The organism is Flagellimonas sp. 2504JD4-2, assembly GCF_053642935.1.
In genome coordinates, this window is record NZ_JBSIOV010000002.1 from 403,700 (window position 1) to 461,370 (window position 57,671).

52 protein-coding genes (2 of these 52 running past the window's edge) are annotated in these 57,671 nt (G+C 41.2%); 35 read left to right on the forward strand and 17 right to left on the reverse strand.

Annotation, left to right across the window (positions count from 1 at the left end):
- Positions 1-186, reverse strand: the 5' portion of a protein-coding gene (locus ACULLH_RS08455; RefSeq protein ID WP_454088307.1) for a hypothetical protein. The gene continues 111 nt to the left of window position 1, outside the view; the window shows 186 of its 297 coding nt (coding positions 1-186); the start codon lies at positions 184-186; its stop codon lies beyond the left edge, outside the window.
- An 84-nt stretch (positions 187-270) separates the two neighbouring features.
- The gene (locus ACULLH_RS08460; protein WP_454088308.1) at positions 271-8,589 is read right to left on the reverse strand and encodes a T9SS type B sorting domain-containing protein; all 8,319 of its coding nucleotides are present in this window, start codon (positions 8,587-8,589) and stop codon (positions 271-273) included.
- Between the two features lie 143 nt (positions 8,590-8,732).
- Between ACULLH_RS08460 and ACULLH_RS08465 the strand changes: the two genes are divergently transcribed.
- Positions 8,733-9,857: a PQQ-dependent sugar dehydrogenase gene (locus ACULLH_RS08465; protein ID WP_454088309.1), complete on the forward strand. Its 1,125-nt coding sequence runs from the start codon at positions 8,733-8,735 to the stop codon at positions 9,855-9,857.
- 1 nt (position 9,858) lies between these two features.
- Here the strand turns inward: ACULLH_RS08465 and murQ are convergent, their stop codons facing one another.
- Positions 9,859-10,668 carry an N-acetylmuramic acid 6-phosphate etherase gene (murQ, locus tag ACULLH_RS08470; RefSeq protein WP_454088310.1) on the reverse strand — a complete coding sequence of 270 codons (810 nt, stop codon included), beginning with the start codon at positions 10,666-10,668 and terminating at the stop codon, positions 9,859-9,861.
- A 5-nt stretch (positions 10,669-10,673) separates the two neighbouring features.
- The gene (locus ACULLH_RS08475) at positions 10,674-11,423 is read right to left on the reverse strand and encodes a DeoR/GlpR family DNA-binding transcription regulator (RefSeq protein WP_454088311.1); all 750 of its coding nucleotides are present in this window, start codon (positions 11,421-11,423) and stop codon (positions 10,674-10,676) included.
- A gap of 203 nt (positions 11,424-11,626) precedes the next feature.
- Here ACULLH_RS08475 and nagB point away from each other — a divergent pair, with 203 nt between their 5' ends.
- The 5 genes from nagB to ACULLH_RS08500 all read left to right on the forward strand — a co-directional run bounded on the left by nagB (position 11,627) and on the right by ACULLH_RS08500 (position 19,117).
- Complete coding sequence (nagB, locus tag ACULLH_RS08480) at positions 11,627-13,561, forward strand: glucosamine-6-phosphate deaminase (protein WP_454088312.1); 1,935 nt, start codon at positions 11,627-11,629, stop codon at positions 13,559-13,561.
- A gap of 104 nt (positions 13,562-13,665) precedes the next feature.
- Positions 13,666-15,174, forward strand: coding sequence for a glycoside hydrolase family 10 protein (locus ACULLH_RS08485; protein WP_454088313.1), 1,509 nt, complete (start codon positions 13,666-13,668; stop codon positions 15,172-15,174).
- A complete protein-coding gene (locus ACULLH_RS08490) occupies positions 15,171-16,454 on the forward strand; it encodes an MFS transporter (protein WP_454088314.1) in 1,284 nt (427 codons plus the stop codon). The genes ACULLH_RS08485 and ACULLH_RS08490 overlap by 4 nt, the downstream gene beginning before the upstream one ends.
- The gene (locus tag ACULLH_RS08495) at positions 16,447-18,054 is read left to right on the forward strand and encodes a glycoside hydrolase family 3 protein (RefSeq protein WP_454088315.1); all 1,608 of its coding nucleotides are present in this window, start codon (positions 16,447-16,449) and stop codon (positions 18,052-18,054) included. Before ACULLH_RS08490 ends, ACULLH_RS08495 begins: the two co-directional genes overlap by 8 nt.
- Positions 18,041-19,117, forward strand: coding sequence for an anhydro-N-acetylmuramic acid kinase (locus ACULLH_RS08500; RefSeq protein WP_454088316.1), 1,077 nt, complete (start codon positions 18,041-18,043; stop codon positions 19,115-19,117). Before ACULLH_RS08495 ends, ACULLH_RS08500 begins: the two co-directional genes overlap by 14 nt.
- Position 19,118: 1 nt before the next feature.
- On the opposite strand, the gene ACULLH_RS08505 is transcribed toward ACULLH_RS08500, so the two are convergent.
- The 4 genes from ACULLH_RS08505 to ACULLH_RS08520 all read right to left on the reverse strand — a co-directional run bounded on the left by ACULLH_RS08505 (position 19,119) and on the right by ACULLH_RS08520 (position 23,901).
- Complete coding sequence (locus ACULLH_RS08505; protein WP_454088317.1) at positions 19,119-20,327, reverse strand: multidrug effflux MFS transporter; 1,209 nt, start codon at positions 20,325-20,327, stop codon at positions 19,119-19,121.
- Between the two features lie 92 nt (positions 20,328-20,419).
- Positions 20,420-21,961 (reverse strand): acyl-CoA carboxylase subunit beta, encoded by a 1,542-nt coding sequence (locus ACULLH_RS08510; protein WP_454088318.1) that lies wholly within the window; start codon positions 21,959-21,961, stop codon positions 20,420-20,422.
- 5 nt (positions 21,962-21,966) lie between these two features.
- Positions 21,967-23,409: an acetyl-CoA carboxylase biotin carboxylase subunit gene (gene accC / locus ACULLH_RS08515; RefSeq protein ID WP_454088319.1), complete on the reverse strand. Its 1,443-nt coding sequence runs from the start codon at positions 23,407-23,409 to the stop codon at positions 21,967-21,969.
- Between the two features lie 6 nt (positions 23,410-23,415).
- Positions 23,416-23,901, reverse strand: a complete 486-nt coding sequence (locus ACULLH_RS08520) for a biotin/lipoyl-containing protein (RefSeq protein ID WP_454088320.1) — start codon at positions 23,899-23,901, stop codon at positions 23,416-23,418.
- Between the two features lie 193 nt (positions 23,902-24,094).
- On the opposite strand from ACULLH_RS08520, the gene udk reads away from it, so the two are divergent.
- The 12 genes from udk to ACULLH_RS08580 all read left to right on the forward strand — a co-directional run bounded on the left by udk (position 24,095) and on the right by ACULLH_RS08580 (position 34,777).
- A complete protein-coding gene (gene udk, locus ACULLH_RS08525; protein ID WP_454088827.1) occupies positions 24,095-24,703 on the forward strand; it encodes a uridine kinase in 609 nt (202 codons plus the stop codon).
- Between the two features lies 1 nt (position 24,704).
- Positions 24,705-25,037, forward strand: a complete 333-nt coding sequence (locus tag ACULLH_RS08530) for an FtsB family cell division protein (protein WP_454088321.1) — start codon at positions 24,705-24,707, stop codon at positions 25,035-25,037.
- Complete coding sequence (locus ACULLH_RS08535) at positions 25,030-26,427, forward strand: methylmalonyl-CoA mutase subunit beta (RefSeq protein ID WP_454088322.1); 1,398 nt, start codon at positions 25,030-25,032, stop codon at positions 26,425-26,427. Before ACULLH_RS08530 ends, ACULLH_RS08535 begins: the two co-directional genes overlap by 8 nt.
- Complete coding sequence (gene scpA, locus ACULLH_RS08540; protein WP_454088323.1) at positions 26,420-28,498, forward strand: methylmalonyl-CoA mutase; 2,079 nt, start codon at positions 26,420-26,422, stop codon at positions 28,496-28,498. The genes ACULLH_RS08535 and scpA overlap by 8 nt, the downstream gene beginning before the upstream one ends.
- 135 nt (positions 28,499-28,633) lie before the next feature.
- Positions 28,634-29,407 carry a ParA family protein gene (locus ACULLH_RS08545; protein ID WP_454088324.1) on the forward strand — a complete coding sequence of 258 codons (774 nt, stop codon included), beginning with the start codon at positions 28,634-28,636 and terminating at the stop codon, positions 29,405-29,407.
- Complete coding sequence (locus ACULLH_RS08550) at positions 29,408-30,319, forward strand: ParB/RepB/Spo0J family partition protein (protein ID WP_454088325.1); 912 nt, start codon at positions 29,408-29,410, stop codon at positions 30,317-30,319. It begins immediately after the preceding gene.
- On the forward strand, positions 30,312-30,956 hold the full coding sequence (locus tag ACULLH_RS08555; protein ID WP_454088326.1) for a DUF5683 domain-containing protein: 645 nt from the start codon (positions 30,312-30,314) through the stop codon (positions 30,954-30,956). The genes ACULLH_RS08550 and ACULLH_RS08555 overlap by 8 nt, the downstream gene beginning before the upstream one ends.
- A gap of 3 nt (positions 30,957-30,959) precedes the next feature.
- Positions 30,960-31,661, forward strand: coding sequence for a 4-hydroxy-tetrahydrodipicolinate reductase (gene dapB / locus ACULLH_RS08560; protein ID WP_454088327.1), 702 nt, complete (start codon positions 30,960-30,962; stop codon positions 31,659-31,661).
- Between the two features lie 47 nt (positions 31,662-31,708).
- Positions 31,709-33,409, forward strand: a complete 1,701-nt coding sequence (gene lepB / locus ACULLH_RS08565) for a signal peptidase I (protein ID WP_454088328.1) — start codon at positions 31,709-31,711, stop codon at positions 33,407-33,409.
- Between the two features lie 43 nt (positions 33,410-33,452).
- The gene (locus ACULLH_RS08570) at positions 33,453-33,824 is read left to right on the forward strand and encodes a four helix bundle protein (protein ID WP_454088329.1); all 372 of its coding nucleotides are present in this window, start codon (positions 33,453-33,455) and stop codon (positions 33,822-33,824) included.
- A 25-nt stretch (positions 33,825-33,849) separates the two neighbouring features.
- Positions 33,850-34,476, forward strand: a complete 627-nt coding sequence (locus ACULLH_RS08575; RefSeq protein WP_454088828.1) for a WbqC family protein — start codon at positions 33,850-33,852, stop codon at positions 34,474-34,476.
- Complete coding sequence (locus ACULLH_RS08580; RefSeq protein WP_454088330.1) at positions 34,469-34,777, forward strand: DUF6122 family protein; 309 nt, start codon at positions 34,469-34,471, stop codon at positions 34,775-34,777. Before ACULLH_RS08575 ends, ACULLH_RS08580 begins: the two co-directional genes overlap by 8 nt.
- Here the strand turns inward: ACULLH_RS08580 and ACULLH_RS08585 are convergent.
- From ACULLH_RS08585 to ACULLH_RS08615, 7 genes are all read right to left on the reverse strand, one after another.
- A complete protein-coding gene (locus ACULLH_RS08585) occupies positions 34,766-35,761 on the reverse strand; it encodes an endonuclease/exonuclease/phosphatase family protein (RefSeq protein WP_454088331.1) in 996 nt (331 codons plus the stop codon). The two genes, ACULLH_RS08580 and ACULLH_RS08585, sit on opposite strands and share 12 nt — an antisense overlap.
- A gap of 63 nt (positions 35,762-35,824) precedes the next feature.
- Positions 35,825-36,688 carry a rhomboid family intramembrane serine protease gene (locus tag ACULLH_RS08590; RefSeq protein ID WP_454088332.1) on the reverse strand — a complete coding sequence of 288 codons (864 nt, stop codon included), beginning with the start codon at positions 36,686-36,688 and terminating at the stop codon, positions 35,825-35,827.
- A 3-nt stretch (positions 36,689-36,691) separates the two neighbouring features.
- Positions 36,692-37,426, reverse strand: a complete 735-nt coding sequence (locus ACULLH_RS08595) for a rhomboid family intramembrane serine protease (RefSeq protein ID WP_454088333.1) — start codon at positions 37,424-37,426, stop codon at positions 36,692-36,694.
- Positions 37,427-39,274: a DNA mismatch repair endonuclease MutL gene (mutL, locus tag ACULLH_RS08600; protein WP_454088334.1), complete on the reverse strand. Its 1,848-nt coding sequence runs from the start codon at positions 39,272-39,274 to the stop codon at positions 37,427-37,429.
- Positions 39,274-39,558, reverse strand: coding sequence for a riboflavin synthase subunit beta (locus ACULLH_RS08605; RefSeq protein WP_454088335.1), 285 nt, complete (start codon positions 39,556-39,558; stop codon positions 39,274-39,276). The genes mutL and ACULLH_RS08605 overlap by 1 nt, the downstream gene beginning before the upstream one ends.
- A gap of 167 nt (positions 39,559-39,725) precedes the next feature.
- Positions 39,726-40,205 (reverse strand): 6,7-dimethyl-8-ribityllumazine synthase, encoded by a 480-nt coding sequence (gene ribH / locus ACULLH_RS08610; protein ID WP_454088336.1) that lies wholly within the window; start codon positions 40,203-40,205, stop codon positions 39,726-39,728.
- Positions 40,206-40,211: 6 nt separating this feature from the next.
- Positions 40,212-40,970, reverse strand: a complete 759-nt coding sequence (locus tag ACULLH_RS08615) for a tetratricopeptide repeat protein (protein ID WP_454088337.1) — start codon at positions 40,968-40,970, stop codon at positions 40,212-40,214.
- A gap of 126 nt (positions 40,971-41,096) precedes the next feature.
- Here ACULLH_RS08615 and recF point away from each other — a divergent pair, with 126 nt between their 5' ends.
- Genes recF through ACULLH_RS08635 form a run of 4 tightly spaced genes read left to right on the forward strand, consistent with a single transcriptional unit; the run spans position 41,097 to position 43,425 of the window.
- Positions 41,097-42,176: a DNA replication/repair protein RecF gene (gene recF, locus ACULLH_RS08620; RefSeq protein ID WP_454088338.1), complete on the forward strand. Its 1,080-nt coding sequence runs from the start codon at positions 41,097-41,099 to the stop codon at positions 42,174-42,176.
- Between the two features lies 1 nt (position 42,177).
- Positions 42,178-42,597 (forward strand): hypothetical protein, encoded by a 420-nt coding sequence (locus ACULLH_RS08625; RefSeq protein WP_454088339.1) that lies wholly within the window; start codon positions 42,178-42,180, stop codon positions 42,595-42,597.
- Positions 42,597-42,893, forward strand: coding sequence for a DUF721 domain-containing protein (locus ACULLH_RS08630; RefSeq protein ID WP_454088340.1), 297 nt, complete (start codon positions 42,597-42,599; stop codon positions 42,891-42,893). The genes ACULLH_RS08625 and ACULLH_RS08630 overlap by 1 nt, the downstream gene beginning before the upstream one ends.
- Positions 42,894-42,918: 25 nt before the next feature.
- On the forward strand, positions 42,919-43,425 hold the full coding sequence (locus ACULLH_RS08635) for a GNAT family N-acetyltransferase (protein WP_454088341.1): 507 nt from the start codon (positions 42,919-42,921) through the stop codon (positions 43,423-43,425).
- 50 nt (positions 43,426-43,475) lie between these two features.
- Here ACULLH_RS08635 and ACULLH_RS08640 read toward each other — a convergent pair whose 3' ends face one another.
- Positions 43,476-43,895 carry a nucleoside-diphosphate kinase gene (locus ACULLH_RS08640; RefSeq protein ID WP_422861131.1) on the reverse strand — a complete coding sequence of 140 codons (420 nt, stop codon included), beginning with the start codon at positions 43,893-43,895 and terminating at the stop codon, positions 43,476-43,478.
- 170 nt (positions 43,896-44,065) lie between these two features.
- Here ACULLH_RS08640 and ACULLH_RS08645 point away from each other — a divergent pair, with 170 nt between their 5' ends.
- From ACULLH_RS08645 to ACULLH_RS08660, 4 genes are all read left to right on the forward strand, one after another.
- Positions 44,066-45,082 carry a DHH family phosphoesterase gene (locus ACULLH_RS08645; protein WP_454088342.1) on the forward strand — a complete coding sequence of 339 codons (1,017 nt, stop codon included), beginning with the start codon at positions 44,066-44,068 and terminating at the stop codon, positions 45,080-45,082.
- Positions 45,079-45,636 (forward strand): gliding motility-associated peptidyl-prolyl isomerase GldI, encoded by a 558-nt coding sequence (gene gldI, locus ACULLH_RS08650; RefSeq protein ID WP_454088343.1) that lies wholly within the window; start codon positions 45,079-45,081, stop codon positions 45,634-45,636. The genes ACULLH_RS08645 and gldI overlap by 4 nt, the downstream gene beginning before the upstream one ends.
- A gap of 5 nt (positions 45,637-45,641) precedes the next feature.
- The gene (locus tag ACULLH_RS08655) at positions 45,642-46,748 is read left to right on the forward strand and encodes a peptidylprolyl isomerase (protein ID WP_454088344.1); all 1,107 of its coding nucleotides are present in this window, start codon (positions 45,642-45,644) and stop codon (positions 46,746-46,748) included.
- 136 nt (positions 46,749-46,884) lie between these two features.
- A complete protein-coding gene (locus ACULLH_RS08660; protein WP_454088345.1) occupies positions 46,885-47,955 on the forward strand; it encodes a DUF3810 domain-containing protein in 1,071 nt (356 codons plus the stop codon).
- Between the two features lie 23 nt (positions 47,956-47,978).
- On the opposite strand, the gene ACULLH_RS08665 is transcribed toward ACULLH_RS08660, so the two are convergent.
- Positions 47,979-48,785 (reverse strand): DUF6503 family protein, encoded by an 807-nt coding sequence (locus tag ACULLH_RS08665; protein WP_454088346.1) that lies wholly within the window; start codon positions 48,783-48,785, stop codon positions 47,979-47,981.
- Between the two features lie 68 nt (positions 48,786-48,853).
- On the opposite strand from ACULLH_RS08665, the gene ACULLH_RS08670 reads away from it, so the two are divergent.
- From ACULLH_RS08670 to ACULLH_RS08710, 9 genes are all read left to right on the forward strand, one after another.
- Complete coding sequence (locus tag ACULLH_RS08670) at positions 48,854-49,657, forward strand: TrmH family RNA methyltransferase (RefSeq protein ID WP_454088347.1); 804 nt, start codon at positions 48,854-48,856, stop codon at positions 49,655-49,657.
- Between the two features lie 3 nt (positions 49,658-49,660).
- Positions 49,661-50,893 carry a M48 family metallopeptidase gene (locus ACULLH_RS08675; protein ID WP_454088348.1) on the forward strand — a complete coding sequence of 411 codons (1,233 nt, stop codon included), beginning with the start codon at positions 49,661-49,663 and terminating at the stop codon, positions 50,891-50,893.
- Positions 50,894-50,937: 44 nt separating this feature from the next.
- The gene (locus ACULLH_RS08680) at positions 50,938-53,142 is read left to right on the forward strand and encodes a RelA/SpoT family protein (RefSeq protein ID WP_454088349.1); all 2,205 of its coding nucleotides are present in this window, start codon (positions 50,938-50,940) and stop codon (positions 53,140-53,142) included.
- Between the two features lie 42 nt (positions 53,143-53,184).
- Positions 53,185-53,640: a Fur family transcriptional regulator gene (locus tag ACULLH_RS08685; RefSeq protein ID WP_454088350.1), complete on the forward strand. Its 456-nt coding sequence runs from the start codon at positions 53,185-53,187 to the stop codon at positions 53,638-53,640.
- 12 nt (positions 53,641-53,652) lie between these two features.
- Positions 53,653-54,921: an adenylosuccinate synthase gene (locus ACULLH_RS08690; protein WP_454088351.1), complete on the forward strand. Its 1,269-nt coding sequence runs from the start codon at positions 53,653-53,655 to the stop codon at positions 54,919-54,921.
- A 51-nt stretch (positions 54,922-54,972) separates the two neighbouring features.
- Entirely contained in the window at positions 54,973-55,668 is a 696-nt protein-coding gene (locus tag ACULLH_RS08695; RefSeq protein WP_454088352.1) for a DUF4386 domain-containing protein, read from the forward strand.
- Between the two features lie 676 nt (positions 55,669-56,344).
- Positions 56,345-56,875 carry a hypothetical protein gene (locus ACULLH_RS08700; protein WP_454088353.1) on the forward strand — a complete coding sequence of 177 codons (531 nt, stop codon included), beginning with the start codon at positions 56,345-56,347 and terminating at the stop codon, positions 56,873-56,875.
- Between the two features lie 70 nt (positions 56,876-56,945).
- A complete protein-coding gene (locus ACULLH_RS08705; protein WP_454088354.1) occupies positions 56,946-57,512 on the forward strand; it encodes a YdeI/OmpD-associated family protein in 567 nt (188 codons plus the stop codon).
- 85 nt (positions 57,513-57,597) lie between these two features.
- Positions 57,598-57,671 carry the start of a hypothetical protein gene (locus ACULLH_RS08710; protein WP_454088355.1) on the forward strand. Its footprint extends 241 nt past the window's final position, so the window shows 74 of its 315 coding nt (coding positions 1-74); its start codon is at positions 57,598-57,600; its stop codon lies off the right edge, out of view.

Consider the following 57,671-nt stretch of genomic DNA (forward strand, 5'->3'; position numbering starts at 1 on the left):
TTCCTCCAAATCCTTGCCCTCCCATAAATGGAGGCTCATGAGTAACAAATGATAATCAATCTTGTAGGGCTTGTTAACATTGTTATATCCATTTAGATAGAGGTTCAATTGAAAAATGGAGTAATCAAGGTCGGCAGGTTCGGTTGTAAGAAAAGAAGGGGGTTGGGCAGTTACATTTTTGTTCATTTGGTTAAGTTTAGCAGCATCCCATCAAAAAAGTTTTGATTTTGAACTCACATGCTCTAAAGATAATCAAAAAACACCTTCGTGCTATCGGTACAATGTAAAATGCCCAACGTACTGCTGTTTTTCCCTATCGTTGGCATTCACCACATACCAATAATCTCCTGTTGGCAATGGACTTCCTTCATACATTCCGTCCCATTTTTTCACTTGATCAAGTCGTGCCACTACCCTACCATACCGATCATAGATTATGACATCGATGTTTGGAAAGAACTCTCTATTTTCTGGATACCAATAATCGTTCAGACCATCTCCATCTGGTGTAAAGAACGGAGGTATTTCTGGCATTCCCTCAAAGTTGAACGGCATGACCAGATTGGCAACACATCCATTTTGGTCCCTAACCATGATATTGATGTTTGAATCATGATTCACGGTAAACACATTTACCTCACCAAAGGATTCTCCTTGGAAGAAATACTCATAGCCTCCGAATCCACCTGTTGCAACGGCCGTAACTTCATTTGGACCTGTTTTGGCCGCTTCCAATGTAAGTGGTTCGTAGGCATCAATTTTGAATTCCACAAAAGTGACACATCCATTTTGATGGTAAATATAAACGGTATGTTCTCCAGGAGGTAAATCTCCATAGACACGTTGATCTGTTGCTTGTTGGATATCATCAACGTCCAACGAAAATAGTAGGTTTGGTATCACGGCAGCATCCTCAATGGCAACCGTTACAGTGCTATTTGGAAAGATTCCCTCACAACCATACTCAACAATAGGTTCGGCCATCAATTCGATTCCGATTCCGATTTCGGCGGTTACATTTGTTGGACAACCATTGGAATCCCTAACAAAAATTACGTAGGTTTCACCACCCATTAGATTATCAAAATACAGGCTGTCATTTTGTTCAAAATCAGCGTCTTCGGCAGAGTTCACACTGGTATAATACGGAGCTGTTCCTCCAGAAATACTCAATGTAAGCGTTCCATCGGCATCACCCAAACACGTTTCAGGAGTGGTGGTCACAACACTAGCCACCAATTCCATAGGTTGGGTAATCTCCACAGTTCTGGTAATGGTACAACCTAAATCATCTTGAATAATGATGTCATATGTTCTTGGAGCAAGATCATTGAATATTCTTCTATTCGGATTCATCGGGTCGTTTCCTTCAAAGAATTCACTCAAGTTATCTGAAATGGAATATCGTATTGCACCGGTACCTCCACTTGCTTCAATAATAATTTGACCATTCTCATCTCCAGCACAAACCACGGGTACAGCTTCTAGATAATCCAATACCAAAGGTGGTTTAGGCTCAATGATAATAGGATCGGAAATGGCCTCACATCCACCACTTTGTGCGTATACGTAATAGGTTCCTGGTTCCAAGTTTCTAAAGATTCCAGAATCCTGTGCCGACCTCACAGTGTTTGTTGCCGTCGGATTAGGAGGAGTATTGGAGTTCAACAAGGTGTAAATATAGCTTCCGATTCCACCAAAAGCTTCCGATCGTATAATTCCGGTTGCTTCCCCAGCACAATTGATGGTCGCATTGGTCAAATCCAAAGCGATTACCAAAGGAGCCGCTGGATCCAACGAAATTTGATTGGAACGCTCAAATGGACATCCGTTTGAGTTTTGCACATCATATTGGAAGGGTCCTGGATCAATTGTAATGTCCGCAGCTATTTCAACACTTGTCATTCCTGCACCAAAAGGTGTAAACGGGTCACTGGTTCCTGACCTACGGTAGAAATAATCCACCCCAATTTCAGGATTGGTAACGGTAAGTTCCATTCTACCCAAATCACCACATCCTGGAGGTTGCAACTCCCTAAGCTCAGCAACCACAATTTCCGGATCTTGTACGGTAATCGGAATGGTTGTAAAGCTGCAGTTCCATCCATCAAAAATGGTAATGGTATATTCTCCCGCGGACAAATTGGCAAAGGTGGGCGTAGTCTGCAATCCACTATTGGTACCGTCGGTAACTCGATTCAATTGATACAAATAGTTACCGGGGCCTTGTCCTCCGGCCATATTATGTGCTTCAATAACACCATCGTTATCATTGTTACAACGCAACGGTTGAACTACCTGTATATCGGCACTAATTGGGGTAGGCAATGGCAAATTAATACTAGTTGTTTCCTCACACCCTCTCAAATCCCTTACATTAACGGTATATGTTCCTGTTGAAAGGTTCTGGAATATCGGATTGGTATTTGGGTAGTCTACCAAAACGGTCACGCCATCTGGAGCAATCAATTGGTACTCATAGGTGCCCCAGCCACCATCCCCGGCAGCCGTAATTTCACCAAAACCTGGAACGTTACAAGTAACTTCAGTGGTTTGCACTGCTGAAACGGAAAGTGCCCTATCCGGAGATCTAACGGTTGCCACGTTACTTGTCACATCACAGAATGGATCGTCCAAGGCCTCAATTCGAACTACTAAGTTTCCTGCAGGTACCCCTGTGATAATCTCTGGGGTATTGATTGGCGCATTGGTATCGAAACTTCCAGTCACTCCCGTCGAGGTTTCCACTCCTGAATTGTCTCTTGAGAAAACTTCATAGTTATACGTTCCACTGTAGTTATTGATGGCTAAACTGATCTCCCCATCAGTGCCGTTAAAACAAGTTACAGGTCGAACCTCAGCAATGATCGCTTCAATGTTGTTGTATTCCGGCATATTGATCGTGGGAGTCAAATAGGAACATCCTCCACTTCCAATATCGGTAACAGCGAAAATATAGTCCCCTGGGGTTGAAATTGGCCAGGTTACCCTGTCCGTACCCGATGAGCTTCTTGCCGGTTCAGACCCTAATGGTAAAATCTCAACCTCATAGTTTCCAGCACCTTCGTTGACAATAATTTCAATAAAGCCAGGATTTACGCCTGTTCCAGAAGCATCACAAGTAATCTCTCCCACATTATAACTAAATGTGATATCTGTCGGGGTATTGATATTCACAGTAGTTGTTTCCTCACAACCATTTTGGTCTCTTGCTGTAAGTATGATACTTTGATTGGTACCATTGTCAATTACCTCAAACACGTTGCTCGTCTGGAAGTTGGTACCGTCAAATTGCGGGGTACCATCATTCATACTGTAGGTATATGGTGCAGTACCAGTAGGTGTTCCTGTTCCATCGCCATTGGTATCCGTATATACCGTAATAGTGGCTGTACTAAATTGATTGCTCGAAGGATTACAGCTGAACTGAGTGTTCGTTGCATTGACTAGAAGTAACGCTGGTTCGATTATAATGACATCGCTTGAACGGTCCGTACATCCCCTGTCGGAAACAACCTCAACTTGATAGGTATTTGGTCCCAAATTATCAAACAAAGGCGAGGCTTGAGGTCCCGCAAGTATGGTAGAACCAGCACCATCATACAAGATGTAGCTTAGAGGTGTATCCGTATCACTGCCAGGTTGAAGCTCAACAAAAATAGAAGCATCCGCTGCTCCACTACAACTAATATCCGACACAGGAGTCGCGGTAATAATCGGCGTATTCACAGTAGAAACACTCACTACTGTCTCGTCAGAACATAGCGGTGTTGTATTGGAACTTAGATCGGTTACCAAAATGTTATAGTCTCCAGGCGCAACACTATTGAAAGTGTTGGAGCTCTGCGCTGGACCAATATTGGTCAATGTTCCCGCATCACGCAACTGGTATTCAAAATTTCCACTACCCCCGGTGGTATTTACGGTGATAACACCGTCTCCTGCGTTACAGGTTGGATATGAAGTTGCATCCGCAGTAATGGCAAAGAAATCAAAAACCTCAGCCGTAATGGTATCCGTACATCCGTTACCATCCCTTATAGTGATTACGTAAGTACCCGCATTTGGCACTACAAAATTTACACTGCTCTGAAAACCACTTCCGATATCGTACATAAAGGTTTCCTCGGGTAAACCAGATCCTGTTGTCAAAGGTGCGGTAACTTCAATCTGGTAACCGCTTGTTGCAGTACACTGATTGGTAACATCAATAGCAGGAGTCGGAATTCCAGCTTCTTGCGTTACATTCACCGTGGTCATAGCGGTACAACCGTTCGCATCCTCAACGTAAAAGTCGTATTGTGCTGGATAAGGTCCTGGGATTTCAAAAGTAGTGTCAGTCCCAAAAGTGGTAGGCGCGGCAGCTCCGTTAGGGACATAGGCATATCCAAAAGGAGCCGTTCCACCAAAACCTCTGACCGTAACAAATGCTCCTGCGTTACAGGTTGCTTCTATATTACTATCCACTACAATACTAGGAGAGCTAAATCCAATGAAAACCAAAGTACTTGCACTACACCCTGTATCAGTATCTGTTACAATAATTTGATAATTACCTGGCGCCAACCCGTTGAACGTTCCGTTGAATGGAAGGGGTTCATTCGTGTATGTAGTAGGACCAGAAATAGTGGCTCCTGTGTCCGTGTTTTCCAATGTCACTTCGAAGTTTGCAGGGTTTGCGGGCAAACCAGAAACTTCGTAGGTAATCTCCCCACTTCCTGTTACATTACATGAAGCAGTATTTGAGGTCGCCGTAACGGTAATTGGACTCGGTGGTACGATTGGGTCTATTTCCTCAATGTAGGTACAACCGAGAGCATCCCTAACCTCAACAAAGTAAGTCACACCAAAGGTCACCACTGCAGAAAAATCATGGATATCCACTCCATTCACATTGGCTGGCACGAAGGTTGGGTCTCCTACCAATCGGAACTCATATGGAGCTGTTCCGCCCGTAGCCTGGACCCTGTATGAAATAAAAGGATCAGTACAAAGTGCCGGTGGTGCATCCAAAGGAATCAAATCCAATACATTTTGGTCAAGAATCACATCGTCCCTGTCCTCACATCCTTGTGCATCTGTGGTCACAATGGTATAGTTTCCAACATCAAGATTTGGGAAGTTTACCGTGGTACTTGTGGTACCAATGGATGACGCAACAAGGTTTCCGGCAGCATCCAGCAGTACGTAGTCAAATGGAGCAACTCCATTGTTTATTGTGGTTGAAATAGATCCACGAACATTTCCAGCAGAACAAACAGCCGGTGTTGGGGTCACCGTTGCATCCAAAGGATCGCTTGCGGCAATAGTCACATCATAAGCTGGACTTACACATCCCCTACTATCACGGATTATGAATCCTCCATGGGTTCCAGGTCCATAACCTGAGAAAATGTTTTGGGTACTGAATGTCGCCCCATTGTCATTACTAAATTCATACGGAGGGACTCCCTGAGTGGTATCAGGAATCAATTCCACAATTCCGCTTGTGTTGTCCCCACATTGGGTATCTGTTCCCACAACGGAACCTGCTATGGTTTCCGGCGGGGTAATCGTCACAACGTTCGTTTCCGTAGTACATCCTTCGCTATCCGTAACCAAGAATTGGTACGTTGTGTCAGCAGTGATGGAACCATCGTTCGGGATGCTATAGATAAAGGAATTCCCAGTAATATTGTTGTTATCGGAAGTATATGGAGCTCCATTGATACTTACCTCATAAATGTCATAATCACTACCTGAAGTATAACCATTGCTAATATTTACCTGGATTTGGGCAGGTGGTCCCGCACAATCCAATTCCTGAATAGTGGTCGCCAAAGCGGTGACCTGCGGTTCAATGGTTTGGGTAACTGTATCCCTACAATCATTGGCGTCTACAACTTCAATGGTATAGGTTCCAGGAGTCAATCCGGTAAAAGTATTGCTAGTCACCAAAGCGCCTCCATTAATTCTATATTGATATGGAGTTGTACCTAAAGTAGCATTTACCACCAATGTGGCCGCATTGAAATTGTCGTAACATAGATCGGAAGCTCCGGTATCCAATGTTAAAGTTGGGGCTTGTAATGCGGTAAGTGTAAAAGTATCTGTAACGGTACATCCATTTGCATCAGTAACACTCACTTGATAAGTTCCGTCTTGGGAAAGATTGGAGAATACATTTCCATTTTTAGGTCCTCGTGTTGAACTATCAGGCTGCGTCAGTGTATAGCGATTACCTCCCCATCCCCCAACGGTATTGACACGTACGGAACCTATATTTCCGTTCTGACAACTCATGTCCGTCACATCCAAGCTGGAAATGGCAAAAGCGGTTGTAGGTTCTTCAATAACCAAGGTTGCAGTATCTGTACAACTGGTCTCTTCATCAGTAACCGAAATCACATAGCTTCCGGCCGTCAATCCTGTCAACGGAATAATACTAGCATTTTGCGCGGTAAAAACAGGTCCTCCGTCAATACTATAACTATAGGTCGTGTTGAATCCATCCACAAGGAAACGTCCCTCCCCGTCTGAATCTCCAACACAAGTAACCACCTTAGTTTGCTGGGCTTGTACCCCAATTGAACTAATGTCGGTGATCGCATAGTTTTCATCATAGGAACATCCCTCGTTATCGGTCACCCTAAAGGTGTAGGTTCCCAGTCCTAATCCAGAAAATGTGTCGTTTGTTCCATTGTTGATGGCACTTCCTGCGGGAGCAACAATTTCATAATTGTATGGAGCAGTTCCCCCCGTAACCGTAAGTGTAACAGAAGCAGTTGTGGTGATACAGTTTAAGCTGGAAATGGCAAAATCCAAATCCGTTGGCTTATCCAAAGCATTAAAAACAATATCCGGCAAGGGTTGTACACATCCATTCGCATCCCTGACCAATGGAGTATATGTTCCCACTCCAAGATTGGAGAATACCGCACTTGTCCCAAATCCTGCACCAACACTATATTCGTATGGTGCAGTTCCCCCGGAAACTCCTGAAATTGTTATTTGTCCACCAGTCTCATCAGCACAGGTGGGAACGGTATCTGGAGTTGCCGTAGCGGTTATATTTGATGGTGTTCCAATGGTTCCCACAACAGGAGTGGTTGTACAGGTAAATGAATCCTGCTCATAGCGCAATACGATATCATAGGTCCCTGGCGCTAAATTGGAAAACACGTTACTAATCTGATAGCTAGCCCCATTATTGATGCTGTATTCAATTTCATAACCAAATCCACTGGTTACATTAATGGTAATTCGGCCATCATTTGAGCCACCACAATTGGCATCTTCTTCAGTAATCGTAAAAATCGGTGGTGGAATATCAGGAACATCCACAGAAGCACTTCGTTGACAACCGTTGGCATCCTCTACCAAAATTGCATAGGTTCCCGCCGTGGTTACCGTAAATGTTGTGCTTCCAGTATATGTTGAGCTGAAAGGACCCCCATCAACACTAAAGCGATAAGGTGCTGTTCCTCCAGAAGTAGTCAAATTTACATCCACTGATGTAGCTCCACATCCGAAACTAGCGGAAGCAGTTGCAGAAACATCCAATGGACTTATACCATTACCAATCTCAATAGGGTCTCCTAAAGTATCCAAGGTAACAGTCTCCGAGCAGTCATTGGTATCTACCCTAATGCTATAAGTCCCCGGACTAACATTGGCAAAGGTGTAGGAATCCGCTCCATCAGGACCAAATGTGTCCACTGTAACGCCATTCTTAATCAAACGGTAGGTATAAAAACCAGGAACTCCTGAAACCGATACATCTATACTTCCAAGCTCACTGCTACATAATATGTCATTCGCAGTAACATCTACAGTGATATCAAGTTCTTGGACATTAACAGTATTCGAAGGGAACAAACATGCACTGGCCGATACGTTCTTCAATCGTACCCAAACCATATAATTGCCAGGAGTGGTAACATCGAAAAATGGGTCATCTTGATATGGTCCCGCAGAATTGTTCAGGCTATACTCATAACCTGCAGGCACGTTGGTCACCTCTACCCTGCCCGGATTACCACAGATGATATCTTCCATGATCAGTTGGGGATCCAAAGGGTTAAGGGTGGATTTAAAATAGTAGTACTGACCAGAATCAATACGTACTCTGTACTCACCAGCAGCACTTAAACTGAAAGTGGATCCTGTTCCTACAGTATTCCATGTACAAGCCGCATTGATCGTCGGACAATCATCAATTACCGTTGGTGCACAAGTATTGGTATCGAGTCGTTGCCATTCATAGCTGCCTCCGGATTGACTTAGAGAAAGTGTCCTAATATCACTAGTACCGCACAAAAAGAATTTTGCCAAGGTACTACCGTCGTTCGGACATACCACTTCTTCATCCGCCCCTTGGATGATGGTCATAAACATCATACTGGATGCTGCTGGTGAAAAATCCGTCTTGGTTGTCGAAGTTTCAACGGACAACGCTGTAGCATTTTCCTCCTTGGAATCTGAAACAAAGGATACAAGTGAATCAAGTATCTTCCCTGTTTCCGTTTTTGCTAGTACCGTGGAGCAACAAATTGATATAAGCACCAATAACACGGCATATAGCAAATGCCTTGTTTTTTGAGGGAGCATAGGTTAAGTCTTGTTATGAAGAATATCAGATTTGGGACCTTAATATTCTAATTGTAATTATCTAAACTTATATAATTCTAGTTATCTTTCGACTATAAAAAGCCGTAGTTCATCTATAAAATCTATTATTTCAACGTAAATCTATGAAAAAAAGTGCCGTATTTCCCTATTTTTTCGTTGTAATGCTAAGTACATCTTGTGCCCAAAAGAAGGATAATAGCATTAATCTCCCGAAAACCCTTGATTTCACTGCCGAAAAGGTAATTTCCAATATTCAGAACCCATGGGGCATGGCTTTTTTACCAAATGGTGAGATTTTAATTACAGAGAAATCAGGAAAATTACTTCTTTTTAACGACGGAGAAACGACTGAAATCAAAAATCTTCCCGATATCTATGTTCGTGGACAAGGGGGACTTTTAGATATAGAACTGCACCCAAACCACGAGAATAATGGTTGGCTTTACTTGTCCTATTCATCCAGTGACGGAGGCGGAAAAGGTGGAAACACAACTTTTATGCGTGCCAAACTTGCCAATAATACCTTGGTAGAACAAAAGGTGCTGTACAAAGCAGTTCCGAATACCACAAAGGGACAGCACTTTGGCTCCCGTTTTGAGTTTGACAATGAAGGCTATCTCTATTTTTCTGTTGGAGATAGGGGCAATAGAGATGTAAACCCGCAAAGTATAAAACGGGACGGTGGTAAAATTTACCGACTACATGATGACGGGCGCATCCCAGAAGACAATCCTTTTGTGTCCAAATCAGGGGCAAAAAGTGCCATTTACAGCTATGGACATCGAAATCCTCAAGGGTTGGCGATACACCCGGAAACAGGAAAGCTTTGGGAACATGAGCATGGTCCAAGAGGTGGTGATGAAATCAATATTGTCCAAAAAGGCAAAAACTACGGTTGGCCAGTAATTACTTATGGCATAAATTATAGCGGAACCAAGATCACGGATGAAACTTCCAGATCGGGCATGGAACAACCTGTTTATCAATGGACACCGTCAATCGGTCCATGCGGAATGACCTTCGTGTCATCGGATAAATACCCTAAATGGAAGGGTAATCTACTAGTAGGCTCTCTCGCCTTTCAATATCTGGAACGTTTGGTCATAGAGAACGACAAAGTCACCTATCGTGAGAAACTCTTGGATGGTATGGGACGCGTTCGGAATGTCCGTCAAGCTCCTGATGGATTCATTTATGTAGGAATTGAAGGAAAAGGGATTTACAAATTGGTCCCAAAGAATCAATAAATCAGCGCATAGCTTTTATCGCCTCCCTTACCGAGCCGTATTGTTTTAAAGCCTTAGCAGCTTCCTCGTATTCCAAATCCAAAGCTTCAACCAAGTATCGGGTTCCCCTATCGACCAATTTGTTGTTACTCAATTGCATGTCAACCATCTTATTCCCTTTGACCCGACCAATTTTGATCATAAGGGAGGTGGTAATCATATTTAGTACCAACTTCTGGCTTGTGCCGCTTTTCATTCGGGTACTCCCCGTTAGAAATTCTGGTCCTACATTAATTTCGATGGGAATGTCAGAGCCCGTGGCCAAAGGTGAACCAGGGTTATTGGTAATTCCAGCCGTTAATATCCCATGTTTTTTAGCATCGGCAATACCCCCAAGAACGTATGGAGTTGTTCCTGAAGCGGCAATTCCCACCAAAACGTCGCTGGAATCTATGTCATGTTCACTTAAATCCTGCCAAGCTTGGTTTGGATCATCCTCCGCATGCTCAACCGATTTTCGAATAGCTATATCTCCTCCTGCCATTAGCCCTACCACCCGATCATGTGGAAGGCCATAGGTCGGTGGAATCTCGGATGCATCCAAAATACCCAATCTACCACTGGTGCCCGCTCCAATGTAAAAAAGCCTGCCTCCCCGTAAAAAACGCTCGGCCATTTGGTCTACCAGTTTTGTGATTTGAGGGATAACTTGGGCAACTGCTACCGCTATCTTTTGATCTTCCTTGTTGATACTTTCCAAAATGGTTTGGGTATCCATAAGCTCCAAATCGTCATAATTTGAAGGGCTCTCAGTGATTTTTTTATAGTCCATTTGCATTATAAAAGATGAATCTCTTGATTTCTAAATAGGTTTAAATTCTCGTTATAGGGTTCCAGTTCCGTTACCATAGTATTTATAGCATTGATGTCACAGGTCTTATATCTGTGCCGTGAATTCAATTTTTCTGAAATGGATAACAGGATAGTCTTCTTGGAGGCTTTTATAACCGCTTTTTTTACTTGAACAATATCCCAGTCAAATTCTGTTAGACCAAATTGGGCATCGACATAGCCGGTTCCAATAAAACTGTAATCCACATGTATTTCTGATAGCTGATGAATTGCACTGGGGCCGATTGAAATTTGGGAATCCTGTGAAATTTCGCCCCCTATGAAAATTACTTTCACATTAGGTTTCAGTAAAAGTTCCATTGCCACCGGAAGACTCATGGTAAAACATGTTAACCTGATTTCCTCGGGAATCTGTCGTGCCAATTCAACACAGGTGGTGCCCCAGTCAATAAATATCACCCCACCATCCTTTAGAAAACTTACGGCCTTTTTTGCTATTTGCTTTTTTTCTTCAAGCGCATAAATATTGGCGTTCCTAACTGTAGTATTCGTAAATCCCAATGAAACCGCACCACCATGAACCTTTCGAAGTTTGTTGTCCGTATCCAGCTCTTTCACATCTCTTCGAACAGTATCTATTGACACGTCCAACATGTCCGCAATATCGGTTAGGAGTACTTTATTATGCAGTGCTACCTCATTTAAAATGGTACGCTGACGTTCTTCTTTGAGCATATTTTCAATCTATTTTGCAAAGATATGCAATTTCAAAGTTTGCTGTTTTATTCCGTTTTAAAGTTAATAAATTGTTATTAAATGCAAAAAACAGCATTAAAAAACGCAAAAAACAGCAAAATTCAATTTTATTTGCTACTTTTGTCCACTCAAGCTTTAATCATAAAAGTTCTTAAACCAATCAAAAGAAAATTTTAGGTTTCATGGAGACAGCAACATTAAGCAAAGAAAACATCGACATTTCGTACAAACCAGTCGGACAGTTTGAGGAGACGCGTTTTGAGAAAATTCACAACATCGTTTTTGAAAATTCAAAAGATGGTTCCTCAATTGTAGCCAAGGAGATAGGAGATTTGATTCGTCAAAAACAAGCCGAAGGCAAACCATGTGTTTTGGGTCTTGCCACTGGGTCTTCTCCCATACGCGTATATGAAGAATTGGTGCGAATGCACAAGGAGGAAGGATTGAGCTTTTCCAATGTCACCACCTTTAACTTGGACGAATATCTACCCATGGAGAAGGAGAATAGACAGAGTTACCACTACTTCATGCATGAACACCTGTTCAATCACATTGATATCGCGCCAGAAAATATAAACATTCCCAGCGGGACGGTAACCGGGGACGGAATCATCGAGCACTGTGTTGCCTACGAAAAGAAAATTAAGAACGCTGGAGGTCTGGATTTTCAACTTTTAGGTATTGGCAGAACGGGCCATGTTGGTTTTAACGAACCTGGTTCACACTCTAACTCAGCCACTAGGGTCATAACCCTTGACCATATAACACGGGTTGATGCAGCTCCTGCCTTTTTGGGGATTGATAATGTCCCTAGAAAAGCTATTACCATGGGAATCGCCACAGTAATGAGCGCAAAAAGAATCGTATTGCTTGGATGGGGGCAAAACAAGGCAGATATTATTGAAAAAACGGTTGAAGGAGAAATATCTTCCCATGTTCCTGCTACCTATCTTCAGGAGCATAAGAACTGTACCTTTGTATTGGACACAGGAGCAGCAACCGAATTAACAAGAAATAAAACCCCTTGGTTGGTCGACGAATCTTTGGAATGGACCGAACCGCTTACTGCAAAGGCCATTGTATGGCTATGCGGAAAAACTGGAAAATCCATTTTGAGCCTAACCGATAAGGATTATAACGATAATGGAATGTCTGGTCTGTTGACCCAGCAAGATTCCTACGATTTGAACATCAAAATGTTCAACAGACTACAACATACCATTACAGGATGGCCAGGAGGTAAACCCAACGCCGATGATACCAATAGACCAGAAAGGGCCCTCCCGGTAAAGAAAAGGGTAATCATTTTTAGCCCCCACCCAGATGATGATGTAATCTCCATGGGAGGTACTTTTGATAGATTGGTGGAACAGGGTCATGAAGTGCACGTTGCCTATCAGACATCCGGTAATATCGCAGTTTCGGATACCGAAGCCCTTAAGTTTGCCGAAGTTGCAAAAGCCATCCAACCAACGGCAGAGTCACAGACCATAATTGATACCATCCAATCAAAAAAAGAGGCCGATTTTGACCCTGTAGAGGTAAGAAAGCTGAAAGGCAATATCAGAAGAGGGGAATCTTTGGCGGCAACACGTTATTTCAATGTACCGGATTCCAATGTTCACTTCTTGGATCTACCGTTCTACGAAACCGGAACTATAAAAAAGAACGACCTCTCTGAAGCTGACATTGCAATAATGGCAAACATCATTAAAGAAGTAAAACCGCATCAAATTTATGCGGCAGGTGACTTGGCAGACCCCCACGGCACCCACAAGGTTTGTTTGGATGCGGTTTTTGCAGCTGTTGAACAACTCAAAGATGAACCTTTCATGGATGAGTGCTGGTTGTGGCTGTACAGGGGAGCTTGGCACGAATGGGACATCAACGAAATTGAAATGGCGGTTCCAATGAGTCCCGGACAAGTGCTAAGAAAACGCCTTGCCATTTTCTGCCACCAATCCCAAAAAGACGGTGTCATGTTCCAAGGAAACGATTCGCGAGAATTTTGGATGCGGGCCGAAGAACGAAATAAAAAAACTGCAAATCATTATAAAGCCCTGGGAATGGCGGATTATGCAGCTATTGAAGCATTTGTGAGATACAAATTCAAATAATGGGTCTCACAGGACAACTTTAGTTCTTGAGTTGAATTAATTTTAAGTTAGTCAGGCAAAAAGACCTACTTTTATTTAAAGTGGGTCTTTTTCATTTAAACGCTATGCAGCGAATTCTATTTTTAGTTTTACTTCTGTTTTTCTTTTCATGTTCAGTTTACAAAACACCGCAAACGGAGTTTAGAGGCGTTTGGATAGCCACGGTAGTAAACATCGACTGGCCCAAAAATGGAAATGACGATCCGGAAAAACAGCAAAAGGACTTTATTGAAATCTTGGATTTCTATAAAGATTTAAACTTCAATGCAGCAATCGTCCAAATACGCACCGCAGGAGATGCCTTTTATGAAACCGACCTAGCTCCATGGTCCAAATATTTGACCGGTATTGAAGGGGAAGCTCCTAAAAATCAAAATTCCCCTTTGGAATGGATGATCCAGGAAACCCATAAACGGGGAATGGAGTTTCATGCATGGCTGAATCCCTATCGCGCTACCTTTGATCTGGATACGCTTGCGCTTTCGGATGAGCATGATTTTTACCAACATCCGGATTGGATGCTCAAATACGGCAAAAAATACTACTATAATCCAGGATTGCCCGAGGTTCAACAAAAACTTACCGAGGTCATAGAAGATATTGTGGCCAACTATGATGTAGATGCCATTCACTTTGATGATTATTTCTATCCGTATAAAATCAAGGATGAAGTCTTCAATGACAGCCTGGCTTTTCAAACTTATGGTTTGCAAAATCAATCTTTGGAAGATTGGAGAAGGAGCAATGTAGATTCCTTAGTGAAAAAAGTCCATAAAACCATCAAAAAGACCAAACCCTGGGTGCAATTTGGCATAAGTCCGTTTGGAGTCTGGAAAAACAAAAGTACTGATCCAAAGGGTTCCGATACTCGAGCCGGACAAACCACTTATGAAGATTTGTACGCTGATCCCCTGTTGTGGATGGAAAAAGGATGGTTGGATTATTTGGTTCCACAAGCATACTGGAGCATGGACTACCCTCCCGCTTCGCACCGCATAATTACCCAATGGTGGTCTAAAAATGTCAAAAACACCAACCTCTACATCGGTAATGGCACATACAAAATCAAAAACAATGCTGACAAAGCTTGGAAAAGAAAAAGCGAGATTCCGAAACAACTTTCGTTGGCAAGGTCTACCCCGGAAATCACAGGTAATGTCTTTTTTAGTGCCAAATCGCTCATTGGTCAGCACGATAAAGTTACCAATCGGTTAAAGCGGAAATTCTATACCTATCCATCCCAAAATCCCATTGGTTTGGTGAAAACAAAAAGGGACCTTCCAAACTTGGAGATCGAATCCAAAATCATCCAGGATGGGCAGCTCCAGGTTTGTGTTTCGCATAAGGACAGCGTCCCAGGATTTCTTCATCTGTATTCCTTAAGTAAATCAGTTCCTATCCAAAAACAACTCATTGGAAAGCACTATCTTTCCGTAGAAGAAAAACACAGCTGTTTCCAATTGGAATTGACCAACAAACAATTAAAAAATACACTCAGCATCTCCCTGATGGATGCCTATGGTAATCAAAGTCAACCCCAAATCATTTCCCAATCCAAAAAAAGAAATAAATGAACACCATTCCTAAAGATAAAGGAGCTTGGGCGTGGATACCCATTCTCTATTTCACCCAAGGAATTCCATATATTTTGGTGGTTGTCGTGTCGGTAATCATGTACAAACGCCTGGGTATTGGTAATGCAGAAATTGGATTGTACACCAGTTGGCTCTACTTACCGTGGGTGTTGAAACCCTTGTGGAGTCCATTGGTTGAATTGAACGGAACCAAAAGAAAATGGTTTTTGGCCATGCAACTTGTCGTGGCACTGTCATTTCTGGGGATTGGTATTTTCCTTCCCTCCAATTCGTTTTTCATCATTACGCTGGCTTTCTTTTGGATGGCGGCATTTGCATCGGCAACCAACGATATTGCTTCAGATGGCTATTACATGATCGGATTGACGCAAAAGAAGCAGTCATTCTTCATAGGATTGCGGAGTACTTTTTATCGATTAGCCATGGTAACCGGACAAGGACTTCTGGTCATATTTGCTGGTTTCTTGGAAAACAAATACGGAGATAACACCAAAGCATGGTCCATGACCATGATATGTGCAGCGGTTCTAATGTTGATTTTGACCATTTCAAACTTTTTTGCCGCACCAAAGTTTGAACAATCGTCTAGCATAACCCGTGAAAAACCCGCTGGCTTTTTGGACGTCTTTATCTCCTTCTTCAAGAAAAAACAGATCTGGATTGCATTGGCGTTCATCCTTACCTATCGATTGGGCGAATCGCAATTGGTGAAAATGGCTTCTCCTTTTCTGTTGGATACTTTGGACGTTGGTGGATTGGAATATTCCACAGAGGCTGTGGGCACCATTTATGGTACCGTTGGGGTAATCATGCTTTCTTTGGGTGGCATTTTAGGTGGAATTTTGATTTCTAGGGATGGATTAAAGAAATGGATGCTTCCCATGATGTTGGCGCTTAATCTGCCCAACATATTGTATGCCCTATTGGCTTTCACACAATCCACAAGCTTGTTTGCGGTTGTGGGAACCGTTGTTTTGGAACAATTTGGTTATGGGTTTGGTTTTGCTGCCTTCCTAATTTATCTGATTTATATTTCCGAGGGAATTTCCAAAACCTCACATTACGCCATAGCAACAGGGTTCATGGCATTGGGTATGATGATTCCTGGAATGTTGAGTGGTTATATTCAGGAATGGTTAGGGTATGATGGTTTTTTCCTTTGGGTCGTCATCGCTGCCATACCGGCCTTTTTGATTCTCAAGTTCCTCAAATACCCTGATGACTACGGCAAAAAATCCAACTCAAGTGACGATGCATAACTTGCTATCTTATACAGAAGCGACCCAAAAACTTTCACTAAGGCAGAAAGTTGGACAATTATTTATGCCTGCTGTCTTTATAAACGATACCGAAGAGGAAGTTCAACAGATTGAGGAATTGATCCGTAACCATGACATTGGTGCCATTTGCTTTTTTCATAGCAGGGCCAGTGCGGCAACAAATTTTGAAGGTAAAAGGAAAGTTGTCCATAATGAGCATAGCTACGATCGGTTAAAACAATTGATTTCCCGATATCAAAAAGCGGCACAATTTCCTTTATTGGTAGCCATCGATGCTGAATGGGGATTGGCCATGCGTATCGAAAACACAAATCAATATCCCTATGCCATCACGCTGGGGGCGATTCAAGAAAATAGGGAATTGATCGTCGAGGTTGGAAAGCAAATAGCTTTGGATTGCAAGAAAGCTGGAATACATTGGAATTTGGCCCCTGCCGTGGACATCAACAATAATCCGGAAAACCCTGTTATCGGTTATCGATCATTTGGGGATGACAAAAACCAAGTGCTTTCCAAGGGTGAGGCTTATATAAAAGGGATGGAAAACGTCGGTGTATTGAACGCCATTAAGCACTTTCCCGGACATGGAGATACAGCAACAGATTCCCACCTGGGTTTACCCGTTATTGACAAGTCGAAGGAAAGTTTAAACGACAATGAACTCTACCCTTTTTCCAAGCTCATAAAAATTGGTGTTGATGCTGTTATGGTGGGCCATTTGGCGGTTCCCGCCTTGGATGATTCGGAAAATCCGGCCACAACTTCGTCCAAAATAATTACAGATGTGCTACGAAGGGAATTAGGGTTCGATGGTGTCATTATCTCGGATGCGCTCAACATGCATGCGGTCTCCAAAAAATATCCAGTAAAAGGCACCTTGGAATCCGAAGCATTTAGGGCAGGAATGGACATGATGTGTTTTTCTGAACATGCCAAGGAAGGTATCGAGCATATCATTCAGACCGCAACCGAAGAACGTATGGAAGCTAGTTTCAAAAGAATTTGGAACTTAAAGGAGCAGGCCTTCGGAAGAGCACCTAAGGTCGAACGCACCTATGCTCCATCCGAATTGAACAAATCATTAGCTCAACATAGTATCACAGAACTATATGGTGATTCCAGCATCGTAGCGCAAATCAAAAATTCAGATTTTCTAAATCTATCCTTCGAAAATCAGAAAAAAAATAGCTTTTCCCCGTCGCTTGAAGAAAAATATGGCGTCAAACACCATCAACTTGAATTGAATTCGATTGATAGGGTCAGAAATCTAGCTACCAACTTTGACACCATTGTTTTGGCCCTCTTCCCTCCTTTTGTAAAACCAAAAAACAACTTTGGATTTCAACCGGAGGTGCTTCATTTTTTAAATGAAATAATCCCCGAAAAAAATGTATTGATCTATCTTTTCGGAAATCCTTATGTTTTGGATGTTTTGAAATTCGGTTCAACCTTAAACGCAGTGGTGGTATATCAAGATTTTCCGGAATTCCAGAAGGAAGCCTACCATCATTTTATTGGTCAACTTCAAGCCAAAGGAAAACTCCCCGTAAAACTAAAAAGCACGCATGAAAATGTATAAAGTTCTTGGATTAATGTCCGGCACCTCTTTGGATGGATTGGATTTGGCCTATTGCCATTTATGGCAATCGAACGATCATTGGGAATTTTCCATTGAAAAAACCAAGGACGTTTCATACGATTTCGAACTAAGAAATGCGCTCAAAAATGCCATTTACCTATCCGAAGATGAGCATGACCAATTGCACCAAGATTATGGGGTCTGGCTCGGGGAACAAGCCAAGATCTTTATTGAGGCCGAGAATTTAGAACTGGATTTTATCGCCAGCCACGGGCATACCTCCCATCACAGACCGGAAGACGGAGTTACTTTTCAACTGGGCGACGGACAATTGTTGGCCGATACAAGTGGCAAACAAGTTATTTGTGATTTCAGGACCAAAGATGTTTCGTTACATGGACAAGGCGCACCTTTGGTGCCTATCGGGGACCAGCTGCTATTTCATGAATACGAGTTCTGTCTGAACTTGGGTGGAATCAGCAATATGTCTTTTGAAAAAGATGGAAAACGTATTGCCTATGATATTGGTCTGGCGAATATGCCACTCAACCAAATTACCCAAAAAATGGGATTGGATTATGATGAAAACGGGAAGCTGGCCAAAACAGGAAAGTTAGATGAAGAGTTGTTGCAAAACCTGAATCAATTGGAGTATTATAAACTCCCCTATCCGAAATCTACCGGATACGAATGGTTTACTGAAAAAATTGTTCCACTTATTGAAGCATCAAACTCATCCGAAATTGATTTACTCCATACCTTCATCCATCATAATTGTGAGCAAATCGCTAGAGAGGTTCACAAACATATCGTTAAACCACAAAACAAACTGTTCGTTACGGGTGGGGGTGCGTTAAATCAATTTTTTGTGGAAACCCTGCAAGCCAAACTGGGACCATCGGTCCAAGTGGTCGTAACAGATAAAACCTTGATTGCCTTTAAAGAAGCAGTTGTGTTTGCTTTGATGGGTGTCCTTCGTACGGAAAACAAAACCAATGTGCTTTCCTCTGTTACAGGAGCCACTGAAGATTCGTGCTGCGGAGAGGTTTTCTTCCCGAAGTAGCTTAGGCAGTAGCCACCCGCCTTGGCTTTCGTATCGTCATATAAATAAGCAACGACACAAGTCCACATATGGCCAAGCCCGCAAATAGCGGCCAAACACTGGTCTCAACAAAATCGCCTATAAAAGTGGCAATCGGAATAGCCAACAATGTAGACACAAAACCATTTATGGCAGCTCCGATTCCGGCAATATGACCTATGGGTTCCATGGCAATTGACCTGAAATTTCCCCACATAAAACCAAGACAAAAGAATTGGGCGGAAAGAAATCCTACCAAAACAAAAATATTGGGATTGGGAGCGTTCCAAAATAGGAATGCGTACAGCAAAGCTATAACGCAGAAAGCGGCCAGTGCCATCAGTGAAAGTTTACGCATCCCGAATCTAAGCACCAAGGTTCCGTTCAAGAATGTAGAAAGTCCAATCGAAATGGCCAAGCCAGCAAAAATGTACGGGAAGGCTTCCTTCAGATGATAAATGTCCTCAAAAACATGCTGCGCAGCACTCAAATAGACCAAGAACGCTCCGGTTACCAATCCAGACATTAGGGTATAGGCAATCGTCTCCTTATACTTTAAAAATTCCTTGGTTCCGTCCACAAACACATGTCTCGTAAATGGGATTTTGAACTCTGGTTTGAGCGTTTCAGGTTGTCTCTTCCAAAACCAAATGCAAACCAAGAGGCCAAAAACCAATTGTATGTAAAATATGGCTTTCCATCCCAAACTATCCAAAATGACCTTGCCAATGGCCGGCGCTACAACAGGCACGAGGATAAAGAAAGCTACCACGAAGGACATCACTTTGGCCATATAATCACCTTTATAGGTGTCTCGAATTATTGATATGGCCAACGTTCTGGGAGCTGAAAGACCAATCCCTTGCAAAATCCTTCCCACAACCATTATTTCCAACGATGGTGCGAACACGCAAACGATACTTGCCAAAACAAACAGTACAAATCCTGCATAAACGATTGGTTTTCTGCCATAACAATCGGACAACGGACCAAAGAACAGTTGCCCCACTCCAAGACCCAAGAAAATCATGGTGACCAATAGCTGATTATCGGTCGGATTTAAGCTATTAATAGCTATCCCGATATCCGAAATTGCTGGTAGCAGCGCATCAATGGCCAAGGCTACAATGGACATCAAAGAAGCCATTAATGCGATAAACTCAAAATTAGGTTTTTGGGTGTCTTTTTGCATGCCGCAAAATTACGCATACCCTTTTCGACGGTGAACTATTTTGGTAGGTATTTAAGTATGGAACTATAAAAAGTTCTTATGGTTCTTGAAAATCACAAAGGAATATTCCCATGCTTCTTTTTAGGAGTCTGTACCTGCTTTTTCTCTAACATGGCAAAAGCCTTCAATAACTTGCGCCTAGTGTTTTTTGGTAAGATAACCTCATCGATAAACCCACGTCTTGCCGCCCTGTATGGGTTGGCGAATTTATCAGCATATTCGGCCTCTTTTTCCTTCAATTTAGCTTCAGGGTCGTCAGCAGCGGCAATTTCTCGGCGGAAGATAATCTCACTCGCACCCTTGGCACCCATTACGGCAATCTCTGCGCTTGGCCATGCATAATTGAAATCAGCACCAATATGTTTGGAGTTCATCACATCATAGGCCCCTCCATATGCCTTTCGCGTAATCACGGTGACCCTTGGTACCGTGGCCTCACTAAGTGCATATAATAGTTTTGCCCCATGCATAATGATTCCGTTCCATTCTTGGTCCGTTCCCGGTAAAAATCCTGGGACATCAACCAAAACCAACAGCGGAATATTGAATGCGTCGCAAAAACGGGTAAAACGTGCCGCTTTGGTAGAACTGTTCACATCTAAAACCCCAGCCAAAAACAAAGGTTGATTGGCTATAATTCCAACACTTCTTCCTCCCAATCGAGCGAAACCTACGATGATATTTTCGGCATAATCCTTATGGATTTCATAAAACGAATCCGTATCAATAATCCCATTGATCACGTCGTGCATGTCATAGGGCTTATTGGGATTATCAGGTACAATGCTGGAAAGTTCATCCCTAAGCTCTTCCCCTAAAGTATACTCATGTGTTTTCGGAATTTCCGAATTGTTCTGCGGAAGATAATCCAAGAGTGTTTTGATATCGTCCAAGCAAGCAGCGTCATTGCTCGAAGTTTTATGCGCCACCCCTGATTTGGTCGAATGGGTACTGGCCCCTCCCAATTCTTCTGAGGTCACTTCTTCGTTGGTCACAGTTTTAACCACATTCGGACCGGTCACAAACATATAACTGGTCTCTTCGACCATCACTATAAAATCCGTCATGGCCGGTGAATAAACCGCACCTCCAGCACATGGCCCCATAATGGCAGATATTTGGGGGATGACCCCAGAAGCTTGAACATTTCGATAAAAAATATCGGCATAACCTCCCAAGGACTTTACTCCTTCCTGAATTCGTGCCCCACCTGAATCATTTAATCCAATGATGGGCGCACCTACTTTCATGGCCAAATCCATTACTTTACAGATTTTTTCAGCGTGGGTTTCGGACAAAGCCCCTCCAAAAACCGTAAAATCCTGTGCGTACACATAAACCAATCGGCCGTTGATGGTTCCATAACCTGTAACAACACCGTCACCATAGTAGATTTCCTTGTCCATTCCGAAATCGGTCGTTCGATGGGTTACCAAAATGCCCATTTCCTCAAAAGAACCCTCGTCCAATAAATAAAGTACCCGTTCCCGGGCGGTCAGCTTCTTCTTTTGATGTTGCTTTGCGATTCGTTTTTCACCGCCACCTAGATGTGCCTCGCTTACTTTGTCCTTTAATGTTTTTATTTTATCGTTCATGGAAATCAGTTTACAGGTAATCGCAATGTTCTTTGATTATCTAGGTATTGTTGCAGTGCCACTAATGCAGCAATTTCAGCTTCTTCGGTCGTTTTCTCAATTATTATTCCTGGAAAATAATGGTCTTTTACAAAGTGCGTATCAAAATTGCCAGACCTAAAAGCTTCATGTTTTAAAACATAGGTTCCAAAAGGTAATGTGGTCTGCACCCCTTTGACCTGGTATTCGTCTATAGCCTGCAGCATGAGTTCTATGGCTTCTTCTCGGGTTTTACCATAGGTAATCAATTTGGATAGCATTGGGTCATAATAAATAGGGATATCCATTCCTTCCTCAAAACCATTATCGACCCGAATACCTTCTCCGACCGGAAGTTTATAGGTTTCCAAATTGCCTACGCTTGGCAGAAAATCATTCAAAGGGTCTTCTGCGTAAACGCGGAGCTCCATGGCATGTCCTTCAATGTTTAAATCTTCTTGTTTAATGGCGAGCTCTTCTCCCCTAGCAACCTTAATCTGCAATTCTACCAGATCAACTCCAGTGATCATTTCCGTTACGGGGTGCTCTACCTGCAATCGGGTGTTCATCTCAAGAAAGTAAAAGTTCATATCCGCATCGAGTAGAAACTCTACTGTACCTGCCCCGACATAGTCACAAGCTTTGGCCACCTTTGTTGCGGCCGTACCCATTTTTTCCCTAAGTTCTGGCGTAAGGATCGACGATGGCGCTTCTTCCACCACTTTCTGGTGTCTTCTTTGAATGCTGCACTCACGTTCAAAAAAGTGCAGTACGTTGCCATGAGTGTCAGCCATTACCTGGATCTCGATATGTCTTGGGGAGGTCACATACTTTTCCAAAAAAACGGAACCATCTCCAAAAGCAGAAGTGGCTTCACTTATCGCCCGTTCCATTTGTGACTTAAAGTCCTGTCCCTTTTCAACAATTCGCATGCCTTTTCCGCCACCACCGGCCGAGGCCTTTATTAAAATGGGATATCCAATCTCATTGGCAATCTCCTGTGCTTTGGCTACATCGGTAATGGCCTCGTCGATTCCAGGTACCATTGGAATGTCGTACGCCTTAACCGCTTCTTTCGCCATGAGCTTGCTTCCCATAACCCGAATAGCCTTTGATTTTGGACCGATGAAAATCAAACCGTTTTTTTCAATGGCTTCGGCAAAGTCCGCATTTTCACTTAAGAAACCATATCCTGGATGAATCCCATCAACATTTAACTTTTTTGCAACCTTAATGATCTTATCTCCCAACAAATACGATTGGCTTGAAGGAGCTTCCCCAATGCAAATGGCTTCATCAGCAAATTGTACATGTGGCGCATTCCTATCCACTTCGGAGAACACCGCTACCGTACTTATCCCCATTTTTTTTGCGGTTCGCATCACCCGCAAGGCTATTTCTCCGCGATTCGCAACCAATATTTTTTTCATTTCCTTTTATTGAAATTCGATGAGCAATTGTTTCTTGTCCACAGCATCACCTTGTGTTACCGCAATCGTTTTTACCACTCCATTTCGAGGCGAGGTGATGATATTTTCCATTTTCATAGCCTCCAGAATTACTAGTGGCTGGTCCTCTTCAACCTCCTGGCCCTCTGCGACCGAAATCTCTAAAATAAGTCCGGGCATTGGAGCCGAAATAGAGTTGACGTTTTTGGCACCATTGGACGCAAAACCCATTTTTTTAATGAGTTCGTCCAAAGGGGTGTCAATTGACGTTTGATAATCGCTACCATTGACCTTTATCGTGTAAACCCTACTATTGAAATCCTCAGTGGCAATCTCCACCTTGAACGATGCCCCATTTTTTAAAATATGGAAGGTATTTTTTCCTGTTTTAAGAATATCCAGTTCAGCGATATCCTTCTCCGACAATTGAAAATCAAGATCTCCATTGACCTTGACTGAATGAGTCTTTTCCATAAAAATTGTTCCCATGAGTTAGCCTGATAAATATAAGGTTAATGCCCTAAAACCATGCAAATCTAAATTCATAATCTTTCATGGATTATGATAATAATCATTTCCTATTGAACTAGGTAGGTGTAACTATGCATCAATATTGGTAGTTTGCAAATCTTATCAAATGCTTACTTTTGAACTTAAAATTATCACCATGCTGATATTGGGAATTGCAGGAGGTACAGGTTGCGGAAAAACCACCGTGGTCAATCAAATTGTAGATCAACTACCTAAAAACGAAGTTGGTGTTATCTCTCAAGATTCTTATTACAACGACCTTTCACATTTGACCAAAGAGGAAAGGGGAAAAATCAATTTTGACCATCCGAATTCAATAGATTTCGATTTATTGATCTCCCACCTTGAAGCTTTAAGGCAAGGAAAATCCATTGACAAACCAATTTACTCCTTTGTGGAGGAGAACCGTCTAAAGGATACTATCCCTACCGAACCGAGAAAGGTAATGATCGTTGAGGGCATATTGGTATTGAGCAATGCAAAGCTTCGGGAAATGTTTGATATCAAAATCTATGTACATGCCGATTCGGACGAACGTTTGATCAGAAGACTGCAAAGGGATATCCGGGAGCGCGGACATGACTTGGAGAAGGTATTGACAAGATACCAAACCGCGGTAAAACCCATGCACCAGCAATTTATAGAGCCTTCCAAGGAATTTGCGGATATTATTATCCCCAATAACCATTACAATACCGTGGCCGTGGATATGGTCCGTACAATTATAAACGATAGGTTACATTAAGATGGGGCTAAAGGAGTTAAGGAGTAAAAAATGGTTCAAGACCTTCACCAACATGTATGTGTTGGTTCTCACCATTTTTGTTATCTGGATGGCGTTTTTTGATGCAAATTCGATGTTTATCCATCAAGAATTGAGAAAGGATATTAAAAAACTGAAAGAACAAAGAGAGTTTCTTCAAGGGGAAATAGATAAGGATAAGGAAGAACTTCAAAAGTTTTCCGATAAGCGGGAGCTTGAAAAACTCGCCCGTGAGAAGTATTATATGAAGAAAGAAAACGAAGAAATCTTCTTGATTGAATATGAGGATAGCTTAAAAACCAAAAAGAATGAGTAAGTCGGGACTGTTCGATGAATTTCAAGAAGTTTCCGCAAAACAATGGAAACAGAAGATTCAATTTGACCTTAAGGGAGCAGATTATAATGACACCCTCATTTGGGAATCCCAGGAGGGTATTAAAATAAAACCCTTTTATCATGCCGATGATGGACGGGAGTTGAAAACATACAACCCACCAAAAGGGCATAACTGGAAAATTGCTCAAGCTATATATGTAGGCAGTTCAAAGCAGGCCAATGAAAAAGCGGTCGATGCCCTAAAAAGAGGTGCGGAAAGTTTGATCTTCACTGTTCCAGATAATGATTTGGACATAAAGACATTGCTCTCGGACATTGATTTGGAAAGAACATCCCTGCATTTCAATTTGGAATTTTTGGCCCTCGATCCTGTGGAAAAGCTACTCTCTTTTTTAGATAGTAAGAGTGCCAACATCCATCTTAATTTTGATCTTATTGGCAATTTGGCGAGGTCGGGAAATTGGTTCCATAACTTGGAAAAGGATCATGCTGTTTTGGAGCAAATCCTCAACTTGACGAACAATAAGAATATTGCTTCAACCCTAAGTGTTGATTTGTCACTATACGAAAATGCCGGTGCCAATATGCAGCAGCAATTGGCCTACAGTTTGGCCCATGCCAATGAATACCTCAATCATTTTTACAATGTCACCCCGAACGCAGTCGAGGGGTCTTTCCCAATAAATTTTAAGGTATCAGTGGGAGGCAACTATTTCTTTGAAATAGCCAAAATAAGGGCCTTACGTTGGCTGTGGAAAACAGTATCATCTGCCTATGGTATTTCAACGGAGTGCCACATCTTGGCTTTTCCATCGAAACGAAACAAAACCTTATACGATTACAACGTAAACATGCTGCGGACAACATCAGAATGCATGTCAGCCATTTTGGGAGGAAGTGATTCGGTCTGCAATATGGCCTACGACGCTATCTATCACAAGGAAAATGAGTTTGGTGAGCGTATTTCCAGGAACCAGCTTTTATTGCTTAGAGAGGAAAGTTATTTTGACCAAGCTTCAAAAGTGGCAGAAGGCTCCTATTATATCGAATCGTTATCGCAGCAGTTGGCAGAAAAAGCGCTGGGGCTCTTCAAACAGATTGAAAGTTCGGGAGGTTTTTTAGCGGAATTGAAAAAGGGAACCATCCAAAGAAAGATAAAAGAAAATGCCAAAAATGAGCAGGAGCTTTTTGATTCCAATGAAATTACCTTGGTGGGCACCAATACATACCAAAACACCCAGGATCGGATGAAAAATGAGCTTGAGCTTTATCCCTTTGTAAAAATCAAACCAAGAAAGACCATTATTGAGCCCATAATTGAAAGACGTTTGGCCGAGCAACTGGAACAAAAAAGATTGGACGATGAGTAGAAAAAACCTTCAAAATCTAGAGTTGTCGGCAATAGCTAAACCAGAGTCCATCGAGGGTTTGGCAAATGGCTATTCCAACTTTGCTGCCGGTATTCCTCCTTTTCTTCGAGGTCCCTACTCTACCATGTATGTGCGTAGACCGTGGACCATTAGACAATATGCTGGTTTTTCAACGGCAGAGGAAAGTAACGCCTTTTACAGAAGAAATCTGGAAGCCGGTCAAAAAGGGCTTTCCGTTGCATTTGATTTACCAACACACCGTGGGTACGACAGTGACAATGATCGTGTAGTAGGTGATGTTGGAAAGGCCGGTGTCGCAATCGATTCTGTGGAGGACATGAAAGTCCTTTTTGATGGTATCCCGCTGGACAAAATGTCGGTCTCCATGACCATGAATGGTGCTGTGCTTCCCATTATGGCCTTCTATATTGTCGCCGCCGAGGAACAAGGGGTTTCCATGGAAAAGCTTTCCGGGACCATTCAAAATGATATTCTCAAGGAGTTCATGGTTCGGAACACCTATATCTATCCACCCGCTCCGTCCATGCAAATAGTGGCCGATATCTTTGAATTTACGAGCAAAAACATGCCCAAATTCAACAGCATCAGTATTTCTGGATACCATATGCACGAAGCTGGAGCTCCAGCCGCAATCGAACTCGCATATACATTGGCCGATGGTATCGAATATATCAGGACCGGGATAAAAGCTGGATTAAAAATTGATGATTTTGCGCCGCGTCTGTCCTTTTTCTGGGGAATTGGAATGAACCATTTTACGGAAATCGCCAAAATGCGGGCGGGTCGAATGCTGTGGGCGAAATTGGTCAAGGAATTTGATCCCAAGAATGAAAAATCCCTAATGCTCCGAACCCACAGCCAAACCAGTGGATGGAGCTTAACGGAGCAAGATCCCTTCAACAATGTGGCCCGAACAACCATTGAAGCCATGGCCGCGGCCTTTGGTGGCACACAGAGTTTGCATACAAACGCTTTGGATGAAGCTATTGCCCTTCCCACGGATTTTTCAGCAAGAATTGCAAGAAATACACAGATTTATCTGCAACAAGAAACCCACATCACCAAAACTGTGGATCCCTGGGCGGGAAGCCATCTGGTGGAGGAACTCACCCAACAAATTGCCCATGAAGCCTGGGAACTGATTCAGGAAGTTGAAAAATTGGGCGGAATGACCAAGGCCATCGAAGCTGGAATTCCAAAAATGCGTATTGAGGAAGCCGCCGCAAAAAAGCAGGCACGTATCGATAGTGGTCAGGACACCATTGTAGGGGTCAACAAATATGTTTTGGATGATGAGGATGAGCTTCAAATTTTGGAAGTGGACAACGATAAAGTTCGCAAACAGCAGGTCGCTCAGCTACAACAGTTAAAATCCAACCGAAATGAGTCTGCGGTGCAAACAGCTTTGGCCGAAATTACCAAAGCTTCCAAAAAGGCATTGCAAAACGGCACGGCGCGTGAAAATTTATTAGCTTTAGCCGTTACCGCTGCCAAACTGCGTGCTACGCTTGGAGAGATAAGCGATGCGATGGAAAATGCCTTTGGCCGGTATCAAGCAAAAATTCAATCGTTTACAGGAGTGTATTCCAAAGAAATCAAAAACGACGAAAGTTTTGAAAACGCCAGACAAATGGCGGACGATTTTGCCATGGAAGAAGGCAGACGTCCACGGATCATGATCGCCAAGATGGGACAAGATGGCCATGACCGCGGAGCAAAAGTGGTAGCTACGGGCTATGCAGATCTCGGCTTCGATGTGGATATAGGCCCGCTCTTCCAAACACCTTCCGAAGTTGCCAAACAAGCGGTTGAGAACGATGTGCATGTTCTGGGAATTTCTTCCTTGGCAGGTGGTCACAAAACATTGGTTCCTGAGGTTATCAAAGAACTAAAAGATTATGGCAGGGAAGATATCCTTGTTATAGTTGGCGGGGTGATTCCGAAGCAGGATTACAAGCACTTACTTGATCATGGCGCTGTTGCAGTATTCGGTCCTGGTACCAAAATTAGCGACGCGGCGATTGAAATCTTGAAGATTTTGATGGACTGACCTTTCCTAAAAACCTAATAACTAAAACTTTAACTTTCTTTAACGCACATTGCAAGTGTTATTCACCTAGTGTTAACAAAATACATTTTATAACGTCTTAAATAATCGTATTTTTAACGCCTAACTTACTATGAAATGGGCAAGATAATTGCTATTGCGAATCAGAAGGGTGGTGTAGGTAAGACAACAACAACGGTAAACCTTGCCGCCTCACTTGGTGTACTGGAAAAAAAGGTGTTGTTGATTGATGCCGACCCACAGGCCAATGCAACATCCGGATTGGGCATTGATGTAGATAGTGTTGAACAAGGAACCTATCAATTATTGGAACATACAAAGTCAATCGATGAGGTAATCATTCAAACAGATTCTCCCAACGTTGATCTTGTTCCTGCACACATTGACTTGGTCGCCATTGAAATAGAATTGGTCGACAAGGACAACAGAGAATATATGTTGAAAGAAGCCTTAAAGGGCTTGGGTGATAGATATGATTTTATCTTAATCGATTGCGCACCCTCATTGGGATTATTGACTTTGAATGCCTTAACAGCTGCAGATTCGGTTATGATTCCGATTCAGTGTGAATACTTTGCGCTGGAAGGTTTGGGCAAATTGTTGAATACGGTGAAGAGTGTCCAGAAAATCCATAACAACGATTTGGATATTGAGGGTATGTTGTTGACCATGTACGATTCAAGGTTACGTCTTTCGAATCAAGTGGTGGAAGAGGTTAAGAAACACTTTGCGGATATGGTCTTTGATACCATTATACAAAGAAATGTAAGGCTTAGTGAAGCACCGAGTTATGGGGAAAGCATCATCAAATATGATGCAAGTAGCAAAGGGGCTACTAATTACCTGAACTTGGCCAATGAAATATTGAAGAAAAACAAGGAGAAAGTTTAAATGGCGAAAGCAACCAAAAAACAGGCTTTGGGAAGAGGTCTGTCCGCGCTTTTAAAAGATCCGGAAAACGATATTCAATCCGTTTCGGACAAAAATGCGGACAAGGTCATTGGAAATGTAGTTGAACTGGATATTGATTCCATTGAGGTAAATCCCTTTCAGCCCCGCTCCAATTTTAACGATGAAACGCTCCAAGAATTGGCAAGTTCTATCAGGGAACTTGGAATCATCCAACCTATTACCGTAAGAAAACTTGATTTCGATAAATTTCAACTTGTATCGGGAGAAAGAAGGTATAGAGCATCCAAGTTGGTAGGCCTCAAAACCATTCCCTCATACATTAGGATTGCGAACGATCAAGAATCATTGGAAATGGCCTTGGTCGAAAACATCCAACGTCAGGACCTTGATCCCATCGAGATTGCTCTGTCCTATCAACGACTCATTGATGAAATTCAAGTTACCCAAGAAAAATTAAGTGATCGTGTAGGCAAAAAACGATCTACCATAACCAATTATCTACGTTTGCTAAAACTGCATCCTATTATTCAAACCGGGATGCGAGATGGATTCGTGACCATGGGACACGGACGCGCCTTGATAAATATTGAAAAGAAAAAAGATCAGATCAATATTTATGAAAAAGTCGTTTCCGATGGTCTTTCAGTAAGGGAAACAGAACGCTTGGTCAAGGCTTATAAAGATGGTAAGAACGGAACTTCTGTCAACAAAAAACAACCTTCTCAAAAAGAAGTCCCCAATTTTATCTCCAAAGGAATGGATGCGTTTAAAAAACATTTATCAACCCAGGTAGATATCTCCACATCACAAAACGGGAAAGGAAAGATTGTAATTCCATTCCATTCCAAAGAGGAATTTCAGCGCTTAAAAAAATTATTGACAGGTGATTAAGAACCTCTTTTTTTCTTTCATTTTATTGCTTTCCTTCCAATTTGCTTTCTCTCAGGAAAAAGAAGAAGGAGAGGTCCCTCCAAAGGAAATCGATTCCCTGACCCAAGATCTCGAGGGAAAAGGCATTACCATTGAGGAAGTTTCTTTTGCCAAGAAAAAAATAAATCCATTGGCACCCAGCAAGGCAGCATTCTATTCGGCCATATTGCCAGGTCTTGGACAAATCTATAACAAACGCTATTGGAAAGCACCTTTGGTTTGGGGCGCTATCGGAACAGGTATCTACGTCTATTCTTACAATAACACCCAATACAATTCAGCCAGGGATGCGTTTAAACGACGAAGAGCTGGCTTTACAGATGACGAATTTTATGATATCAATGGGGACGGCGAAGGCCCGGACATATCCCTCGATGCTCTTCAAGATGCTCAGGAAAGCACACAACGTGACCGTGATTTGTCGTTACTTATCACCATAGTCTTGTATGCTCTCAATGTAATTGACGCCAATGTTGATGCGCATTTAAAACAATATAATGTCGATGATGATTTGGCCATAGATTTTAAGCCTTATCTAGATCTTAATCCTGTGACCAACCAACCAAATTACGGAGTGGCTTTGGTCGTTAAATTTTAGCTTATGAAAATTGGCTTGTTCGGCTATGGCAAAATGGGTAAAATGATTGAGCAAATTGCTCAACAAAGAGGACATTCCATTGTTGCCAGAGTGGATGTTGATACCACTGATGTTGATTATCAGCATATAGATGTGGCAATAGACTTTAGTACACCTGATGCAGCATTCAGCAATATAACCACTTGTTTTGACAATGGTATTCCGGTGATTTCGGGCACAACGGGATGGCTCTCCAGATACGATGAAGCAACAAAAATCTGCAATGAAAAAAAAGGAGCATTTATCTATGCCTCAAATTTTAGTCTGGGCGTAAACATATTTTTTGCGTTGAATTCCTATTTGGCCAAAATGATGAAATCCCTAGATCAGTACAACGTCACCATGGAAGAGATACATCATACCCAAAAATTGGATGCTCCAAGTGGAACGGCCATTTCGTTGGCAGAAGGAATTATTGCAAATACTGGTTATCAAGATTGGAAATTGGATGAATCAGGTGAAAAAACAATTTCGATTACATCCAAACGGGAAGGTACAGTACCCGGGACCCACACCATAGCGTATCAAAGTTTGGTAGATGATCTTGAAATAAAACATACGGCCCACAATAGAGAGGGTTTTGCCTTGGGAGCCGTAATCGCAGCAGAATGGATTCATGGGAAAACTGGGGTTTTTTCTATGAAAGATGTGTTAAATCTAGAATAAAAACGTAACAACACTTTGGACTTTCAGTCTAAAAAATAAACTTATATATGGACGGTACACAGTGGATCATTTTTATATTGATTGTACAGGTAATTCACTTTTTAGGAACCTGGAAACTCTATGTAAAAGCTGGTAGAAAAGCTTGGGAAGCAGCAATACCGATTTACAATGGGGTTGTTTTAATGAAAATAATTAACCGGCCATGGTGGTGGGTATTATTGTTGTTTATTCCAATTATCAACCTGTTAATGTTCCCAGTAGTTTGGGTTGAAACCTTGAGAAGTTTCGGCAAAAACAAACTTGTGGACACCTGGGCAGCGATCCTGACCCTTGGTTTTTATATCTATTACGTCAACTACGCGGAAGATGTTAAGTATATCGAGGACCGGGATTTAAAACCCAAAACCGGATTGGGTGAATGGATAAGCTCCATCGTTTTTGCGATTGTAGCAGCAACATTTGTACATACCTACTTTATTCAACCCTATGTAATTCCGACTCCTTCCTTGGAACGTACCTTACGGATCGGTGATTTCCTGTTTGTAAGCAAATTTCATTATGGAGCCCGTGTTCCCATGACCGCGGTGGCTGCACCAATGGTACACGATACCCTACCGTTATTAAAAACGAAATCTTATTTGAATAAACCTCAAATCCCTTTTTTCAGATTACCTGGATTTAATGATGTCAAAAAGAATGATATCGTCGTTTTTAGTTGGCCAGCTGATACGGTTCGACAGTTTTTTGTCGCTGAACGAAAAGTCGAAAAGCCCATTGATAAAAAGTCCAACTACGTAAAACGATGTGTGGGGACTCCTGGAGATTCTTTGTCCATAGTTGATGGTTTTGTGCATATCAATGGTGAAAGACTTGAGCTCTCGGAACGCGCCAAAGTAATGTATGATTACATCATTTACGCTCAAAAAGGTGTCTCAAGCAGGCTTTTGGCAGAGGTTGAAGCTACCGACTATTTGAGAAAATATATTGCCACAAGTATTAACCAAAATCAGGTGGATGCACTGGCTTCTTTCATTTTGGGTGTTAGACAGGCCCCTAACGGAAATATTGAGCTTACAACACAAGAGAAAGGGATTCCTACCGAGGTGATTCGACAATTGAGGTTATCGTTGACCGAGGAGAAACCAAGGTCTCGAGTGGCCAATCTTACGTACGAAATGGTATCGCAACTAGAGGCAAATCCTGACATTGACTCGGTAATTAGAACAGATGAGGGCAAAGGTGTTTATGGGGGCTCATTCCCGCAAAAACCAAACTACTACCCTTGGAACAATGACCAGTTTGGACCAATTTATATTCCGAAGGCGGGAACCACGGTGGAAATCAACCATAAGACCATCCCTCTTTATAAAAAGATCATTCGCGATTACGAGCATAACGATGTAAAGGTTTCTGGAGAGAAAGTATTCATAAACGATCAGGAAGCTTCCTCTTACACCTTCAAACAAGATTATTATTGGATGATGGGAGATAATCGTGACCATTCTGAGGACAGTAGGGTCTGGGGGTACGTTCCGGCAAACCATATTGTTGGTAAACCCGTATTCCTTTGGATGAGTTTTGATAATTTCAATAATGGATTGTTTAACTGGAGACCACGCTGGAATCGAATTTTCACCACTGTGGGTGGAAGCGGGGAACCTGTTTCATACTTCAAATACTTTTTGATGGTGATTGCCGGGTGGTTCATTTTCGATTTTATAAGGAAGAGGAAGAAGGGTAAAAGTTAGTTCGATAATCCGTTTATTTGTACATAATAAAATCCCAAAACTTATGTACACTTACTCATTCGAAAAATTGGACGTTTGGAAAGAATCGAAAATTTTAACCGTAGAAATATACGAGATTACATCTTCCTTTCCAGATGATGAAAAATTTAGACTCATCTCTCAATTGAGAAGGGGTGCTGTTTGTATCTGTTCTAATATAGCTGAAGGTTCCTCAAGAAAAACCTCAAAAGACAAAGCCCGTTTCACAACAATCTCGTTCGGTTCGGCTGTGGAGGTTCTAAATCAGTTGATATTGTCCTATGAACTTAAATTAATTTCTTTGGACAATTACCGGAAACTGCGAATCAAACTTGAAAGCATTACAAACAAACTCAATGCCTTAAGGAATTTTCAAAATAGTAATTTGAAAAAATAATATTATCAAGTCAACAAATCAACAAATACTTCTCCACCCAACGTATTTCCCAAGCATAGCCACGTTTGCGGTTATTGTTCAAAGGGATGTCGTTTGGGAGTTTCATGACAATTTTCAGAAACAAACCTATAGAAATAGATGCTATATCAGCACGGATCAAGGCAAACACATGTTGAACATTCCAATAAAACATGTGGGCGGAAAAGAAGGTCGGCAAAAGTATAATGAAGTTGCAACGGACAATAGCTACGGCTGGCAAAAATTGCACTGGAAAACCTTGGAAACCGCCTATAGAACCTCTCCATTCTTTGAGTTTTATGAGGATGATTTAAAACCGGTTTTTACCAGTGGGCCTGAGACCCTTTTTGACTTCAATTTGAAAACCACTAAGGTAATATGCGATTGTTTGGGAATTCAGATGCCAACCCAAGGTACTGAATCCTATGAGAAACAAACCTCACAATATGAAGATGCCCGGTTTTTGGTAGACGCGAAAAAAAAGTTGGTTCTTGACGTGAACCCATATCCCCAAGTTTTTGAGGAGCGGAATGGCTTTGTTCCTAACGTAAGTATTCTAGACCTGCTCTTCAATGAAGGAACTAACGCGCCCAACTATTTGAAGAATCATTCATTGGACTTTTTAAATGCTTAGGTTCTTTCTCCATTACGGCATACATTTTATAGTTCCCATATTGATTGCTTTTATCTTTTTTAAGGAGAGGAGATTGAAGGTGTTGCCAATACTCCTGGCAGGAATGCTCATTGATTTGGACCATCTTTTGGCAACTCCTATTTTCGACCCGGGTAGATGCAGCATCGGCTTTCACCCACTACACAGTTATCTCGCAATTTTTGGCTATTGCATTCTACCTTTTTTCAAACAAACAAGATTATTGGGCCTCGGATTGATCATTCATATTATAGCGGATATGGTCGATTGCTTACTCCTCTGATTTGAGTCGTAAGGTGGCCATTATCGGATAATGATCGGACAATTTCTCATCAAAGTTTTTATGGGAAATAACCTCAAAATCTTCGTCGGCCATGATATAATCGATTCGGATGGGAAATCCTAGAAGGTTGTATGTTCTCCCAAATCCATTACCTTTTTCCAAATAAGTGTCTTGCATATCACCTCTAATAGTTCTGTAGATGTTGGAATATTGGGTATTGTTGAAATCACCAACCAAAATCTTTTTATGATGGTTTTGGCGCATATTATCCCTTATCAACATAGCTTGTACATACTGCTTGAGCATAACACTTTTACTCCTGGCGAAAAGTTTTGACGATTTTTGATTCTTGATTGCACCAATTTCCGGAATTATCCTAAAAGATTGTAGGTGAACATTATATATTCTTACGGTATCCTGCTTGTATAATATATCAGTGTATATCGCACTGTTTGCACTTTTTGGAAATAAAATAGAATCTTTGGCTATTATGGGGAATTTAGAATAAACAGCCTGTATGACCCTAGTTGCCGGTTTTCCATATACATAATCTATATATTTATAGGGATATTGACTAAGCGCATCATTGTCACTACGCTTCATCTCATAATAACATTCTTGAAAACAAAGGATATCGGGATCATTCCGGTTTACAAAATCCAGTATTAAACTATCTACATTATCGATATCCAATTGTCGATGTTCATTGAACCTACGGGAATTGAACGACATAATGGAAATGTTCTCAGCCTCATTTAGATTTTCATTTTCTTGTGAAAACTCATAAAAAGGGCCTAAAAATGCATACCAAGCAACAAGAGTAACCGCTGACCAAAGCCAAAATCTCTTTTTTCTAAACAACCAAAAAATGACAAACACTACATGAATACACACCAAAATTGGTATTACCAGACTAACTGTTGACAGTGTTGGCATATAGGTTACAGGAACATAAGGTACAAGTAATGCTATTGTCGTAACCATAATAAAAATAAGGTTGACAAAAAGGACAAGCTTGTTCAAAAAAGACAAAACTCTCTTCACACTTTAATCTTCTTTACCTGCTTTAAATAAAAAATCCTTTTCCGCTTTGGAAAGGCTTTCATAACCAGATTTGCTGATCTTGTCCAAAATAGCATCTATTTTTCGCTGGTTGGCCTCTTTATCGTATTCAGCCTTGCTTTTACCTTTGGCAGTATTCTTTTTATAAACGGTTTTCAAGGGAGCCTTTTTTTCTCTGGGCTTGAAAATTTGGGCAATACCATTTCTGATTTTTGTGAATCCTGAACCGATGTCATTTCCCTTGAGCAGTTGTCTTGCATAAACATACCCTAGGGCTGCTCCTCCCAAATGGGCCAGCCTGCCTCCTACATTGGCCCCATATGGAATCTGAATTAAATCTACCAAAACAAAAAAAGCACCCACATACCAAAGCTTGACATTGAAGAATATAATTCGAACCTCTTGATTTGGAATATAAGCACATATAAATATCAATACCGCAGTAACCCCGGCCGAAGCTCCAATCAGGGCCGTTTGGGTATTCAATAAGCTCGGAAAGACATTATAACTGAGCAGAAAAACAGCACCGCCCACGATTACACCCAAAAAGTATACATTCAAAAATCTTTGATTGTCAAAGAGGTTAAGAAAGATGCGACCAGCAAAATAGAGCATGATCATATTCCAAAAGATATGTCCTATGCCAGCATGAAAAAAGGAATAGGTCACCAATGACCATGGTTGGCCCAAAAATTCGATAAAATCCTGGGGCAGCTGAAACCAGCTGACTACAGACCCACCCAACAATGCCAACGAAAGTCCATCAAAAATGAAAACAAGAACGTTGACAACAATAAGCTTTTCAGCAATATTGAGTCGGGCAAAATTATATTGAATTCCTCCAGCCATAGATCAATCCCATCGATTTTGATTAAACTCATTCTTTTTCCAGTACCACATCATTATAAAGCCTATCAGAGCTCCACCAATATGGGCAAAATGCGCAATTCCTGTGTTTACATTGCCAATTCCGAAGATTAAATCGACAGCCAACAATAATGGCACAAAGTATTTTGCTTTAATCGGAACTGGTAAAAATATCAGCATCAATTTTGCTTCAGAATACATAAAGGCAAAGGCTACCAAAATCCCGTAGATAGCTCCTGAAGCTCCGACAACGGGGGTGTTATATGCACTAAGAAAATTTTCTATGGTACTGCGCGGTGCCATATTGTACCAATCAGGACTGTATTGCCCTCTAGAAATTATATCCAACACCTGTTGTTCGGTCATACCGGCGCTAACAAGTGCATTCAATCCTTCATTAAACAGATAATAGTTGACTCCCGTGTGAAGCATCGCCGAACCCAATCCAGCCGAGAAATAGAAAAACAGAAACTTATTTCTTCCCCATACACGTTCCAGGGGTGTCCCAAACGCCCACAAGGCATACATATTAAAAAGAATATGCATTAAATTACCATGCATGAACATATGGCTGACCACCTGCCACCATTGAAAATTTCCATTTTGGGGAAACCAAAGGGACAACCATTGGTACATTTGATCTCCGTACATTTGGGTCGCGAAAAACAATATCACATTAATGATCAATATGTGTTTTACCGCATCTGTTAATCTACCCATTTAGTTCATTTTTTTTTCGATATCCCCTTCGGAGATAGTAGTGTATGTTATCTTTTGGAACGGACTTAATGCAGGTTCCTTACAAGCAAACAAATCGTTTACGAGGGCCAATTGCGATTCTTGATCCAATACGTCCCCTGTTTTTACAGCTAGATTCTTGGACAATGTTTTTGCCAATAGTTCAGCCTGTGACACTTTACTCCCCTCAAACCCCTCTTTATAGTCCGCTATCAAGTGATCCAATACCGTGCCAATTCCACTTTCTGCGACGGTTGTGGGAACACCTGTCACTTTTACCGTTTCATCGTCCAATGTTTCGAACATAAAGCCGACGTTTGACAGACTTTCTTCTATTTCTTTTAAAACCACTCTGTCTTGATTGGAAAACGGGAGTTCCAAAGGAAAAAGTAATTGCTGACTTATACCTTCCTTTACCGTAATCTCACCTAAGAACTTTTCAAAAAGAATCCGTTCATGTGCCCGATTCTGGTTGATGACCAACATGCCCGATTTAATGGTACTTACCACGTACTTACGTCGTAACTGAAACGTGGTTCCAGAGGGAGCTTCTTCCGTATCATCCGTATAAAAAGTCCCCTGGATTGCGGTTTCTGATTCAATTTCAATACTGCTAAAGTTATTCGTATCTACAGGCGCTGTCAATCCTTCATAAAGATCTTCCCAACCCTTGGCATCGGTTTTCTGATATGTGGAACGACCAACTGATTTGCTGGCAACTTCTTGAAAAGGGTTAAATGAAGGATCCACCGACACTTTGGGTATTACCGCTTCCTTCTCCTTATAGGCATACGGGGTATCCATATTGGGGTCGTGCTCAAAATCCAATATTGGAGCGACATTGAACTGTCCCAAACTATGCTTTATGGTTGACCTAAGAATGGCGTATAAGGTATTTTCATCATCGAACTTCACCTCTGTTTTTGTTGGATGAATGTTGATGTCAATCGATGCGGGATCCACCTCCAAATACAAAAAGTAGCCGGGGTAGGTATCTGATTTTATGAGTCCTTCAAACGCAGCTATCACGGCATGATGTAAATAAGGACTTTTAATAAATCTATTGTTCGCAAAGAAAAACTGTTCTCCCCTACTCTTTTTGGCAAATTCTGGTTTACAAACAAAACCAGATATTTTGACCACCTCCGTTTCTTCGTTGACAGGAACCAAACGGTCTTTCATTCGACTGCCAAACACATGGGTTATCCGTTGGCGATACTTTGTCCTTGGTAAATTGAAAATCTCAGAGCCATTATTGTAAAAATGGAATTCGATATGGGGATGCACCAAAGCCACCCTATGAAATTCATCAGTAATATGCCTTAGTTCAACTTGATGGGATTTTAAAAAATTGCGCCTCGCAGGAATATTGAAAAAAAGATTCTTAACCGAAATCGATGTCCCTTTGGGTGTGGCGACTACTTCTTGTGCTATAATTTTGCTGCCCTCAATCTTAATATGGCTCCCTACATCCTCGTCTTCCTTCCGGGTTTGCAAATCAACATGTGCGATTGCCGCAATAGATGCCAATGCTTCCCCTCTAAAACCTTTGGTATTCAATTTGAACAGGTCCTCTGCACATGATATTTTGGAAGTGGCATGTCGCTCAAACGAAAGTCGTGCATCGGTTCCACTCATTCCACTGCCATTATCCACAACCTGAATCAAGGTTTTACCAGCATCCTTGACAATAAGTTTTATCAAATCGGCACCTGCATCAATGGAGTTCTCCAAAAGCTCTTTCACTACTGAGGCTGGTCGCTGAACCACTTCCCCTGCTGCAATTTGATTGGCAACATGGTCTGGCAAAAGTTTAATGATGTCTGCCATTAGGGATTCAGGAATATCGATAAATCAAAGTCGATGATATAGAGAAACAATAATATCAAAACTGCTACAATGATAAGAAAACGAAGCTTTAAGTTCTTGTCCCCCTCTGTCTTCAAGTCATCCATGGCCGAGGAAACCTTGTTTTTCAGACCTCGTTGTGTATGCGCAGTACTTCTGTATTTATCTAGTTTGTGTTCTATTTTATACGGATTGCCTTCCCCTTTGTAATACCGTGGTGAGTAATTGTAGGTCCTATTTTTTCTAAGTTTTAGAAAATTTCGCATCGTATCCTTTTCGTGTAACCTCAAAGGTACTTAAAATCAAAAAACGGGATTGCCCCCTAATGCCAAAAAATGTTAACACAGTTTGAAGTTCAACTGCAAGAATCAAAAGCAAAGTTCAAACCTAAAAATATTTTGTGCCTGAGTTTGAACTTAAATTTTTGAGTTTACTAACCTAATGTTGCCATTTTTATGGCGGCTATGGCAGCTTCCGTGCCCTTGTTGCCATGTTTACCACCACTTCGGTCTATGGCTTGCTGCATGGTATCATCAGTCAACACACAGAAGATTACAGGCGTGTCATACTGAACATTTAAATCTTTTATCCCCTGTGCGGTGGCAGAACAGACAAAATCGAAATGACTGGTTTCTCCACGAATTACACTGCCGATAGCAATTACGGCATCAACTTTTTGTGTGGAAAGCATCTTTTTGCAGCCATAGGTAAGTTCGAAACTTCCTGGCACATTCCAACGTAAGATGTTCCCAGCTACTGCTCCACAATCCAAAAGAGCTTCTACTGCACCATCATAAAGTCCTTCGGTAATTGTTTCGTTCCACTCAGAAACAACAATCCCAAACCGAAGTGACTTCGCATTTGGGATCGTGGTCTTATCATAGGCCGATAAGTTCTTATTCTCGGTGGCCATTTATTTCTAACTTTTAGTCAACCCAATAAGCGCATCTATACCGTTTGCTTCCTGAGAAGTTGAAAAATCTTGTTTGATTCGCTCAAAAAAGCCCAAAGCCTTTTCGTTTTGACCTAGATCAAGTGCAATAACACCTGCTTTGTACAAAAATCTCGGTGTTGTGAATTCGTTAGAGCTGTGCGCAATGGCTTTTTCGTAATAATCCAACGCATCTTCTGGCTGATCCAATTGTGAAAAAGCATCACCTATACCTCCTTTGGCCATGGCACCCAATACAGCATCATCAGATGAAAAACTCTCGAGGTGCGCTATAGCGTTATCGTATTGTTGAAGGTTCAAATAAGTCATTCCAGCAGAATATTTAGCCAAATTTGCTGCTTTAGTGCCTTTATATTCCTCAATAATATCCAAAAAGCCGTATTTCCCTTCTGCTCCGTTCAAAGCCAATGTGAACAATGAATCCTTAGCGACCTCATTGGTCAAAGCTTGGTCAAAATATTGTTGAGGGTAAAAAAGTTCGTTGGCTGCGGATGCTTCTTTTGGTTTTTGGATAAACTCATGATATCCCAAGTAACCCAAAACACCCAAAGCAATAGCTCCAATGGCACCCAAAATATAATTTTGGTTCCGTTGAACCCAAGCCTCGGTTTTGGAAGCACTCTCATCTAAAGTATTAAATACCTCTGCTGTTGTACTCTGCTCATCCAATTGTACTTCTTCCGCCTTATTCTTCGGCTTAAAGCCTCGCTTCTTGTATGTTGCCATCCTTGATTTTATTAATCGCGCAAAAATAAAGTTTTTATCCAAAACCGAAAGCTAATTTATTCGTTATTTTTGGATTCTTTAACTGGCCCCACGGCCATTTGAAACAGCATTCTTCTTTAGATTTTTATGTTTTTAAAGCACTTATCCTTAGTCAATTACAAAAATTTTGATTCCAAAATCTTGGACTTCGACCCGGTAATCAACTGTTTGGTTGGAGATAATGGGGTGGGAAAAACGAACATCTTGGATGCGATTTATCACCTTTCTTTCGGAAAAAGTTATTTCAATCCAGTGTCCACGCAAAACATCAAGCACGACACTGATTTTTTTGTCATCGAAGGAGAATTTGAGAAAGAAGAACGCACTGAAAAAATTGTATGCAGTTTTAAAAGAGGATTAAAAAAAGTCATCAAACGAAACGGTAAGGCCTATGAGAAGTTTTCCGAACATATTGGCTTTTTGCCCTTGGTAATCATTTCACCTTCGGATCGCGATTTGATCATTGAGGGCAGTGACACCAGAAGAAAATTTATTGATGGTGTTATCTCCCAATCAGACAAGGAATACCTCCAAACCCTTATCAAATACAACAAGGTTTTGGTTCAGCGGAATTCGTTGTTAAAATACTTTGTGGCCAATAATACCTTTGATCCAGACACTTTAGCGGTTTACAATGAGCAACTGCATCTTTTAGGAACGGAAATTCACAAAAAAAGGGTTGGTTTTATCTCATCATTCATTCCGATATTCCAGGAGCAATACGCCCATATTTCAGAGAAGGATGAACAAATCATGCTTTCTTACGAGAGTCAGTTATCGGGAAAGAGCCTGTTGGAACTTTTGCAGGGAGCCACCGATAAAGACAGAGCCTTGCAATATACCAGTGTTGGTATTCACAAAGATGACCTAAGCTTTACCATTGCCGGCCATCCCATTAAAAAATTTGGTAGCCAGGGGCAGCAAAAATCCTTTTTAATAGCGCTGAAATTGGCGCAGTTCCACTTTATAAAAGAACAGGCTAAAACCACGCCAATATTGTTGCTGGATGACATTTTTGACAAGTTGGATGAACATCGAGTAGCCCAAATCGTAGGTTTGGTCGACAATGACAATTTTGGTCAAATCTTTATAAGTGATACGCATGCCGAACGTACAGAAAATGTAGTTAAAAATATCAGGCAGAGCTATAAAATCTTTACCTTGTAGCATGAAGAAAATCTTGCTTTTTGGAGGTTTGTTAGTGCTGTTTGCCTGCCAGGAAAAATCAATTTCCAAAGAAGATTTGCCATACTTGAACGGGTACTGGGAAATCTCGGAAGTTACTTTTCCGGATGGCTCCGAAAAAAACTATACGGTAAATCCAACCATTGATTTTATCCAACTTGAAAATGACCAAGGTTTCCGTAAAAAGATGCAACCTAAATTCGATGGCACCTATCACACTTCAAACAAACAGGAAGTTTTTAACCTGATTGAGGCAAATGGCGCTTTCATACTGCGTTATAAAAATGATCTTAGCGAGTGGGAAGAAAAATTGGTAGCACTGGATTCTATTTCATTTACGGTTCTTAGCGACAATGTTTTGTATAATTACAAACGGTTCGAACCCATAACCATTCCGAAGTGATGGCCAAAAGACATAATTCACATATTCCGTTAAGTGAGGCTTTGAACGAATTCATCAAAGAGAATAAGCTTCAAAAGGGTATGGACAAGGTCGATGCCAAGGGAGCCTGGGAAAAATTGATGGGCAATGGTGTCAACAATTATACAACCTCGGTGGAACTCAAAAATGAAACACTTTATGTATCCCTCTCTTCTTCAGTGCTTCGGGAAGAACTAAGTCATGGCAAATCTAAAATAATTGCCATGCTGAATGAGGAGTTAAAAAAAGAATTGATAAAAAAATTGATCTTAAGATAACTATTGGGTATCTCAGAAAAAGGAGATGAAGTTAATTGTCGAAACAGAAAGATTGCTCATTGTTGAGGCGGAGTTAGAAGATTCAAAATTCTTTAAAAAGCTTATGAACAGTCCAAATTGGTTGGAGTTCATTGGAGATAGAGGCATTAAAACCAGGAAGCATGCAGAGGGCTACATCAAATCAAGTTTGATTTCTTCCTATACTGAAAATGGATTCGGGCTTTTCAAAATGTGCCTTAAGGAATCCTTGAAGCCAATTGGTATCTGCGGTTTTATAAAACGGGACTATTTGGACCATCCTGATATCGGATTTGCCATACTTCCAAAATTTGAGGGAAAAGGATTTACTTATGAAGCCTGTATGGCCTTGCTGCAATATGGCAAGGAAACATTGAACCTGCATCCAATCTTTGCTATTACCACAGCGGAAAACATTAAATCCCAGCGATTGCTTACGAAAATTGGCTTAAGCAACTCGGGGACCATCAAACCAAAGAAGGACAAAGAGGAATACCTGCTCTTTTCAACGTAAAAAGGCCATCCTAATGGACGGCCCTTTCTTGTATTTTTATTTGGATTGGCTTAAAAAACCTCCCGTCCAGAAAAATGGAAAGCTCCTTCAATTCCAGCGTTTTCATCGCTGTCCGAACCGTGCACAGCATTTTCACCAATACTGGTGGCATATAGTTTACGGATTGTTCCTTCGGCAGCTTCAGCGGGATTAGTTGCACCAATTAACGCTCTAAAGTCATCAACAGCATTGTCTTTCTCCAAAATTGCAGCCACAATTGGACCTCTGGTCATAAAATCGACCAACTCACCAAAGAAAGGACGTTCTTTATGAATCGCATAGAATTCACGTGCATCCCTCTTGCTCAATTGGGTGTATTTCATTGCCACAATCTTGAATCCTGCAGCAGTTATCTTTTCCAAAATTGCACCAATATGACCATTTTCAACAGCATCGGGCTTAATCATGGTAAAAGTTCTATTTCCAGTCATTTTTTTAAAATTTTGCGCAAACTTACGCTTTTTCGGGCAACAGACAAGAGCTACTTGATAGGCATATCACAATTCTTGATGAATACTCAACAATGGGGGCTAAGCTCATGTCCTATCCATATTGAAAAGCATAGTAGGTTAGCTGTTTCATAAATTGTATCTTTGCCCGCATGAATTTAGAGGACATTGCGACAGTAAAGTCGATTCTTTCCCAACCCCAAAAGATTGTGATCATACCTCATAAAAATCCTGATGGTGATGCTATAGGTTCTTGTCTGGGATTGTATTGCTTTCTTAAATCCATTGGTCAAGAAGCTGCGGTTGTTGCTCCAAATGACTACCCAAAGTTTTTGAAATGGATGCCAAAAAATGAAGTTGTCCTGAACTTTGAAAAGGAAAATTCTCAAGCGAAAAAGCGACTTGAAGAAGCTACCGTAATCTTCACATTGGATTTCAATGATTTGTCAAGAACAGGGCAACTGGAGGCTCTTCTCAAAGAAAAAGAAGCTGATTTTATCATGATTGACCATCATCAGCAACCGAGTGATTACGCTACCGTTACGTATTCGGATGTTGAGATGAGTTCAACCTGCGAAATGGTATACAATTTTATAGAGTATTTGGGGGGATTGGATAAAATTGATGAAGAAATCGCTACCAATCTGTATACGGGGATAATGACCGATACCGGTTCCTTTAAATACCGTTCAACATCTAGCAGAACCCATAAAGTGGTGGCCGATTTAATGGATCGCGGTGCCAATAATATGGAAATCCATAGACAGGTTTTTGACACCAATTCTCCCTCCAGATTGCATCTTTTAGGTGTTGCATTGAGCAATATGGTCATCTTGCCAGAGTGCAAAACGGCTTACATCACCCTAACTCAGGAAGAGCTGGATACCCATGATTTTAAAAAAGGGGATACCGAAGGCTTTGTCAATTATGGTTTAACTTTGGAAGGCATTGTTTTCGCGGTGATTTTTATTGAAAACAAAGAAGAGGGCATCATTAAGATTTCGTTCCGCTCGATAGGTGATTTTTCGGTAAATGAATTTGCCAGGGAACATTTTAATGGAGGTGGCCACGATAATGCTGCAGGGGGTCGAAGTGATGATACTATGGATGCCACCATCAAGAAGTTCAATTCCATCCTCGAAATCTATAAATCGCAATTAAATCCATGAGAATTCCTGTTCTTCTTTCCTTGGTTTTTATTTTGATTGGCTGCGGAGGACCAGAACCTCGAAGACCCGTCAAAGTTAAATCAGGTAGCTTTTTTAAAGAATCTGTTGAGCGAAACAAAGCATTGTTGGCTCAGGAAGAAAAAATAATCCAACGGATTATCGAAAAGGACACTCTACATACCTACAACGCAAGCCCTAGTGGATTCTGGTATTATTTTGAAAACCAAAATGAGGAATCGGCGTATTTGCCAAAAACCGATGATCAAATTTTATTCTCCTATAATCTGATCACCATGGAGAATGACACTTTATATACAGCCGAGGAAATAGGTCCGACTTCGTATGTTGTGGACAAGGAACAGTTGTTTCCAGGTTTACAAAATGCAGTGAAATTGCTCAAAATCAATGAGCGGGCAACATTTTTGTTCCCTTCGTTACAGGCCTATGGGTACCATGGGGATGGCAACAAAATTGGTCCTCGAACACCCATAAAATCAACAATAGAATTACATACAATCATTATAAATCAAGATAGCTTAAATCTTAAACCATGAACGCAATGAAACAATCACTTGTTTTAATCACCTTATTTTCAATAGTCCTACTCGGATGCAAATCGAGCAAATATGCCGAACTAGGTGATGGAATCTTCGCGGATATCCAGACCACCCAAGGGGACATTATTGTAAAACTGGAACATGAAAAAACTCCGGTTACCGTAGCCAATTTTGTATCACTTGCCGAAGGCAATAATCCCTATGTTGCGGATAGCCTTAAAGGAAAAAAATATTACGATGGAATCATTTTCCATAGAATCATCAAAGATTTTATGATTCAGGGAGGAGATCCCACAGGAACCGGAAGAGGAAATCCAGGATATAAATTCAAGGATGAGTTCCACGATTCTTTGGCCCATTCCAAAAAAGGAATTTTATCCATGGCCAATTCTGGACCGACAACCAATGGAAGTCAATTCTTTATTACGCATAAAGAAACACCATGGTTAAATGGAAAGCATACTGTTTTTGGAGAAGTGGTAAGTGGAATAGATGTAGTCGACACCATTGCCAATGTAAAAACCTTGCCGGGAGATAAGCCAGAGGTGGATGTTGTTATGAACAAGGTGGAAATTGTTCGAAATGGCAAGGAAGCCAAGAAATTTGATGCCGTTCAGGTGATGGAAGATTATTTTGCGGAAGCGGAAGCTGCGGCGGCTGCATTTAAAAAGATGAAGGAAGATTTCGTGGGGGAATTGGCAAAACAAAAAGAAGAAGCGGAGGAAACCGCATCAGGACTTCGAATTTATTCCTTAGCAAAGGGAGATGGAGAACAACCCAAAGTCGGACAAAAGGCTTTTGTGAACTATGCCGGATGGTTGCCAGATGGCACCTTATTTGACAGTAATGTTGAAGAGGTGGCTGCAAAATTCAACAAATTGAACCCAGGCAGAAGAGATCAAGGTGGTTATCAGGCATTTCCAATGGATTACAGTCCAGAGGCTAGATTAATTCCTGGTTTCAAAGAAGGACTTCTAACCATGAAAGTGGGAGACAAAGTGCGCTTGTTTATTCCTTCGCACTTGGGTTATGGCCCTCAGGGTGGTGGTCCCATTCCTCCAAACTCCGATCTTGTTTTTGATCTGGAGATAACCGGGATTCAAGAATAACTTATCATTCATAATTATAGAAAGCAGCACTTAAGTGCTGCTTTTTTTTGCCTAAAGCTTTGTTAAGATATAAAGTGACATTGGGTATCTAGGAATTAAGAATTAGATTAGAAGCGAATAATCCATACTTGCAATTTTGAAGGGACAAAAAATCAAAACAATTATTGTACTTGCCCTGCCGGTACAGATTATCCTGGTTAAATGGATTGGAAGCTACCCAGGGTTTGTGGAACAATACTATAGCAATGGATTGTATCCCCCCATCGCTCAATTTTTCAGGACACTTTTCGGTTGGATTCCTTTTTCCATAGGAGACATTTTTTACCTGTCACTCTTTTGGTTGGCTGGAAAATACATCTACAAGCATTGGAAACTAATTCGAAGCAAACCACTGCTTTTTGGCAAGGACATTCTGGTCGTACTCTCCATCACGTATTTTGCCTTTCACCTCCTGTGGGGCATGAACTATTACCGATTGCCCATTACTTCCAAAATGGGCTTGGAGAAAGAATACAGCAAAGAGGATTTGGTTGATTTTACTCAATATCTGGTTGAAAAGACCAACCACTATCAATCTACGATTACTGGAGATACCGTTCAACCGGTAAAAATTCCATACTCGAGAAAAGAAATTTTCCAAAAAACTGTGGATGGATATTCAAAATTGAAGAACACCTATCCTTATTTTGAATATAAAAAACCGAGTTTAAAAGCCTCACTCTTTAGCCTTCCGTTAACGTATATGGGGTACGGTGGTTATCTGAATCCATTTTCGAATGAGGCCCAAGTAAACGGATTGACGCCGCTTTTTAGGTTACCTACGGTAAGTGGGCATGAAGCGGGACATCAATTGGGCTATTCAGCCGAAGATGCCACCAATTTTATCGGATTTCTGGTTACTTCGCAAAATGAGGATCCCTACTTCAAATATGCTGCCTATAACCATGCCCTTGGCTATTGTATTTCAGATCTAGCCCGAAAGGACGAAGCTAAATCCAGGGAAATCATAAAAAAACTGAATCCGGGGGTCAAAAAGAACTTTAGGGAGCTTGCTGAGTTTTGGGCAGGTTATGAAAATCCATTGGAACCCGTGTTCAAATCTATATTCAATACCTTCTTAAAAGCGAATAATCAGGAGGAAGGAATTCACAGTTATAATTCGGTCGTGGGCTTATTGATAAGTTACCACGACCGAAAAGGGTTTTGAGTTAATCTTGCAAGATTTAGTTTTTAATTGCTGTTCTTAGCTTCAACAAAAGTAGCCTGATCAGGTTTAGCGTAGTATCCATCAGGCTTAGCCGTTTTACTTAGGGTAATATTTTCAAAATTCACAGTACCTCTGGGATCCAAAATTTTGGTTCCTTCATAATTGTACCAAGTTATCGCTTTCGGAAGTGTCAGACCATCGATTTCCTGCCAATCGTCATATCGAATCCACTTTACATTATCCGATACTTCTCCGGTCCTATAGGTTACGGTATATCCCAACCAGGTCATTTTGTGTGTTCCCGGATCAAAGTGGATAAAATATTGATCTTTGGGCGAAGTTCCCACACCGGAATCATAGGAAATACTGACACCGGGATAGCTTTTACCATCATAAACCAATGCTTCGGTTTCACCGTAATGTATCCCATCATCGGCCAAAACAAATGGCATGGCATAGAAATAGAACATCAGGTTGTGATAAAAAACAGCATCTCCCTCATAATTTTTGGCAGTATCCAAAAGCCAGACCTTTGGACCATTTGAACCCATAGAAAACTTTTCCGTGTCAACACGGTCTTTTCTTGTCCAAAGATCCACGGTATGTAATTCCTTTAAATCTGGTTTTGGGATTTCAAAAATCAACGTTTTTTGACTTTTCCAATTTTTTAGGCCTCCGTGCGCTGTGAACACGCTTTCAAGGGCTTCGGGATAGTTTTTTTCGGAAGCAATTTCTTGTGGTTCGCCTTCCTTGCCAATATCCTCTTTTTTAGGATTGTCCTTGCAAGCGAATGCGGTAAATGCAAGAAGGATTACAATTAATTTTCTCATTGTGGTAGTTGTTTGCCGCTTTGTCGTAAAACCCATTTCAAGATTACAAGAATATGTATTTTTGATGCGTGAAGGAAGCCAAACTTATAAGCAGTACACAAAATCCTTTAGTCAAAAAGATAGCTCTCCTTAAGGAGAAATCACGGGAACGCAAGAAAACAGGGCTTTTTGTGGTGGAGGGACATCGCGAAATAGCACTTGCCTTAAAAGGGGGATATACCATAGAAACAGTGCTATATTGTCCAGGTATCTTTGCTGATTCTTCCCTTTCTATCTTTTCGAAAAGTCCACAAATCGAATTCATCCAGGTATCCAAATCGGTGTATGAAAAAATAGCCTATCGCGAAGGCACCGAGGGGATTCTGGGTATTGCCAAGGCAAAAAAACCAACTTTGGAAAATGTCCGGTTCAAAAACAAAAATCCACTGATTTTAGTAGCTGAAGCACCTGAAAAACCCGGAAATATTGGGGCCTTGTTGCGTACGGCCGATGCGGCTGCAGTGGATGCCGTTTTAATAGCCAATCCCAAAACGGATATCTATAATCCAAATATTGTCAGGTCAAGTGTTGGCTGTGTTTTTACCAATACCATTGGAACGGGAACCACAGATGAAATCATCAATTTTCTAAAAGAAAATCGCATCAAAATATTTTGTGCGGCACTTACCGCTTCCGAGAATTATGTGGATTGCGATTTTAAGTCCGGCACAGCAATAGTAGTGGGCACAGAGGCCACCGGTCTTACTGATGATTGGCTACAAAACTCAGATCAGAACATTATCATTCCCATGCAAGGTGAAATTGATTCCATGAACGTTTCCGTGTCAGCAGCAATACTTATATTTGAGGCAAAGCGTCAACGCGGATTTTAAGCTATGGAAAAAACTACTTTGTTCTACGTAATCATCGCTATTTTGGTGGTTCAATACCTCATTCAACAGTTTTTGGAGTACCTCAACGCCCGGCGCTTTAAGTCGAACGTTCCCGAAGAACTGAACGATGTATTTGATTCCAGCGAATACGAGAAATCCCAGGGATACAAGCTGTCCAACTATCGCTTTGGGATGTTTTCTGATGGTTTTTCCCTAATTCTTACGCTCTGTTTTCTGTTCTTTGGAGGCTTTGAATGGGTGGACGGTCTAACACGCTCTTATGTTGACGGTACGATTCCGATGGCACTGGTCTTCTTTGGAATAATCTTATTGGGAAGTGGAATTTTGGGACTCCCATTTTCATACTACCAGACTTTCGTGATTGAACAGCGCTACGGCTTTAACAAAGCTACCAAAAAGGTGTTCTTTATGGACAAATTAAAAGGAGGTTTGTTAGCAGTTGTATTTGGAGGCGGGATGCTTACCTTGTTTATTTTGTTCTATCAATGGACAGGGCCAAAATTTTGGATATATGCCTGGTTGCTGGCCGGTACCTTTGTTCTTTTCATGAATTTGTTTTACAGCCGATTGATTGTCCCACTCTTCAATAAACAGACACCATTGACCGAAGGAAATCTAAAAAATGCCATTGAAGCCTATGCCCAAAAGGTAGGTTTTGAGCTCAAAAACATTTTTGTGATCGATGGGTCAAAAAGATCTACGAAGGCCAATGCCTATTTCTCTGGATTTGGCAAAGAAAAACGGATAACCTTGTTCGATACCTTGATCAATGATTTGGACGAGGATGAAATTGTGGCAGTTTTGGCACACGAAGTAGGACATTACAAGCGAAAACATGTCATTTTTAACCTTTTGGTTTCGCTGGGACTGATGGGATTCACACTTTACATTTTATCCCTCTTCATCAACACACCCGAAATCTCGTTGGCCATTGGGGTGTCCATTCCAAGTTTTCATGCAGGACTTATTGGCTTTGTTTTGCTATATAGCCCCATCTCCGAAATAACAAGCCTTGCCATGAATTATCTGTCAAGAAAATTTGAATTTCAAGCCGATGATTACGCCAAAAATACCTTTTCGGCCGGCCCATTGATAGCCTCTTTGAAAAAGTTGTCAAAGAATAGTTTGAGTAATCTGACACCACACCCGGCATACGTTTTTGTGCATTATTCCCACCCTCCATTAATTGACCGAATTAGGAACTTAAAGGCATAGTTTTTGTTGTTTACCTTCAAAGATTATGGTAACTTTAATATACTATGACGGAGGCAGCTATAGAAAAAGAGAATAAGGAGATTGCCAAGCAATACAAAGAATTGCTTCGCATCAGCTATCAAACCTTGACCAATGAGGACAAGAAATTGATACGCTCTGCATTCGACGTGGCCGTAGATGCACATAAGGACCAACGACGGAAATCGGGCGAAGCTTATATTTTCCATCCTATTGCCGTTGCCAAAATTGTCGCTTCCAAAATTGGCTTAGATGCCGTTTCCATTGCCTCTGCCCTACTTCATGATGTCGTTGAGGACACACCATATACGCTGGATGATATTGAGCGCATATTTGGAGAGACCGTGGCACGAATCGTGGACGGACTTACCAAAATAGCCCATCTAAAAAAAGACAAGGACATAAGTCAGCAAGCTGAAAACTTCAGAAAAATGTTGCTGACCCTGCATGATGATGTCCGGGTAATCATCATCAAGATTGCTGATCGGTACCACAATATGCTTACCATGGATTCCATGCCCGAGCATAAACAGGTAAAAATAGCTTCCGAAACACTGTACATCTATGCTCCTCTGGCCCATAGAATAGGACTCTATAATATTAAGACACACTTAGAGGATCTGAGCTTAAAGTATACCGAACCCGAAGTATATCAGGATATCCAGGCGAAAATTGAGGATACTGAAGAAGAGCAATTGGCCTATATCGAAGATTTCTCCAATGTTATTCGGAATTCATTGGATAAAGAAGGACTCAATTATGACATCAAGGGGCGAATGAAGTCGATTTTTTCCATCCGAAGGAAAATGAAGGCGCAAAACGTGGCTTTTGATGAGGTCTATGACAAATTTGCCATTCGAATCATCTATAAATCCGATCGGAAGAATGAAAAGTTCCTGGCCTGGAAAATCTATTCCATAGTTACGGATCACTTCACCCCTAACCCAATTCGGCTGCGGGATTGGATTACATCCCCAAAATCCACAGGTTACGAAGCCCTACACATTACGGTTATGGGTCCAAAGGGAAAATGGGTGGAAGTCCAGATACGTAGCGAACGTATGCACGAAATCGCGGAAAAAGGCTATGCTGCGCACTTTAAATATAAACATGGAGAGCAGAAAGAACAGGGTATTGAAGATTGGTTGAATCGTTTGCAAGAAGCTCTAGAGACCTCTAATGCCAATGCGGTTGACTTTGTGGAAGAATTCAAACTGAACCTCTACTCCAAAGAAATCTTCGTATTTACCCCAAAAGGGGATTTAAAATCAATGCCCAAAGGATCTACTCCTTTGGATTTTGCATTCCACATCCACACTGAAATCGGTATGAAGACCCGTGGAGCCCGGGTGAATGGAAAATTGGTGCCATTGGGTTCGGAACTTCATAGTGGTGATCAAGTTGAAATCATTACGTCGGAAAGTGCAAAACCCAATCAAAGTTGGTTGGATTATGCCCAGACGGCCAGGGCACGGTCCAAAATCAAATCCTCCTTGAGCGAGGAGAAAAAGAGCATTGCTACCGATGGAAAAGAAGTGCTGCGAAGAAAGTTAAAATCGCAAAAGATTACCCTGAACGAGGATACCGTCAACAAATTGGTCACCTTTTTCAAACTAAAAACCAGTCTTGATCTCTTTTATCGGGTGGGAATCGGTGTTATCGACAATGAGCGCATCAAGGAATTTGCCTCATCGTACCACAACGCCTTCTTGAACTTCTTCAAAAACAAAATCCGAAGAAATCCTACCCCAAAAGATGTGGACAAGGAGGAAATCACCACCAAGTATGATATGCTGGTGTTTGGTAAAGAAGAAGAAAAATTGACCTATAAATTGTCCCAATGCTGTAATCCCATTCCTGGTGACGAAGTATTTGGTTTTGTAAGTGTGAATGATGGCATAAAGGTCCACAGTAAAAACTGTCCCAATGCCATTTCACTGCAATCCAACTATGCCTACCGGATCATGTCTGCCAAATGGATAGACTCCACCCAGGAGGAATTTACCGCTGACATTCAGATTACGGGAATTGACAACATGGGGCTGGTCAATGATATTACCAACATCATTTCCGATAACATGCACGTGAACATGCGGAATCTGAATTTTAGTGCAGATGGGGGGACTTTTACGGGAAAAATAAAGTTAGTGGTAAAAAATAACAGGATCCTCAAAAAATTGATGAATAATCTTAAGCAAGTTGAGGGTATTGACAAAGTGACCAGAATTTAATTTTTAGCTGTACCTTTGTCCTTTAGCATTGGTGAGAAGGCTATGGGAAACAACAAAAATCAGGAAATTGTAAAAAATGTGTTCACTTCTTTCTTAGAAGAAAAAGGACATAGAAAAACTCCAGAACGCTACGCGATTCTTCAGGAAATCTATGAAAGTGATGATCATTTTGATGTGGAATCCCTTTACATTAAAATGAAAACCAAAAACTATCGGGTAAGTCGTGCCACCCTGTACAACACCATTGAACTTTTATTGGAGTCCAAACTGGTAAGAAAACACCAATTTGGAAAAAACCAGGCGCAATATGAAAAGTCATATTTCGATAGACAGCACGATCATGTCATCCTGACCGATACCGGAGAGGTAAAGGAATTTTGTGATCCTCGTATCCAATCCATCAAAAAAACCATTGAGGAGGTTTTTGACATAAAGATCCATAACCACTCACTCTATTTCTACGCAACACAAAACAAAGAAGAAAACCTAACCGAATAACCAACACATTTCATGGTAGATTTATTGCTTGGACTCCAGTGGGGAGACGAGGGAAAAGGAAAGATTGTTGATGTACTAACCAAAGATTATGATATTATAGCCCGTTTTCAAGGAGGTCCAAATGCAGGGCACACTTTGGAATTTGATGGCATAAAACACGTTCTCCACACCATTCCTTCAGGAATTTTCCATAAAAATGCCATGAACATCGTGGGCAACGGGGTGGTTATAGATCCCGTGATCTTTAAAAAGGAGCTGGACAACCTGGATAAATTCAATATCGACATTCTTTCCAAATTGCTTATTTCGAGAAAAGCACATCTTATTCTACCTACCCATCGCCTACTCGATGCAGCCTCCGAAACTGCTAAAGGGAAAGCCAAGATTGGCTCTACCCTAAAGGGTATCGGCCCGACCTATATGGACAAAACGGGCAGAAATGGTATGCGTGTAGGGGATTTGGAATTTGACAACTGGAAAGAAAAATACCGTAATCTGGCCAACAAGCACGAAGCCATGATCGGGTTCTACAATGTGGATATCCAATATGATCTGGCCGAATTGGAGGAAGAGTTCTATGAAGCCGTGGAGCGATTGAAAAAACTTCAATTTATTGACAGCGAAGAATATATGTTCAAAGCCCAGGCGGAAGGTAAAAAAATACTGGCCGAAGGTGCCCAAGGTTCTTTATTGGACATTGATTTTGGAACCTACCCTTTTGTAACCTCGTCCAACACCACGGCAGCAGGTGCTTGTACCGGCTTGGGTGTAGCACCCAATAAAATTGGACGGGTATTGGGAATTTTCAAGGCCTACACCACTCGGGTTGGAAGTGGCCCCTTCCCTACCGAACTTTTCGATAAAGACGGTGAAACCATGGGCCGCGTAGGAAACGAATTTGGTGCTACCACGGGAAGACCACGTCGCTGCGGATGGCTCGATTTGGTAGCCTTAAAATACGCCGTGCAAATCAATGGTGTAACCGAATTGATGATGATGAAGGCCGATGTGCTGAGTGGATTCAAGACTATCAAGGTTTGTACTGCTTACAAATACAAGGGAGAGGAAATTCAACACCTACCTTACAACATAGAAAGTGAAAATATCACTCCCGTATATACCGAGTTAAAGGGCTGGGCAAAGGATTTGACCAAAATGACCAAGGCAGAGGAACTGCCACCTGCACTTAACGACTATATTGCCTATTTGGAAGAGCAATTGAATGTTCCTATCCGGATAGTTTCCGTGGGACCTGACCGGGTGCAGACCATAAATCGATAAGGTTGGCGTAACAAAATCTTATGAGATCAGTCTTAACAAAAAACTGATCACATGGATGCACCAACAACTTCTGACCAAAAATTTACCTTAGGTAAAGCAGCTTTAATCGCCGGCTTGGGCCTTTTGCTCATGATCCTTACCGTACCCTTTGCGGAATTTTATATTTTTCCAAAACTCATAAGCGATGATGCTGTAACTACTGCGGAAAATATCAGCAAAGAAAAATTGCTGTTCACTACGAGCATTTTTCTTCATTTTTTCACCCTACTCTGCGATATTGTGGTCGCATGGGCATTATACTTATTCCTAAAACCGGTTAGGCGCTACTTCTCACTACTTACTGCTTGGTTTCGATTGATTTATACAACTATGTATCTAATTGCATTGGCCAATTTGGTCAAAATTTTAATCCTTTTGCAAACCGCGAACGATTCAATAAACACGCAACTGGCCGAATCCGTACAGTTTTATGTGGACTCCTTTCGCTTGGAATGGTCCTTTGGACTGGTCATATTTGGGGTGTACTTGGTGTTACTGGGTTATTTGGTGTTAAAGGCGAACTATGTCCCAAAAATTTTCGGAGCACTTTTATTGATTGCCGGATTGGGCTATGTTATTCACACCTTGGGTGCCTTTGTTAGTCCAGCCACGAATTTGGATTTCCTCTTCTTTACATTCTTTGGCGAACTGGTGTTTATGGTATGGCTATTGGTTAAGGGGCGGAAATTGCAACTTATAGTTAAATAGTGGTATTTAACCCATAGCACTAAAGGTTAATCCCACAAAAGAGGTAAATTGGGGGAGTAAACGAGTGGCCTACAATTTGAAAACTCAAATAACCCTTCTTGACAACTATTTTAATGATAGACAAAAAGCTGTGGCGGGGCTTTTCATGGCTCTTTTGTTCGTTAGCTTTCTTCATTTGTTCAGTAAACCTCTTTTCCTAGAAGATTTGCTGGCCGGTTTTTGTGGTTTCTTTTGTCTAATATTATTGGGAAGTTTAATTTTTTCTAGAAAAGTTTTGTTCAAGGAAAATGGGAAAATTTTCCAAGGACTGATTATTAGAGATTTAGTTTTTTATAAAAAAAATATTAATCTCAATGATATAGTTACCATCAAAGTCCGAAAAAACAAAAATCATCTATCAGTTCCATGGTGGATAAGTATGTCTTTGGACTCGCTTATTGAGGATAACCTTTATAGGTTTAATCTGGAGAACATTTCTGGAAAAGAAAAGTATTTGATTTCATTTAGGCAAAAGATTTATTACAATCGTGCTTTGGATTTTTTTGAACGCAATACTTATTTAGACATAAAAAAGTATGAGTAGCAGGGCGTAGCATAATTCCAGTTTTGCTACATTAGAAAAAAAACATTAGTCAACACATGTTTTTTCTACTCATCATACTTTAAAGCCGACACAATGACCAAAACCGATTTTTTTAGAGTTGTAATAAAGATTTTTGGAATCTATTGCTTTATTCAGGCACTTTTTCAACTGCTTCCGAATATTTCGTTTTCTGGAAGCTTTGCTTCCTTCAGTTTTACTTTCAATCTTATTTATTTGATTGTAATGGGGATAATCACATTTCTCTTGTTATTTCGAACGGATAGATTAATCAAACTCTTCAGATTAGAGAAAGGCTTCGATACCCCGACGATTGACACAAAAAACTTGAGCTCCGATGGGCTTTTCAAATTTGGAATAATAATCATTGGACTTCTAATGATTTCAAACAACATATCCTCGTTTGTAAATTACTGTTATTTGGCTTTTAAAAAACAAGTTTCCGCTAATGGGCTTGATGAAGTTAGCGGTTCAATATTAAATCAATATCTGGATTATAATTGGTGGATTATTTCCGGTTTGAATGTCTTGATCGGAGTTATACTTTTGGTCAATTATAAACGAATCTCCAAACTGCTTGTGAAAAATGAGGAAAAAGTTGGATGAGAATGGCCTTGACCTATTGTGGTAGAAGGTCACATACGAATCATAACCAGGGCCATAGGCAACCATTAAAATGAATGACATTAAAACCAAATATTTCATTGACAGCAAAGCATGGAGAAGATGGCTCGAAGAAAACTTTGAGACCCAAGATGATATTTGGTTGGAGTACCCTTTGAAGAAGACAGGCAAAGAACGAATCCCATACAATGATGCCGTTGAAGAAGCGCTTTGTTTTGGATGGATTGATAGTACAGTTAAATCATTAAACGAAGAGACCACTATTCAACGATTTTGCAGAAGAAGGAAAGGTTCAACCTATTCACAGCCTAATATTGAACGCTTAAAATGGCTCTCTGAAAACAACTTGATTCACGATTCAATTAAAAAAGATGTTTTAAGAGTAATTCAACAAGAATTCATTTTTCCAGAAGACATAATAACCCAGTTGAAGTCAAATAAAGCTTTTTGGAGCAATTACCAAAGCTTTTCGGAACCCTACAAACGCATCAGAATTGCTTACATTGAAAGTGCAAGGAAAAGATCTGACGAATTTGAAAAGCGATTAAGTAATTTCATTGCCAAAACAAAGGAAAACAAACAGATCAAAGGATTTGGTGGAATTGATAAATATTATTAAAAAAAGCTGTTGGGAGCTCGGGCATGTTATTGTGCCATCCTAAAATCATAACAGCGACCATAGTACAACATTTAACAAACTAGTAATGGCAAAAATCAAAATCACACGTATTTGGCACGGAACTACCAAATTGGAACATGCTGATAGCTATTTAAATTA

Excerpts from the sequence above, each read along its gene's own strand:
- ACULLH_RS08460 (WP_454088308.1), bottom strand. The coding sequence starts at position 8,589 with ATGCTCCCTCAAAAAACAAGGCATTTGCTATATGCCGTGTTATTGGTG.
- ACULLH_RS08465 (WP_454088309.1), top strand. The coding sequence starts at position 8,733 with ATGAAAAAAAGTGCCGTATTTCCCTATTTTTTCGTTGTAATGCTAAGT.
- murQ (WP_454088310.1), bottom strand. The coding sequence starts at position 10,668 with ATGGACTATAAAAAAATCACTGAGAGCCCTTCAAATTATGACGATTTG.
- ACULLH_RS08475 (WP_454088311.1), bottom strand. The coding sequence starts at position 11,423 with ATGCTCAAAGAAGAACGTCAGCGTACCATTTTAAATGAGGTAGCACTG.
- nagB (WP_454088312.1), top strand. The coding sequence starts at position 11,627 with ATGGAGACAGCAACATTAAGCAAAGAAAACATCGACATTTCGTACAAA.
- ACULLH_RS08485 (WP_454088313.1), top strand. The coding sequence starts at position 13,666 with ATGCAGCGAATTCTATTTTTAGTTTTACTTCTGTTTTTCTTTTCATGT.
- ACULLH_RS08490 (WP_454088314.1), top strand. The coding sequence starts at position 15,171 with ATGAACACCATTCCTAAAGATAAAGGAGCTTGGGCGTGGATACCCATT.
- ACULLH_RS08495 (WP_454088315.1), top strand. The coding sequence starts at position 16,447 with ATGCATAACTTGCTATCTTATACAGAAGCGACCCAAAAACTTTCACTA.
- ACULLH_RS08500 (WP_454088316.1), top strand. The coding sequence starts at position 18,041 with ATGAAAATGTATAAAGTTCTTGGATTAATGTCCGGCACCTCTTTGGAT.
- ACULLH_RS08505 (WP_454088317.1), bottom strand. The coding sequence starts at position 20,327 with ATGCAAAAAGACACCCAAAAACCTAATTTTGAGTTTATCGCATTAATG.
- ACULLH_RS08510 (WP_454088318.1), bottom strand. The coding sequence starts at position 21,961 with ATGAACGATAAAATAAAAACATTAAAGGACAAAGTAAGCGAGGCACAT.
- accC (WP_454088319.1), bottom strand. The coding sequence starts at position 23,409 with ATGAAAAAAATATTGGTTGCGAATCGCGGAGAAATAGCCTTGCGGGTG.
- ACULLH_RS08520 (WP_454088320.1), bottom strand. The coding sequence starts at position 23,901 with ATGGAAAAGACTCATTCAGTCAAGGTCAATGGAGATCTTGATTTTCAA.
- udk (WP_454088827.1), top strand. The coding sequence starts at position 24,095 with ATGCTGATATTGGGAATTGCAGGAGGTACAGGTTGCGGAAAAACCACC.
- ACULLH_RS08530 (WP_454088321.1), top strand. The coding sequence starts at position 24,705 with ATGGGGCTAAAGGAGTTAAGGAGTAAAAAATGGTTCAAGACCTTCACC.
- ACULLH_RS08535 (WP_454088322.1), top strand. The coding sequence starts at position 25,030 with ATGAGTAAGTCGGGACTGTTCGATGAATTTCAAGAAGTTTCCGCAAAA.
- scpA (WP_454088323.1), top strand. The coding sequence starts at position 26,420 with ATGAGTAGAAAAAACCTTCAAAATCTAGAGTTGTCGGCAATAGCTAAA.
- ACULLH_RS08545 (WP_454088324.1), top strand. The coding sequence starts at position 28,634 with ATGGGCAAGATAATTGCTATTGCGAATCAGAAGGGTGGTGTAGGTAAG.
- ACULLH_RS08550 (WP_454088325.1), top strand. The coding sequence starts at position 29,408 with ATGGCGAAAGCAACCAAAAAACAGGCTTTGGGAAGAGGTCTGTCCGCG.
- dapB (WP_454088327.1), top strand. The coding sequence starts at position 30,960 with ATGAAAATTGGCTTGTTCGGCTATGGCAAAATGGGTAAAATGATTGAG.
- lepB (WP_454088328.1), top strand. The coding sequence starts at position 31,709 with ATGGACGGTACACAGTGGATCATTTTTATATTGATTGTACAGGTAATT.
- ACULLH_RS08570 (WP_454088329.1), top strand. The coding sequence starts at position 33,453 with ATGTACACTTACTCATTCGAAAAATTGGACGTTTGGAAAGAATCGAAA.
- ACULLH_RS08580 (WP_454088330.1), top strand. The coding sequence starts at position 34,469 with ATGCTTAGGTTCTTTCTCCATTACGGCATACATTTTATAGTTCCCATA.
- ACULLH_RS08585 (WP_454088331.1), bottom strand. The coding sequence starts at position 35,761 with ATGGTTACGACAATAGCATTACTTGTACCTTATGTTCCTGTAACCTAT.
- ACULLH_RS08590 (WP_454088332.1), bottom strand. The coding sequence starts at position 36,688 with ATGGCTGGAGGAATTCAATATAATTTTGCCCGACTCAATATTGCTGAA.
- ACULLH_RS08595 (WP_454088333.1), bottom strand. The coding sequence starts at position 37,426 with ATGGGTAGATTAACAGATGCGGTAAAACACATATTGATCATTAATGTG.
- mutL (WP_454088334.1), bottom strand. The coding sequence starts at position 39,274 with ATGGCAGACATCATTAAACTTTTGCCAGACCATGTTGCCAATCAAATT.
- ACULLH_RS08605 (WP_454088335.1), bottom strand. The coding sequence starts at position 39,558 with ATGCGAAATTTTCTAAAACTTAGAAAAAATAGGACCTACAATTACTCA.
- ribH (WP_454088336.1), bottom strand. The coding sequence starts at position 40,205 with ATGGCCACCGAGAATAAGAACTTATCGGCCTATGATAAGACCACGATC.
- ACULLH_RS08615 (WP_454088337.1), bottom strand. The coding sequence starts at position 40,970 with ATGGCAACATACAAGAAGCGAGGCTTTAAGCCGAAGAATAAGGCGGAA.
- recF (WP_454088338.1), top strand. The coding sequence starts at position 41,097 with ATGTTTTTAAAGCACTTATCCTTAGTCAATTACAAAAATTTTGATTCC.
- ACULLH_RS08625 (WP_454088339.1), top strand. The coding sequence starts at position 42,178 with ATGAAGAAAATCTTGCTTTTTGGAGGTTTGTTAGTGCTGTTTGCCTGC.
- ACULLH_RS08630 (WP_454088340.1), top strand. The coding sequence starts at position 42,597 with ATGGCCAAAAGACATAATTCACATATTCCGTTAAGTGAGGCTTTGAAC.
- ACULLH_RS08635 (WP_454088341.1), top strand. The coding sequence starts at position 42,919 with ATGAAGTTAATTGTCGAAACAGAAAGATTGCTCATTGTTGAGGCGGAG.
- ACULLH_RS08640 (WP_422861131.1), bottom strand. The coding sequence starts at position 43,895 with ATGACTGGAAATAGAACTTTTACCATGATTAAGCCCGATGCTGTTGAA.
- ACULLH_RS08645 (WP_454088342.1), top strand. The coding sequence starts at position 44,066 with ATGAATTTAGAGGACATTGCGACAGTAAAGTCGATTCTTTCCCAACCC.
- gldI (WP_454088343.1), top strand. The coding sequence starts at position 45,079 with ATGAGAATTCCTGTTCTTCTTTCCTTGGTTTTTATTTTGATTGGCTGC.
- ACULLH_RS08655 (WP_454088344.1), top strand. The coding sequence starts at position 45,642 with ATGAAACAATCACTTGTTTTAATCACCTTATTTTCAATAGTCCTACTC.
- ACULLH_RS08665 (WP_454088346.1), bottom strand. The coding sequence starts at position 48,785 with ATGAGAAAATTAATTGTAATCCTTCTTGCATTTACCGCATTCGCTTGC.
- ACULLH_RS08675 (WP_454088348.1), top strand. The coding sequence starts at position 49,661 with ATGGAAAAAACTACTTTGTTCTACGTAATCATCGCTATTTTGGTGGTT.
- ACULLH_RS08680 (WP_454088349.1), top strand. The coding sequence starts at position 50,938 with ATGACGGAGGCAGCTATAGAAAAAGAGAATAAGGAGATTGCCAAGCAA.
- ACULLH_RS08685 (WP_454088350.1), top strand. The coding sequence starts at position 53,185 with ATGGGAAACAACAAAAATCAGGAAATTGTAAAAAATGTGTTCACTTCT.
- ACULLH_RS08690 (WP_454088351.1), top strand. The coding sequence starts at position 53,653 with ATGGTAGATTTATTGCTTGGACTCCAGTGGGGAGACGAGGGAAAAGGA.
- ACULLH_RS08695 (WP_454088352.1), top strand. The coding sequence starts at position 54,973 with ATGGATGCACCAACAACTTCTGACCAAAAATTTACCTTAGGTAAAGCA.
- ACULLH_RS08700 (WP_454088353.1), top strand. The coding sequence starts at position 56,345 with ATGACCAAAACCGATTTTTTTAGAGTTGTAATAAAGATTTTTGGAATC.
- ACULLH_RS08705 (WP_454088354.1), top strand. The coding sequence starts at position 56,946 with ATGAATGACATTAAAACCAAATATTTCATTGACAGCAAAGCATGGAGA.